The following is a 43,366-nucleotide window of genomic DNA, read 5'->3' as shown; positions in this document are numbered from 1 at the left end:
CACGGCCTGTCCTCGAAAGGACGACCAGGATCCTCTCGGTCTCCTTCCCACCTCAACCATAGCATGGCAACAACACACAGGATCCTCGGGTCTGCGCCGCGTCGCTGCGCTCCTTGCTCCGCCCGTGGATGACGAAGCGACGAGGGTTTGCGCTGATCGCCTACCTTGCTCGAACGGCATTGCGAACCAGGGCGTACAGGGCTGCGGGAGGGCGACGGCAACAAAAAACCGCCTTGCGGCGGGTCACTGGCGCGACTCAGCACCATGCCTGGATATGTAGCACAGTTGCCCTCACCGGGCAAATGTCGAGGTCGGCGCCGCTCCTCATCGCCCTGCCGGGCACTTCTCCCCGTTAGTAATCGTTAATGGGGAGAAGGAGCTGGCCGCAACGACGGTGGCCCGCTTGCGACGTTGATGATTGGCGAAACCGGCGACGAGAGCGCCCCTCTCGCCGTCCCTATACGGGGGAGAGGATGCGGGCAGGCAGGTGAGGGGCGGCATCAACGCCCGAAAGGGAGATGGTTCGAAACCTGAAGCGATTGCCCTGGCAGCCGGGGCACCCAGACGCAAAATTGCGCTGCCGATCACTGCTGCTCGGCGAACATCAGCCTGGTCTTGGTGTCGGCCATCGCGGGCGACAGACTGCGCTGGATCAGCGCTTCTACATGGTCGTTGCGCTGGCGGGCGCTGTCGGCGCCCATCACCACCACGATCAGATTGCGGCCGTCGGCATTGTAGGAGGTGACGATGTTGAAGCCCGAGGCCCTGATGTAGCCGGTCTTGATGCCGTCGACGCCGTGCACGCGACCGAGCATGTCGTTATGGCCGCGCACCAACCTGCCGCGGAACATGAAGTCGCTTTCGGAGAAATAGTGGAACTGCTGGGGAAACCGCCGATGCAGCGCCATGCCGAGCACCGCCATGTCGCGCGCGGTCGTCATCTGGCCATTGTCGGGCAGGCCGGACGCGTTGCGGAACGAGGTGCTGGTCATGCCGAGCTGGCGCGCCTTGGCCGTCATCATGGCGGCGAATTGATCCTCCGAGCCGCCGAGATATTCGCCGACCGCCACCGCCACGTCATTGGCCGATTTGACGACGATGGCGCGGATCGCGGAATCGACATCGATGGTCTCGCCGCGCCGGAAGCGCATCTTGGTGGGCGGCTGCGCGGCGGCATGGTCCGAAACCGGGATCTGCGTTTGCTTGGTGAGGCGGCCGGCATCCAGTGCCTCGAATAGCAGGTACAGCGTCATCATCTTGGTCAGCGAGGCCGGATAGCGCTGCGCCGTCGAGTTGACCTCGAACAGCTGCTTGCCGGTCCCGGCGTCGACGACGATGGCGGCATATTTCTGCGGCGGCGCCGGTACCGCCAATACGGCGTCCGGCGGCGTCACGGTCGTGCAGCCGGCAAGCAGCAGCAACAGGCCAAGGACCGCAAAAACGCGCTGGATGAGCGGAAGGGGACGCAGGTGGGGCAAAGGGCAAGTCTGTTCGGTCAAGCTGTTGCTGAGATAAGGCGAAGCTAACGTAACGCGTCAGCTGCGTCCATTTGGTTAATGGAGGTTAGCCCCAGGATTGTCGAGGCCGCGCAGGACCTGGTTCCTCCGAAAAGCGCCCCGAAACGGCCTGTTTCCCGTGTCTTTCCTTGCCAAAACCACGTTTCCTGTGGGAAGTCGTGGTATCTGGCGGCTTGGGGGCTTGGCATGATTGACATCGGGGCCGGGGGCGCGGCGCCCTCGCTTATCAGGGCATCGCTCAGCCGCACCGGCAAATGGGCCGGCAGCGTCGCCTTTATCGGAGGTGCGGCTTCCGATATCCTCAATCCGCTGGCGCCGTTCGCCGCCTATATCGCGCTGGCCGCCTCGGTGGCTGCCGTCATCATCGCCATTGCCATCGTGCTCAGGCTGGTGCTGGCGGCCAAGGCGCTGCCGGCCTTGATCTTCGCCACAAGTGCTGCCGCCGTCGCCGGCGGCGTCTACGGCCTGCAACAGCAGACCAACGCCCAGAACGGGGTGATCGCCAGCTTGGTGCCAGCCATCGCCGGGCTGCAGCAGTCGCTGGGCATCGTTTCGGCCAAGGTGGCCAAGATCGAGCAGACGGTCACGCAGACGCAGAAGACGGTCGAAGCGGTCAAGCAGTCGACCGACACGGTGGTGAAGAAGACCGACGAAATCGCCAACGCCCAGCAGCAGCAGACGCAGCAGACCGCGCAGGTGCAGAAGACCACCGAAGAGGTGAAGAAGCAGACCGAGACGCTGGCCGCCGGCCAGGCGCAGCAGCAGGCTCAGACCGAGAAGCTGCAGGCGACGACGCAGCAGATCGCCGCCTCGATCGACACCATCGCCAAGGGCTTTGCCGCCCTTGCCGCGCAAGGCGGGGCGATCGCCGAGCCGAAGCGGCCGGACGAGTTCTACCACAATGCCCGCGTCTACGAGCTTTCCGGCGACATGCTCAACGCGCGGCGCTCCTACCTCGCCTTTGCCGGCTTCGATGTCGATGCCATCGACCCCTATACGCGCTTCGCCACGCTGCTTCGGGTGCAGGACGGCAAGGCTGGCGCCCGCGAGGTGTTCGGCGCGCTTGCCGACAAGGGCAAGGCGCTGTCGATCAAGCTGGTGCATATCTTGCAATTCGACGACGCCCAGCGCCTCGAGAAGCTCAACGCTTTCCTCACGGCCAATGCGGATTTCGCGCCGGCCTATTTCCTGTTGGCGCAGGAGTTTTCGGAAGACCGCCTCGGCGCCCAGACGCTGGCCGACAAGCGCAACGAGGCCAAGGCGCTGACCAAATTCGTTTCCTACGAAAAGGATGGCGGGCTGCTCAAATATTTCGTCGACCAGACGCAGTTGGCCGACTGGCTGGACCGCAGCCGCAGCCGGCTGGCAGCCCTCGGCGACGTGCTCGACCCTGCCCGCTTCGTGCCTTCGCTGACGCCGATGCGCTCCAACCAGGGCTGGTCGATGACCATCTCGCTGCCGGAGCCGGCGACCGCCATCTCCTGGCGCATGGGCGACAGCGGTCCGTTCACCGACACCGGTTTTCTGGCGATGAACGACCAGACCACCGGCAAGCCGATGGCCAATCCGAGCTTCGAGATGCCCGACAGCACCGCGGCCGGGACCATCGCCATCAAGTATCTCGACATCAGGGGCCGCGAAACCGGCCCGTTCGACATCCGTTTCGACCCGGACACAGCGCTGCAGCAAGGCGACAAGCATATCCTCGACCAGTTCTGGACGTCGTGGATCGCCTTCGACTCCGGCGGCAACCACGGCCTGGTCTATTTCACGCAGATGCTGTCCTACCGCTGCGCCATCAAGGAGGTGCACTACAGCCTGAACGGTGCCGCGCTCGACAAGTCGCTCGAGATACCGCCTTGCGACAAGAAAGACCCTTACGCCATCCCTTACGACGCCAAGGGCTATTTCAAGGTCGCCGACAGCGTGAAATCGATGTCGGTGCAGGTCACCTACACCGACGACACCAAGTCGCCGGTGCGGGAATACAAGCGGCAGTAGAGGGGGCGGTGCCATTCCCCTCTCCGTCTCGGCTTCGCCGAGCCACCTCTCCCCACTTTCGTGGGGCGAGGAACCGCCAACTTCGAAAGGCCAGTCTTGCAGAACTTGGGTTCCTCGCCCCCGCAAAGCGGGGGAGAGGTGCCTCGCGCAGCGAGGCGGAGCGGGGGCAGCGCCGACGTTCGGCGATCAGTCGCCACCCTCCTTTTGATACGAAATGCCCGACATCAAGCTTGCGCAACCGGCGCCGAAGGGGTTCTGTTTGCGCCTCAGAATCGTTGAGAGCGCAATGACTGTCAGCACCATCAAGGCCAGGGATATTTCGGTTTCGCTCGACCTCACCGTCGGCCACATCGCCGACATGGTCGTCGAGGGCGGCGGGCGGCAACTGAAGCCGCTGCACCGCGCACCGTGGGTCGACGCGGGCGAGACGCTGCCGGATGATCTGCCGGAAGGCACCGTCCGGCTGTCCGGCGATTTTCTCTGCGCGCCGTTTTCACGCAGCGATGTCGAGGAGGCGCCGCTGCATGGCTGGCCGGCCAACAGCGCCTGGGATGTCGTCGAGAGTGCCGCAACGGAAGATGGCTGGCGTGCGGTCTACCGACTGCGGCACCAGGTGATGGGCGCTTCAGTCGACAAGATCCTGACGCTGCGCGACGGCCATCCCTTCCTCTACCAGGAGCATGTGTTTTCCGGCGGCCATGGCGCGATCTCGGTCGCCCATCACCCGATGACGGCGATGACGGGCGGCGGCAGGCTGGCCTTTTCGCCGAAGCGGTTCGCCGCGACGCCGGACGATCCGCTGGAGCCGGATCCAGCACGCGGCCGCTTCATGCTGGGTTACCCGGGTCGATCCGCCGATCTCACCCATTTTCCCGCCGCCGGCGGCGGCACGCTCGACCTGACGGAATATCGTATGGGCGACCGCCGCGAGGATTTCCTGACGCTGGTCGAGGCCGATCATGGCGGGCCGGGCTGGACCGCCCTGGCGCGTGAGGCCGAACAGGACCTGGTGCTGGTGCTGAAGAACCCCTCCGAGCTGCCGATCACCATGCTATGGTTCAGCAATGGCGGACGCGACTACGCGCCCTGGAGCGGCCGCCACCGCGGCGTGCTCGGCATCGAGGACGGCCGCACGGCGATAGGCCATGCCGCCTCGATCGGTGACAACTGGCTGACGCGCGAAGGCGTGGCGACCGCCTTTGCGCTTGGCGCAGGCCGTAGCGTTTCCTTTCGCCATATAATCGGCGCCATGCCGCTGTCCGGCGGCGAGCCGCCGCAGGCGATCACGACGGCGGATGGCCGTATGCGGCTGGCAACCGGCAGCTCGGCCTGGGAGGTTCCCTTCGACAGCGACTTCCTGCGCATAGGGCGAACGGCGGCAGCTTGAGTGGATGGCTTCCTGTTTGTTCTCAAGGAACGTTGGCGCGCAAATTCCGGTTTGAAATTTCCGCTTGCTGCCGACAAGATGCCGCGATTGTGGTTATCCTGGCGATCATGCAGGCCAGAGAGAGGCTCCAATGTCCGAAATCGCCCATCTCGCCGCCACCATCTTCAAGCGTGCCGGCAAGGCAAGCCGCTTCATCGTCGCCATTGCCGGGCCGCCTGGCGCCGGCAAGTCGACGCTGTCGGCGAGGCTGCGTGAGCTGCTGCCCGAAGGCACTTCGGAGGTCGTGCCGATGGATGGCTTCCACTATGACGACGCCGTGCTCGAGCGGCGCGGCCTGCGCGCGCGAAAGGGTGCGCCGGAAACCTTTGACTTTGCCGGTTTCGAGGCCCTGCTGAAGCGCATCCGGGCCGGCGAACCCGATATCGCCATACCGGTCTTCGACCGGAGCCTTGAACTGTCGCGCGCCGCCGCCTCGATCGTCGCCGCCGAGACCAAGTTCATCCTGGTCGAGGGCAATTACCTGCTGCTCGACGAGGAACCGTGGTCGCGGCTGGCGCCGCTGTTCGATTTCTCGATCTTCGTCGACGTGCCGCGTGACGAGCTCGAGCGCCGCCTGCTGGAGCGCTGGCATGGGCACGGCCGCTCCGATGAGGATGCGCGCTCCTGGATCGCTTCAAACGACATGCCCAACATCGACCGGGTTATCGCTCGCCGCCGCGCTGCCGACCTGGTGATCGGCCTTTCCGCTTGATTCTACGGATTGCGCAAGGGGAACCTTAAGACTTTCAGGCCGTTATCGCGGACAAGGCAATTCTGCCAAGAAGGGAGTCCGTCCGATGGCACAGAAGGCAAGAAAGCCCGCGCCCTCCAAGGGCAAGGCAACCCAATCCAAGGCAGGCGCCGGCCCGGCAACCACGGCGCGTTCCAAGGATACCAAGCCGGCCTTCGGCAAGGCAGCGCCGAAGAAAGTGGTGCCGGCCGCCGCGAAAGCCGCGCCGAAAACCGCAAAGCCCAAGAAACCGGCAGGCGCTGACGGTTCTATTTCGAGCAGCGCATTGCGCACGGTCAAGGCTGCGGCCAATGTGGCTGCAGGCGCCGTCGTCGCCGCCGCCAGGGGTACTGCATCGCTTGCAGCATCCGTGGTGGGCAAGGGCGATTCGAAAGCCAAGGCGAAGTAGAGCCTTCTCAAAGCTCGCAGGTTTGGGGGTCAGGCTCTGGCCGGGATGGTCAGGCCCTTCTGCACGGCAGGCCGCGCCAGGCCGCGTTCCAGCCACGCCGCCACATTGGTGAAATCGTCGAAACCGACGAGGTCGCGCGCTTCGTAGAAGCCGATCAGGTTTCGTACCCAGCCGAGCAGCGAGATATCGGCAATAGTGTAGTCATTGCTCATGATCCATTTGCGGCCCTTCAGCCTACCATCGAGGACGCCGAGCAGCCGCCGCGATTCATCGCGATAGCGCTCCAGCGGGCGCTTGTCGGCGATCTCGCGGCCGGCGAATTTGTGGAAGAAGCCGACCTGGCCGAACATCGGCCCGACCGACGCCATCTGGAAGAACACCCACTGGATGGTCTCGTAGCGACGCGCCGCGTCCACGGGCATGAGCAGGCCGGTCTTTTCGGCGAGGTAGAGCAGGATGGCGCCGGATTCGAACAGGCCGATCGGCTTGCCGTCCGGACCGTTCGGGTCGATGATCGCCGGTATCTTGCCATTGGGATTGAGCGACAGGAATTCCGGCGTCCAGCTTTCGTTCTTGCTGATGTTGACCAGATGCGGCTCGTAGGGCAGGCCGATTTCTTCCAGGGCGATCGATATCTTCACGCCGTTCGGCGTTGTCGCCGAGTAGAGCTGGATCCGGTCCGGGTGTTTGGCTGGCCAGCGCGTTGCGATCGGGAAGGCGGACAGGTCGGCCATGGGAAACTCCTGAATGGGGATTTGCGCCGAGCGGCACGATTTGGCGGGGGCGGCCAAGAATTAGATGCGCCAAACGTCACGATCAATATGGCGGTGAACGTTTCATCGTGCACGGACGGTCAACTCTGGGACGACCGGGATCGCCCCGGGTAGCTGTAACGGCCGATGCAGGATCAGACGGCCTTGAAGGCCAGCACCGCATTGGTGCCGCCAAACGCGAAGCCGTTGCTGATCGCGGTGCGCACCTTGCGCTCGCGCGCCACATTCGGCGTGACGTCGAGATCGCAATCGGGATCGGCCTCGCGAAAATTGGCCGTCGGCGGCACGATGCCTTCGCGGATCGCCATCACGCAGGCAATCAACTCGAGCGCGCCCGATGCGCCGAGGCAATGGGCATGCATCGACTTGGTCGACGACATCGAAAGCTTGTAGGCATGGTCGCCGAAGACGCGCTTGATCGCCGCCGTCTCGATCTGGTCGTTGGCCTTGGTGCCGGTGCCGTGGGCATTGAGATAATCGACATCCTCGGGATTGAACCCGGCGTCGGCCAGGCAGGCGCGCATGGCGGCCGTCGGTCCTTCGATGGTCGGCGCGACAATGTCGGACGCGTCGGCGGAAAGCCCGGCGCCGGCAATCTCGGCAAGAATGGTGGCGCCGCGCGCCATGGCATGTTCGTAGCTCTCCAGCACCGCCATGCCGGCACCTTCGCCAAGCGACAGGCCCTGGCGATCGGCCGAAAATGGCCGGCAGGTGTCCGGTGCCAGTACCCGCAGCGCCTCCCAGCCCTTCAGGACGCCCCAGACCAGCGGCGCATCGGTGCCGCCGGCAACCATCACGTCGGCGCGGCCGAGCCTGATCTGGTCGACGGCCGAGGTAATGGCGTGATTGGACGACGAGCAGGCCGAGGTGACGCCGAAGACCGGCCCGCGCAGGCCGAGATTCATGCTGACATGACCGGAGGCGGCACTTGGCATCACCTTTGGCACGGTGAAGATGCCGGCGCGATTCCTGCCCTCGATCAGGATGGCGCGATAGTTCTCCTCGATCGCTTCCCAGCCGCAGACGCCGACACCGACGACGGTGCCCATCCGATAGGTGGTGGCCTCATTCGAAACCAGTCCGGACTGCTGCATGGCTTCCCTGGCCGCGATCGTCGCCAGCAGGCTGAAGCGGTCCATCGATACGGTCTGCTTGCGGTCGATGCCGTGATCGGGAAGCGTCTTGATTTCGCAGCCGACCTTGACCTTCAAATCATGCAGTTGCGGACTTGTGATCTGGCCTATGGCCGAGCGGCCGGCGCGCATCTCGTTCCAGATCGCAGGCGCGCTGGTGCCGAGCCCGCAAATGCCGCCCATGCCGGTAATGACGACGCGCTGCCGCATTCAGTTCAGGCTTTTTTCGCGATCAGCGCGCGGACAGCTTCGACCATATCGCCGACATTCTTCAGATTGCTCCAGGCGTCGACCGTGTTCATCTCGATCTCGATGCCATACTCTTCCTCAAGATCGAAGATGATCTCGGTCAGCTCGAGCGAATGGATACCAAGCGAGGTCAATTCGGTGTTGGTGGTGATTTCCTCGCCACCCGGCTCGGCATGAGCCTTGATCTTCGCGATGATATCCGTTGCCAGCTGGTCGGCCATTCGGTTTCTTCCCCACTGTGTCGCGTTTCCCGACGCCAACTGAGCAGCGCCCCTATTCTCCTGGTATCAAGCCGCCGTCGTCGTTTTATACCCCCGCCAAGCGCTCTGTGACCGTACCAAGGTGGTTCCCTCTATAGAAACCGAAACGTTGTCAAGCAACAAGCTATATCGAACTCCATATCGACAAAGCCGCCGGAGTGCTTAACGTGCAGGCATGGATACGGCTGAACATGGCGGGATTTCGACGCAGCGCGTTGCGGGCGTGGCGCGGCTTGCCTGCGCACTCAGTGACGGTCGTACGCGCCTGCGGCGCCTCTATCAGGATGGTGCCGCCAAAATAAGGATGCCGGCCGTCTCGGTCGATCCGCTCGAAGCGGTGCTGATCAACACCGCCGGCGGGATGACCGGCGGCGACCGGATCGCCTGGGACGTGGATGTCGGCGCGGCCGGATCGGCATCGATCACGACCCAGGCTTGCGAGAAGATCTATCGGGCGGCATCCGATCGTGCCGAGGTGCGGGTCAATTTGTCGGTCGGTGAAAACGGCCGCATTGCCTGGCTGCCGCAGGAAACCATCGTCTTCGACCGGGCGGCCTTTGCCCGTAAGCTCGACGTCGAGCTTGCCGCCGGCGCCGAGGCGCTGGTGCTGGAAGCCACCGTCTTCGGCCGCCTGGCGATGGGCGAACGTGCCGCGCACGGCAATTTCCACGACCGCTGGCGTGTGCGCCAGGAGGGATCCCTGATTCATGCCGAGGATTTCCGCATCGGACCCGATATCGCCGCCACGCTCGACCGCCCGGCGGTTGCCGGCGGCGCGATCGCGATGGCGACGCTGCTGCTGGTGTCGCCGCGGGCCGAAGCGCTGCTCGAACCGGTTCTGGAGATCGTCGGCGACCACGGCAGCGCCAGCGTCTGGAGCGTCAAGAAATCTGGCAAGCTTCTTGCGAGGCTCTACGCCGGGGATAGCTACCGGCTGCGCCAGCGGCTGGTTCCACTCGTCGAATTGCTCAACGGAAGGGCGGGGTTGCCCAAATTATGGTCACTGTAGGCCTGTCGCTACCAGCCTGGGAAAACGCATGAACCTGACGCCGAGGGAAAAGGACAAGCTGCTGATCGCCATGGCGGCGATCGTGGCGCGCAAGCGGCTCGAACGCGGCGTCAAGCTCAATCATCCGGAAGCGATCGCGCTGATCACCGACTTCGTCGTCGAGGGTGCCCGCGACGGCCGCCCGGTCGCCGACCTGATGGAGGCCGGCGCCCATGTCGTCACCCGCGCGCAAGTCATGGAAGGCATCGCCGAGATGATCCACGACGTGCAGGTCGAAGCGACATTTCCCGACGGCACCAAGCTGGTGACCGTGCACGAACCGATACGGTGAGGAGGAAAGATGCTTGAGCTGCGCCCCAATTGCGAATGCTGCAACAAGGACTTGCCGCCAGAGGCAACCGATGTGTTGATCTGCACCTTCGAGTGCACCTTTTGCGCCGACTGCGTGGAGCATGTGCTGGGCGGCATCTGCCCCAATTGCGGGGGCAATTTTTCGGCCCGGCCGATCCGCCCGGCGGCGATGCTGAAGAAATACCCTGCCTCGACCAAACGCGTTCTCAAGGCCGAAGGCTGCGGCCCTCGCAAGGCTGCTTGAACACCGCGCCCCTTAACCAGAAGGCATTTCGATGATCCCCGCTCCGATGAAACGTGCTTCGCTTTCCACAATTCCACTTCTGGCGGCGTCCATGCCGGCCTATGCCCATGTCGGCATCGGCACGACCTCCTCCTTCACGGCCGGCTTCATGCACCCGCTCACCGGTCTCGATCACATGACCGTGATGATCGCGGTCGGACTGTGGGCAGCGCTCAAGGGCGGCAAGGCGGTTCTTGCCTGGCCGGCGGCCTTTGTCGGCGTCATGCTGGCCGGCGGTGCGCTCGGCATGCTGCATATGCCCCTGCCCTTCGTCGAACCGGGCATTCTGGCATCGGTCGTGGTGCTGGGGCTGCTGGTGACCCTGGCGGTCGATCTGCCGGTCTCGGCCGGCGTTGCCGTCATCGGCCTGTTCGCGCTGTTGCATGGCCACGCGCATGGCACCGAAATACCGGAGAATGCCGGCGGGCTCGAATACATGGCTGGCTTTGCCATCGCCACCGCGCTCCTGCATGCCACCGGCATCGCCGCCGGGCTCGGTCTCGGCAGCCGGTCCCGTGGCCTGTCCCGCGCTGCCGGTGCCGCTTGCACGGCGATCGGTATCGGCCTCGTTTTCGGTGTGCTGTGAAGATGATCCCGGGCGAAATCATCACGGCGGGCGGCGAGATCGAGCTGAACAAGGGCCTGCCGACGATCACCTTGAAAGTGGCCAATAGCGGCGACCGGCCGATTCAAATCGGCAGCCACTATCATTTCTTCGAGACCAATGAGGGTCTGAAGTTCGACCGCGAGCGTGCCAGAGGCATGCGCCTCGACATCGCCGCCGGCACGGCCATGCGCTTCGAGCCGGGACAGGAGCGCGACGTGACGCTGGTGCCGCTTGGCGGCAAGCGCGAGGTCTACGGATTTCAGCAGAAGGTGATGGGCAAGCTGTGAGATCTGCCAGCGCGGCCAGCTCAGTTCGACGGCTTGGCCGCGGCGTAGATGACGACCTTTCCGGGATCGTCGAATTCGACGGCGAGGACATCCTGCACAAGCACGCGCCGCGACTCGATTGCATTGAACAAGAGCGCGTTGGCCTCGATCTCCTTGCGCAATTCCGTAATATCGTCCTGATGCTGCTTGATCTTGCTTTCGATTACCGCCGGCGGGCCGCCTTCGGTGCGCGCGGCGTCGGTCAGGAATACGATATCGACCTTGTCGAGCTTGGAGGTCTTGCGCACCAGGCCGATGTTTTCACGCGTCCGGTCGATGGCCGTGTTGACGTTTCCGGCTTCGGCCGTGGTCTTGGCCTCTTCCTGCTTGATCTCCGAGCCGACAATGCGGTTGACGGTCTCCGTGCTTTCAAGACCCTGCGCCTTCAGGCCGGCAACAGGATCGGCCGCCGCCAGCAACGCCATTGCGGCGACGGCCTGCAACCGTCTTTGGGCGGGAAAAGGAGTGATCGCCATCGCTCGCTCCTGAGGGAATTCGTTTCGGGACGCGGTCTAGCGCGAGAACAAAACGAATCCCGCCCGGCGAAGGTTCCCGTCCCGATGCGGCCGGCGGACCGAATGCCGGCCCACCCAGCCCGTCTGTCAGCTGGCCTTCTTGGTAATCAGGGTCAGCGCGCCATTGGGTTCCATGCTGGCGGCGACGACCTGCGCCGAGCTGAGCCCTTTGGCCTCCAGCGCGGACTTCACCTTGGGCGTGGCGTCGATCGAGCTGCGCAGTTTCTTCAAGCCGGCGTCACCACGCTGGGCGATGACCTGATTGACCTGCGTCTGGGTGTCCTTTGGCAGTTCCGTGATGTCGACGATGTTGACGCTCTGGATCGTCGGTACGGCCGGCTGGGGGGTGGCCGGAGCAGGCGTGGTCGGCGCCGGAGCTGGCTGCTGCGCGGGTTGCTGCTGGGCACTGGCGGCGCCCGCCAGCATCAGGGTAGCGGCAGCGGCAAGAACTATGGTTTTGCGCATGGATTTTCCTTTCCATCGATTGGCAAACGGTCGTTTTGGGGTGACCCCCTAACCTCAAACGCCAAATGGGATCAGAAGGTGTCGCCCAGTGGGTCATTGCGTGACCATTGGATGGCAGCAATGTGCCGGACTTCAATCAAATTGCATTTCGGCAAACCGCATTTCGGCAAACCGCATTTTGGGAGCAATCGCTGATGGCCAGAATTACCCGCGCCGCCTATGCGCAGATGTACGGCCCGACGGTGGGCGACAAAGTGCGGCTTGCCGACACGGAACTGTTCATCGAGGTTGAGAAGGATCTCACCATCCACGGCGAAGAAGTGAAATTCGGCGGCGGCAAGGTGATCCGCGACGGCATGGGCCAGAGCCAGGTTTCGCGGGCGCAAGGCGCCGTCGACACCGTCATCACCAACGCACTGGTGGTCGATGCCGGCGCCGGCATCTTCAAGGCCGATATCGGTCTCCGCGACGGCCGCATCGCCTCGATCGGTAAGGCCGGCAATCCGGACACGCAGGACGGCGTCACCATCGTCATCGGGCCCGGCACCGAGATCATTGCCGGCGAAGGCAAGATCCTGACCGCCGGCGGCTTCGACGCACATATCCACTTCATCTGCCCGCAGCAGATCGAGGAAGCGCTGATGAGCGGCATCACCACCATGCTCGGCGGCGGCACGGGCCCCGCGCATGGCACGCTCGCCACCACCTGCACGCCGGGCCCATGGCACATGGCCCGCATGATCCAGTCCTTCGACGCTTTCCCGATGAACATCGGCCTGTCAGGCAAGGGCAACGCGTCCTTGCCTGCCGCGCTCGAGGAGATGGTGCTGGGCGGCGCCTGCTCGCTGAAGCTGCACGAGGACTGGGGCACGACGCCGGCGGCCATCGACTGCTGCCTGTCGGTTGCCGACGATTACGATGTGCAGGTGATGATCCACACCGACACGCTGAACGAATCCGGCTTTGTCGAAAACACCGTCGCCGCCATCAAGGGCCGCACCATCCACGCCTTCCACACCGAGGGTGCCGGCGGCGGCCATGCGCCCGACATCATCAAGGTCTGCGGCTTGCCGAACGTCATCCCGTCCTCGACCAATCCGACGCGGCCGTACACGGTCAACACGCTGGCCGAGCATCTCGACATGCTGATGGTTTGCCATCATCTGTCGCCGTCGATCCCCGAAGACATCGCCTTTGCCGAAAGCCGCATCCGCAAGGAGACCATCGCGGCGGAGGACATCTTGCACGACATCGGCGCCTTCTCGATCATCTCTTCCGACAGCCAGGCCATGGGCCGTGTCGGCGAAGTGGCGATCCGTTGTTGGCAGACCGCCGACAAGATGAAGCGGCAACGCGGATCGCTGCCGCAGGAAACCGGCAACAACGACAATTTACGCGTCCGTCGCTACATAGCCAAATACACGATCAATCCGGCCATCGCGCATGGGCTGTCGAAGGATATCGGCTCTATCACTATCGGAAAACGCGCCGACCTGGTGCTGTGGAACCCGGCCTTCTTCGGCGTCAAGCCCGACATGGTGCTGATCGGCGGCATGATCGCCGCCGCCCCGATGGGCGACCCCAATGCCTCGATCCCGACGCCGCAGCCGATGCACTACCGGCCAATGTTCGGCGCCTATGGCAAGGCCAGGACCAACTCGTCGGTGACCTTCGTTTCGAAGGCAGCACTCGAATCCGGCCTGCACGGCAGGCTTGACGTCGAAAAGCAGTTCGTCGCCGTCGAAAACACCCGCGGCGGCATCGGCAAGCACTCGATGGTGCTCAACGACGCCACGCCGCATATCGAGGTCGACCCGGAAACCTACGAGGTCCGCGCCGACGGCGAATTGCTGACTTGCGAGCCGGCAACGGTGCTGCCGATGGCGCAGAGGTATTTTCTGTTTTAGGATTGGTGCGCCTGCGAAGTATCGGACCCCATCATGGATGAGCAAAAGAAACTTGCCTTGATTTCGAGAATGGGCGCGCTGCAAAAATACAATGGCGGCGTTGCTCCCCTCACTATGCCACTTGTTACATTGGAAGAATATTTCGATGGAGCTGAAGGTGAAGCCGGATTGCTGTGCAACAGTCCGGAAGCGCTGAACAATGATACGGTTCTGGCCACATTTCAGTCGATACGGAAAAGGCCTGAAGTTCATGACGTCCGGATAGCCATCGTGCAGTGTGATGATGGAGAATGGCCGTTCTCTGACAAGGTCGTCATCACAACGCGCGTCAGCGAAGAACATGTGACTGGCTGGCTGCCATCAGGCTTTGAGCCGGACGAGACCTGGGAGGGAGATGTCGATCACCTACCCGCCGAGCAGGTTGAAATTCCGGTCGGTTACCGAAAGCTATGGCTCTGGTATGACTAGCCGCGACTTTCCAAGCAGTTCGTAGAACAGACAAATGACCACCGAAATCGCGTCAGCCCACGACATCTTCCCGCACATCCGCATCGTCATGGGCATGGTGATCGGGCTTGGTGTCGCCCGCCTGCTGTCGGGCGTGGCGCGCATCGTCCAGCATCCCGGCCAGTACCGGCTCTATCCCGTGCATCTGGCCTGGGTCGCCTCGGTGCTTTTGATGCTGGTGCATTTCTGGTGGTGGGAGTTCGGTCTCTACGCCATTGAGACATGGACCTTCGGCAAGTACCTGTTCATCATCTTCTATGCGATCACGCTGTTCCTGCTCTGCGCCCTGCTGTTTCCGGATTCGATGCTGGACTACACCAGCTACGAGGATTTCTTCTATTCGCGCCGCGCCTGGTTCTTCGGCCTGCTGGGGGCGACGTACCTGCTCGATGTGATCGACACGCTGCTGAAAGGGCCGGAGCATTTCGCCCGCTTCGGCAACGAGTACCTGTTCCGCACCCCGGTCTTCGTCGCGCTCTGCATTGTCGCGATCCTGGTGCGCGACAGCCGCTTCCACATCGCCTTTGTCGCGGCGGCGCTTATCTATCAGATATCGTTCATCCTGCGGCTCTTCGACACCATCGTCTGAGCGGACGCGATGGTCTAGGTTGCTCGGGAAAGGCAGGTTTCAACCATGTACAAGGTCGTCGGATCGCGTGGATCCCGGGTCAGCCGCGTTCTCTGGATGCTGGAGGAACTCGGGCAGGCCTATGAATTCGTCGAGGTCAAGCTGCGCTCGCCGGAAGCCTATGCGCTCAACCCGTCGGGCAAGGTGCCGATCCTGATCGATGGCGAGCTGACAGTGACCGATTCGGCGGCGATCTGCGTCTATCTCTCAGACAAACATGCGGACATGGGCATGGGGACCAACCCGGGCCTGGCCGGTCGCGCCGAGATGGATTCCTGGATGCATTTTGCCCAAAGCGAGCTGGAGGCGCCGCTGTGGAACAAGCTGCGCCACCGCTTCCTGCTGCCGAAGGACATACGCGTCGATGTCGGCCCAGCGGCGGCCTACGATTTTGCCTCGGAGCTCAAGGCGCTTGAGCGGCGGCTGGGTGACAGGCCCTTCGCGCTGGGCGACCGGTTCTCGGCTGTCGACGTGCTGCTCGGCGATATTGGCGGCTGGGCCCGCGCCGGCCGGTTGCCGATCGAATCCGACCGCATCAACGCCTATTTCGACCGCGTGCTGGCGCGGCCTGCCCGCGCAAGGGCGCAAGCAAATGGGGGATCCATGAAATGAAGCTCAACCTCAACACCGACTTCACCAAATTCCCGCGTGCCGTCTCGGTGCTGACCGCCGGCAATGCCGGAACCACAGCACCATCCGGTCGTGCCGTGCTCGCCCATGACGAGCGGCATCTGCGCCGTCGAGCCATCGAACTTGCCGACGGCAGCAAGGTGCTGGTCGACCTGCCTGAGCCCGTCGCCCTGAACGATGGCGACCGGCTGGTGCTGGAGGATGGCGGCCACATCGAGATCATCGCGGCGCCGGAAGACGTCTACGACATCCGGGCTCGTGACACCGTGCATCTGGCCGAACTGGCCTGGCATATCGGCAACCGTCATCTCGCGGCCAGCATCGAGGCCGGGCGAATCCTCATCCTGCGCGACCATGTCATCAAGGCGATGCTGGAAGGGCTCGGCGCCACGGTGACCGACGTTTCCGAGCCGTTCAAGCCGGTGCGCGGCGCCTATTCCGGCCATGGTGGGCAAAGCCACGATCACGGCCATGCGCATAGCCACGCCGAGACGCATTCTCACGCGCACAGCGAATCGCATTCTCATTCGCACGGTCACGACGACCACCACCACGACCATGACTGACCAGCCTTCGAACATCGCCCTGCTGCGGCTGATGGCGTGGTTGTCGCCGGCCTTTCCGGTCGGCGGCTTTTCCTACAGCCATGGCCTCGAGCGTGCGGTGCATGACGGGCTGATCGTCGACAGCGAAAGCCTTGCCGCCTGGCTGGAAACGCTGGTCGAGATGGGCTCGGGCTGGAACGACGCGGTGCTGTTCGCAGAAAGCTGGCGCCGAGCACGCGGCGCTGGTGATCTCGATGAAATAGCGGCACTCGCCGAGGCGCTCGCCAGCTCGCGCGAACGCTACATCGAGACGATGCTGCAGGGTGCGGCCTTCCTCAAGGCGGCAGCGGCCTGGCCAAATCCCGTTCTCCAGCGTTTGCCGGCCGAATGCGCCTATTGCGTCACTGTCGGCGCCATTGCCGGCGGCAATTCAATTGCACTTCGGGATGCGCTGTCCGCGTTCCTGCAGACCTTCTTCTCCAACCTCGTCCAGGCCGCGATACGGCTCGGCGTCGTTGGCCAAAACAGGGCAACCGCCCTGCTTGCCGGTTTCGAGCCGCTGGCCGTTGCGACCGCCGCCCGCGCCGGGCGCTCGACATTGGACGATCTCGGCGGCTGCGCCTTCGCCTCCGACGTCATGGCGATGAAGCACGAAACCCAGTATTCGCGATTGTTCCGCTCATGATCATCCTCGCCTTCGCGCTTTCGACCGTTCTGCTGCTGATCACCGCCCTGCATGTTTATTGGGGCATTGGCGGGATATGGCCAGGCAAGGATGCGGCCTCCTGCGCCCACGCCGTGGTCGGCTTTCGCGGCGTCGACGAGATGCCGACGCCGTTCGCCAGTTTCGCCGTCGCCGCTTGCCTGTGCCTGGCGACGCTGTGGCCGCTGGCGCTTGAAGGCGTCTTTGCCTCGCCGTTTCCCAGGGAAGGCCTCGCCGCCACGTCGCTGCTCATCGGGCTGGTCTTCCTTGGACGCGGCATTGCCGGTTTCACGCCGTGGTGGCGGCGCCTGACACCGGAACAGCCTTTCGCGCGGCTCGATGTCCGTTATTATTCGCCGCTGTGCCTGCTGATCGGGCTCGGCTTTGCCATCCTCGCCATCACGGAGTTTCCCGCATGACACAGACAAATGGCCCGCTGCGCGTCGGCATTGGTGGTCCGGTCGGTTCGGGCAAGACGACGCTGACCGAAAAGCTGTGCAAGGCGCTGCGCGACGAATTCTCGATCGCCGTCGTCACCAACGACATCTACACCAAGGAAGATGCCATGATGCTGGCGCGGCTGCAGGCCCTGCCTGAGGATCGCATCATGGGCGTCGAGACCGGCGGTTGCCCGCATACCGCTATCCGCGAGGATGCCTCGATCAATCTGCAGGCGATCGCCGAGATGAGCCGGAAATTTCCGGATCTCGATATCGTGTTCATCGAATCCGGCGGTGACAATCTCGCCGCCACCTTCTCACCCGACCTCGCCGACCTGACGCTCTATGTCATCTCGGTCTGCCAAGGCGGGGAGATCCCGCGCAAGGGCGGGCCGGCGATCACTCGCTCCGATTTCCTGGTGATCAACAAGAGCGATCTCGCTCCTTACGTGAACGTCAACCTCGATGTCATGGAGAGCGACGCCGGCCGCATGCGCGGCAAGCGGCCGTTCGGCTTCACCGACCTTTCGCGCGGCAAGGGGCTGCAGGCGGTGATCGATTTCATCGTCGAGCATGGCGGCTTGCGGGCCGGCGCTGCTGCCAGCACCGCAGCGTGAGATAGCCATCGCTGCACCAACCAAAACCGGTTGCGGGCGTGGGCTGGCCACGGCATTCTTGGCAAAACCGGAGGATTTTTCGATGAGCATCGCCCGCCTGCAGAAGGAAACGCTGACCAACCTGCCCTTCTATGAGGAGCGCGTCGACCTCGCCTGTGCCTTTCGTTGGACGGCGCGGCTCAACATGCACGAGGCGGTGGCCAATCATTTCTCGCTGGCCGTCAACGATGCCGGCACGCAGTTCCTGATGAACCCCAACCAGGTGCATTTCTCGCGCATCAAGGCGAGCGACCTTTTGATGATCGATGCCAACGATCCCGAAACGCTCTCCGGCCCCAACGCGCCCGACCCGACGGCGTGGGGCCTGCACGGCGCCATCCATCGCAATGTGCGCCACGCGCGCTGCGTCATGCATGTGCACTCGATCCACGCCACGGTGCTGGCGTCGCTGGCCGACTCCCGCCTGCCGCCGATCGACCAGAATTCGGCGATGTTCTTCAACCGCCATGTCGTCGACGCGCACTATGGCGGGCTGGCCTTCGAGGAAGAGGGCGAGCGCTGCTCGCAGCTTCTCGTCGATCCCAAGGTCAAGGTGATGGTGATGGGCAATCACGGCGTGCTGGTCATCGGCGATACGGTCGCCGATGCCTTCAACCGCATGTTCTATTTCGAGCGCGCCGCCGAGACCTACATCAAGGCGCTGTGGACCGGCCGCCCGCTGCGCGTGCTGTCCGCCGCGATCGCCGAGAAGACCGCAAGCGAGATGGACGACTATCCCGGCCAGGCCGAACGCCATCTCAGCGAGCTGAAGGCGATCCTCGACGAGCAGGAACCGGCCTACCGGAATTGATCGCCTACAGGTCCAGTTCAGCCCGAAGCTCATCGGCGCTGTTGATGACGACGGCGCCGGGCGGTCCGTGCATCGGCTTTTCCGGCCAGAAAATCGTCTTCATGCCCGCCGCCAGCCCCGCCATGGCGCCCGGCCAGCTGTCGTCGATCGCCATTGCCTGCGCGGGATCGACATCGGCCAGATAGGCGGCGCGCAGGAACGGCTCCGCATGCGGCTTGCCTTCGCGCACATCGTTGCGGCTGATCGTCTTCATGCCGGGATAAATGAGGCCGACGATGCTCAGATTGGCGTCGACGATCATCCGGTCCGAATTGGACACTACGGCCTGCGCCACGCCTTTTTCGCGCAATTCGGTGAAAATCTCGATCGCGCCGGGGCGTGGCTTCAAGCTCTCCACCAGCGGCAGATAGTGCTCGTATTTGCGCATGATCCAGTCGTCGAAAGGCAGAGCCAGGCCGAACTCGTCGCGCATCATCTCGTAGACCGGCCAGGCGGCGACGCCGAGCACGCGCTCATGCAGATTTTCAGGCGGCACAAGGCCGGCACTGCGCATCGCTGCCACAAGGGCTGCCTCGTGCAGCGGCTCGCTGTCTACCAGCGTGCCGTCCATATCCCAGAAAACCGCTTTCGGTGTCATGCAGCGCTCCTTTTTGCGATCCATTAAAGCCTTTGCGCCGGGAGATAAACCTTCGGGACCGAAGAACGTGCCGCCGGTCGGGACGGCAACCGCCCTTCTTTGCCTGATGCGGGCATTGCCGGAAGCGGAAAAATCCGGCTGTGTGCGCCGGAAGTTGGCAAGCAATTGCCCTTGCGATTGACAATTGCGCAGCAGGCCGTTCCCTGCGAAACTAGGCGTGGACCGCTCTGAAACCGGCGGTCCTGGGAGGCAGGACGTGAATACCCGGCAGGATGGTAGCAGCAACAGGCTGGACGACGCGGCGCGTGCCGGCTGGCTTTATTATGTTGCCGGCAACACGCAGGACCAGATCGCCGCCACGCTCGGCATTTCGCGGCAGACGGCGCAGCGGCTTGTATCGCTGGCCGTGTCGGGGGGATTGATCAAGGTTCGCGTCGACCATCCGATCGCCAACTGCCTCGATCTGGCAGCACGGTTGAGGTCCCGCTTCGCGCTCGATCTGGTCGAAGTGGTGCCGAGCGATCCCAATTCATCCTCCACCACGATCGGCATCGCCGAGGCGGCTGCCGCCGAGATCGAGCGGCGGCTGCGGTCACCGACCCCGATCGTCATGGCGATCGGCACCGGCCGCACGCTGAAGGCGGCGATCGAGCAATTGCCGCCGATGGAATGCCCGCAGCACAAGGTGGTGTCGTTGACCGGCAACATCTCGCCGGACGGCTCGGCCGCTTTCTACAACGTCATCTTCACCATGGCCGACAGGGTGAAGGCGCGATCCTTCCCGATGCCGCTGCCGGTCATCGCCTCTTCGCCGGAGGAGCGCGAGATGCTGCTCAACCAGCCGATGATCCAGCCGACCCTGGCACTGGCGGCCGAAGCCGACGTCACCTTCATCGGCATTGGCGACCTCGGTCCCAAGGCGCCGCTCTACGAGGACGGCTTCATCTCTGAAAGCGAGTTGAAAGCCCTGCAGAAGGCCGGCGGCATCGCCGAGATCGTCGGCTGGGTGTTCGATCGCGAAGGCCGCATGATCGAGGGCATCACCAACGACCGAGTGTCGTCGGCCTCACTGCCGTCGCGCGAAAAGTCGCTGGTCATCGCATTGGCCATGGGCGAACGAAAGCTGCCGGGCATCCTGGCGGCCGCCAACCGGCGGCTGATCAACGGCCTCATCACCGATGAACGGACGGCTGCCGCGCTGCTGGCCAGCATCTGACGGCAGGTAGCGACGCCTGATTTGCAATAAAGCGAGCCACGCTACCCATGCCGCCCGAAAGGGTCGTTGCCATCGAGGAAACCGAGGTCGCGCTGCAGATGCGGCGACAGGTCCCTGATGTCGAGATATGCCTTCTTTTTTATCGCGAACCAGCCAAATCCGTCCGTGAGCCACGAAATCCAGCGGTGATCCGGAGCGGGAGTGCATCTTTGCTGCGCCATGGTCATGATCGTCAACCTTCGCTATCCTGAACCCGAATGGCGGGTTGATCAGGAATGTCGGTCTTACCGGCCGCCTTTGCCAATCGAACGTCTGTTATGACCCATAAGGAGGCCTTATGCCGGACCTCAGCTCGCGACAGGTTTCGCAACTCCCGCCGCTGCAGGCGATCAGGGTGTTCGACGCGGTGGCGCGCCATCTTTCCTTCACCAGGGCCGCCGGCGAACTCGCCATGACGCAGGCGGCGGTCAGCTATCAGATCAAGGTGCTGGAGGAACGCATCGGCGCGCCGCTGTTCCTGCGCCGGCCGCGCCAGATCGTATTGACCGAGGCCGGGCAGCGTCTGGCGCCCGCCGTCGGCGAGGCCTTCGCCATTCTTGGCCAGGCCTATGCCGCGGTGCGTGGCGGGGCCGACGGGTTGCTGTGCGTCACCACCGTGCTGACCTTTGCCTCGAACTGGCTGGCGCACCGGCTGGGGTCGTTCCAGATCGCCCATCCGGCGCTTGCCGTTCGGCTTGAGACGTCGAGCCGCCTGACGGACTTCGCCCGTGAGGAAGCCGATATCGCCATCCGCTCGGGCGCCGGCAAATGGCCGGGCCTGGAAGCGCACAAGCTGTTCGATGCCGATTTCACGCCGATGCTGAGCCCCAAGCTCGCGGCAAGCATCGGTGGCGTCAAGGAACCGGCCGATCTCTTGCGGTTGCCGATCCTCGATCCTGGCGACATCTGGTGGAACGAGTGGTTTTCGGCTGCCGGCGTGCACTCGCACGATCTTGCCAGACGGCCCGGCAGCAGCATGGGTGCGCAGGCCTATGAGGCCAATGCGGCAATCGCCGGCCATGGCGTGGCGATCCTGACCAGGGCGCTGTTCAAGGCGGAATTGGCGGACGGCCGCCTGATCCAGCCCTTCGACTTGGTCGGCGACGACGGTCATGCCTATTGGCTGGTCTATCCGGAGGCGCGCCGCAACGTGCCGAAGATCCGTGCCTTCCGCGACTGGCTGCTGGCCGAGATCGCCTGCTGACAGGCAAGCCTCAGCAACTGCATTCAATTCCGCAAGCCGTTCTGTCCGGTCGTCTGACGTCCGGCGGGGCGCGGTTTGCCTTCGCAATTTCCACCCACCCAGTATCCGTCAGCCACGCCGAGTGCTGCGCTGCAGCATCGAATCCGGCTTGACATAATTGACGCCAAGTGAGTAATTGCTCAAAGCCAAGGCAAATGCTCATCTTGGTTCAAGGGAGGAATTTCATGAAACTTCGCACGCTCACCCTGGGCTTGTTGTCGGCCAGCGCGCTCGCGTTCGCCGCACACGCCGAATCCATCACCATCGCCACCGTCAACAATGGCGATATGGTCCGCATGCAAAAGCTGACCGATGACTTCACCAAGGCGAATCCCGACATCCAGCTCAACTGGGTTACGCTTGAAGAGAACGTGCTGCGCGAGCGCGTCACCACCGACATCGCCACCAAGGGTGGACAATATGACGTGATGACCATCGGCACCTATGAAGTTCCGATCTGGGCCAAGCAGAACTGGCTGCTGCCGCTCGACAAGCTTGGCGACGACTATGACGTAAAGGACATCATCCCGGCCATCGCCGGTGGTCTTTCAGTCGACGGCAAGCTCTATGCCGCGCCCTTCTACGGCGAAAGCTCCTTCGTCATGTACCGCAAGGACCTGATGGACAAGGCCGGGTTGAAGATGCCCGATGCGCCGACCTGGGACTTCATCAAGCAGGCCGCCGACAAGATGACCGACCGCGCCAATGGCGTGAACGGTGTGTGCCTGCGCGGCAAGGCCGGCTGGGGCGAGAACATGGCGTTCCTGACGGCGATGTCGAACTCCTTCGGCGCACGCTGGTTCGACGAGAACTGGAAGCCCCAGTTCGACCAGCCCGAATGGAAGAACACGCTGCAGTTCTATGTCGACCTGATGAAGGCCGACGGCCCCGAGGGCGCGTCCTCCAACGGCTTCAACGAAAACCTGGCGCTGTTCCAGCAGGGCAAGTGCGGCATGTGGATCGACGCCACCGTCGCCGCGTCTTTCGTCTCCGACCCTAAGGCATCCCAGGTCGCCGACAAGGTCGGCTATGCGCTGGCGCCCGACAATGGCCTCGGCAAGCGCGGCAACTGGCTGTGGGCCTGGTCGCTGGCCATCCCGGCCGGCACGCAGAAAGCTGATGCCGCCGAGAAGTTCGTCTCCTGGGCGACCAGCAAGCACTATGCCGAACTGGTTGCTTCGAAGGAGGGCTGGGCCAACGTTCCTCCGGGCACGCGCTCCTCGCTCTATGCCAATGCCGAGTACCAGAAGGCGGCTCCGTTCGCCAAGATGACGCTCGACTCCATCAACGCAGCCGATCCGACGCATCCGACCGTCAAGCCGGTGCCCTATGTCGGCGTCCAGTTCGTCGCCATCCCGGAGTTCCAGGGCCTTGGCACCACCGTCGGCCAGCTCTTCTCGGCGGCTCTTGCCGGCCAGTCGAGCGTCGACGATGCCCTGAAGCAGGCCCAGGACGCTGCCACCGCGACGATGACCGAAGGCGGATACATGAAGTAAGGCTCCTCCCGGTGCCGAATGCCGGTCGCCTTCTTGACCGGCAACGGCCGCCCGAGTTCCCAGTTCGGGCGGCCGCCTTTAACGCCTTTTGAAAATTCAGCCTGACCAGTGAAGGGTGACCGTCATGGCTACTCAGCAGACCCGTTCGCTTGCCCGTTTCATGATGGCGCCATCCGTGGTGCTGCTGTTCGTCTGGATGATCGTGCCGCTGGTCATCACCATCTGGTTCTCCTTCCAGCAGTACAATCCGCTCAATCCGATCCGCGACGGCTTCGTCGGCTTTTCCAACTACGCGCTGTTCTACTCCAACCCGGCTTTCCTGCAGTCGATCCTCAACACGCTCACCCTGGTGATCAGCGTGCTTTTGATCACGGTGATCGGTGGCATCCTGCTGGCGCTTCTGATCGACCAGCCGATGTGGGGCCAGGGGATTGTGCGCATCCTCGTCATCTCACCCTTCTTCGTCATGCCGCCAGTGGCCGCATTGGTTTGGAAGAACATGATCATGCACCCGCAATACGGAGTGTTCGCCGACATGGCGCGCTTCTTCGGAGCGCAGCCGATCGACTGGTTCGGGCAGCATCCGATGCTGGCGATCATCATCATCGTCGCCTGGCAATGGCTGCCCTTCGCGACGCTCATTCTCTTGACCGCGCTGCAGTCGCTCGATGGTGAGCAGAAGGAAGCCGCCGAAATGGACGGCGCCGGCTTCATCAGCCGCTTCATCTATCTGACGCTGCCGCACATGTCGCGCGCCATCACCGTCGTCATCCTGATCCAGACGATCTTCCTCCTCTCCGTCTATGCCGAGATCCTCGTCACCACCAATGGCGGCCCGGGATACGCCTCCACCAACCTGCCCTTCCTCGTCTACCAGAAGGCGTTGCTGGAGTTCAAAATCGGCCAGGCGTCCGCCGGAGGCGTGATCGCCGTCATTCTCGCCAACATCGTCGCCTTCTTCGCCATGCGCGCGGTCGGCAAGAACCTGGACAAGTAAGGGAGGATACGATGGCACGCTCAGTCACCACCCGGCACAAGACGATCGCGACAATTGCCGCCTGGATCGTCGCGCTGCTGATCTTCTTCCCGATCCTCTATACGATCATCACCTCGTTCAAGTCGGAGCAGGAAGCCATCCAGGGTTTCAGCATCATCCCGTCAGGGACGTTCGAGAGTTATTCCGAGGTCCAGGCGCAGAACGGATACTTCAAGTTCTTCTTCAACTCGGTGCTGCTCTCGGTCGGCTCGACCATCCTGGCCCTGCTGGTCGCCATACCGGCCGCCTGGTCGATGGCCTTCTCGCCGACCAAGCGAACCAAGGACATCCTGATGTGGATGCTGTCCACGAAGATGATGCCCGCGGTTGCCGTGCTGTTTCCGATCTACCTGATCTTCCGCGATACAGGACTGCTCGACAGCCGTATCGGCCTGATGGTCATGCTGATGCTGATCAACCTGCCGATCGTGGTGTGGATGCTCTACACCTACTTCCGCGAAATACCGGGCGAGATCCTGGAAGCGGCACGCATGGACGGCGCATCGCTATGGAACGAGATCATTTATGTACTCACACCGATGGCTGTGCCTGGCATCGCCTCGACCATGCTGCTCAATATCATCCTGGCCTGGAACGAGGCGTTCTGGACAATCCGGCTGACGACCACGGAAGCCGCACCCTTGACCGCTTTCATCAGCTCGTTCTCAAGCCCGCAAGGCCTGTTCTGGGCCAAGCTTTCGGCGGCCTCGACACTGGCCATCGCGCCGATCCTGATCATGGGCTGGTTCAGTCAGAAGCAGCTGGTGCGCGGCCTGACCTTTGGCGCCGTGAAGTAAGGCCGCCGCAAGCAACAGACGCCGGACAATAACCCCTCGGGGAGGAAACCATGGGAAACATCACGCTCAAGAACGTCTCCAAATCCTTCGGAGCGACCTCCATCATCCCCGGCCTCGACCTGGTGATCGAAAATGGCGAGTTCGTCGTCTTCGTCGGCCCGTCCGGTTGCGGCAAGTCAACGCTGCTGCGGCTGATCGCCGGCCTGGAAGACACCAGCGGCGGCTCCATCAACATCGACGGCCGCGACGTCACCGGCGAGGCACCGGCCAAGCGCAAGCTGGCCATGGTGTTCCAGTCCTACGCGCTCTATCCGCACATGACGGTGGCCAAGAACATCGGCTTCCCGCTGAAGATGGCCGGCGAAGACAAGGCGACCATCGAAAAGAAGGTGGGGGACGCGGCGCGCGTGCTCAACCTGACCAACTACCTCGAGCGCCGGCCCGGCCAGCTTTCCGGCGGCCAGCGCCAGCGCGTCGCCATCGGCCGTGCCATCGTGCGCCAGCCGACCGCCTTCCTGTTCGATGAACCGCTGTCCAACCTCGATGCGGCACTCCGCGGCACGATGCGGCTGGAGATCAGCGAACTGCATCATCAGCTCAAGACGACCATGATCTATGTCACCCACGACCAGGTCGAAGCCATGACCATGGCCGACAAGATCGTCGTGCTGAACGCCGGCAACATCGAGCAGGTCGGCTCGCCGATGGAACTTTACAAGACGCCGAAGAACCTGTTCGTCGCCGGCTTCATCGGCTCGCCGAAGATGAACCTGATCGAAGGCGCGCCGGCTGCCAAATACAGCGCCAAGACCATCGGCATCCGCCCCGAGCATCTGGAAATCTCGACCACGGCGGGCGAATGGAAGGCCACCGTGGGCGTCGCCGAACATCTCGGCTCCGACACGTTCTTGCACGTTCAAGCTGATGGCGTCGGGCCGCTGACGGTGCGTGCCGACGGCGAACTGGCCGTCCATCACGGCGACACCATCTATCTGACGCCCGACAAGACCAAGCTGCATCGCTTCGGCGCCGACGGGAAGGCAATCTGAGCATGCGACTGGCCGGCAAATCCGCGTTGATCACGGGCTCGGCGCGCGGCATCGGCAGGGCCTTCGCCGAAGCCTATGTCGGCGAAGGCGCCACCGTCGCCATTGCCGACATCAATCTCGAGGCTGCGCGCAAGACGGCCGCCGAGATCGGCAGCAAGGCTTATGCGGTCAAGCTCGACGTCACCGACCTCGCCTCCATCGAAGCGGCGGTGAAAGCCGTCGAGGCGAAGACCGGCGGCCTCGATATATTGATCAACAACGCCGCCCTGTTCGACCTGGCGCCGATCGTCGAGATCACCAAGGCCAGCTACGACAAATTGTTTTCGGTCAACGTCGCCGGCACGCTGTTCATGCTGCAGGCAGCCGCCCGCTCGATGATCGCACGCGGCAAGGGCGGCAGGATCATCAACATGGCGAGCCAGGCCGGGCGGCGCGGCGAGGCGCTGGTCGGTGTCTATTGCGCCACCAAGGCCGCCGTCATCTCACTGACCCAGTCGGCGGGGCTCGACCTGATCAAGCATCGCATCAACGTCAACGCGATTGCCCCTGGCGTCGTCGACGGCGAGCACTGGGATCACGTCGATGCGCTGTTCGCCAAGTATGAAAACCGGCCGAAGGGCGAGAAGAAGAAACTGGTCGGCGAGGCAGTACCGTATGGCCGCATGGGCACGGCGCAGGACCTCACCGGCATGGCGGTCTTTCTCGCCAGCGCCGACGCCGAATACATCGTCGCCCAGACCTACAATGTCGATGGCGGCCAGTGGATGAGTTGAGGCGGGGACGGCCTCTGCTCCTCGTACCTCCGCGGGGGGCAGAGGCCGACATCGCAGGGCGCATCGACCTTGGAATACGTGCCGCCCCTTATCCTCTCCACGTGAGAAACGGGGAGAGGGAGTAACGAAGGCCGCAGCCCGGCCAAAGGGTAAAACAGATGACCGTAAAACTCTCGTCCGCAAACCTCTCCAATCTACCCGTCAAGGTCGCCGGTCCGAAATACGACCGCTCGGGGCTCAAGGCCGGCATCGTGCATTTCGGCGTCGGCAATTTCCATCGCTCGCACCAGGCCGTCTATCTCGACGATTTGTTCAACTCGGGCATCGGCCATGACTGGGCGCTGGTCGGCGCCGGGGTGTTCGAGGGCGAGAAGATCGGCCGCGCCAAGCTGGAAGAGCAGGATTGGCTGACCACGGTGGTCGAGCAGGACTCTGGGCATATGAGCGCCCGCGTGACCGGCGCCATGGTCGACTTCCTGATGCCGGGCGACGCGGCCGGCATCGTCGAACGGCTTGCCGACCCGGCGATCAAGATCGTTTCGCTGACCATCACCGAAGGAGGTTATTTCATTGACCCGGCCTCCGGTGTTTTCAACCCGACCCATCCCGACATCGTGGCGGACGCGCAGGCAGGCGCGACGCCGAAGACGGTGTTCGGTATCATCCTCGCCGGGCTGGTCCGCCGCCGCGACGAGGGCACGGTGCCGTTCACGGTGATGTCTTGCGACAACATTCCCCACAATGGCCATGTCACCTCCGACGGGGTCATTGGCCTGGCCCGTCTGATCGACGAGGATCTGGCGAACTGGGTCAGCGAGCATGTCGCCTTTCCGAACGGCATGGTCGATCGCATCACGCCGGCCACATCAGACCGCGAGCGCGGCATCCTGGCCAAGGATTTTGGCCTCGAGGACAACTGGCCGGTGTTTTGCGAGCCGTTCCGGCAATGGGTGCTGGAGGATCATTTCACCGATGGCCGTCCGCCGCTGGAAAAGGTCGGCGTACAGTTCGTGAGGGATGTTGCCCCTTACGAGCTGATGAAGATCCGCATCCTCAATGGCGGCCATGCGACCATCGCCTATCCGGCTGGCCTGATGGACATTCATTTCGTCCATGAGGCGATGCAGGAGCCGCTGGTGAGCGGTTTCCTGGCCAAGCTCGAACGGGACGAAATCATCCCGACCGTGCCTCCGGTGCCGGACACGGTTCTGGAAGACTATTACCAGCTCATCGAGAGCCGCTTCTCCAATCCCAAGATCGGCGACACGGTGCGCCGGCTCTGCCTCGACGGTTCCAACCGTCAGCCGAAGTTCATCATCCCGACCATTGCCGACCGGCTGAAGGCCGGCAAAAGCGTCGACGGCCTGGCGCTGGAATCGGCGCTGTGGTGCCGCTACTGCTTCGGCACGACGGACAGCGGCGCCGTCATCGAACCCAACGACCCGAGCTGGGACCGGTTGCAGGCGACGGCAAAGGCGGCAAAGGATGCGCCTGCTGCCTGGCTTGCCATGGAGGACATCTATGGCGATGTCGGCCGCGCGACGGCGTTTGTCGAGGCCTTCGCCCATGCGCTCAACGTGCTGTGGGCGAATGGCGCGCGCGCGACGCTGACGCGCTATCTCGCCGGCGAGCTCTGAGACCATTCGACGTCATGACGCCTGAACTGGTTATCTTCGACTGCGATGGCGTGCTGGTCGACAGCGAGGCACTCTCCGTCTCGGCGCTGCTCGGCGTGATCAAGCTGGCCGGCGGCAATTTCAGCGAGGATGCCGCCTACGAGCATTTCCTCGGCAAGAGCATGAAGAGCGTGCGCGAGATCCTTGGGCGCGACTTCGGGCTGGATATCACCGACAGCCACCTGACCGAGATGCGCGTCGAACTGATGCGCAGGTTTCGCGAAGAGCTGAAGCCGATTGCCGGCGTCAAGGAGATGCTGCCGAGGCTAGGGCTGCCGTTCTGCGTCGCGTCCTCGGGCACGCTCGACCGGATCCGCTACGCGCTCGACGTCACCGGATTGCTGGGGCTGATGGAACCGCATCTGTTCAGCGCCGCCATGGTGGCCGCGGGAAAACCGGCGCCCGACCTGTTCCTCCATGCCGCCGCCAGCATGCGGGCCCAACCCCGCAAATGCCTTGTCGTCGAGGACAGCCCGGCAGGCATCACAGCGGCACGGGCGGCGGGTATGCGCGTGTTTGCCTTCACCGGCGGATCGCATGCCGGCAGCCCGACATTGAAAGCGCGGCTTGCGTCGAGTGAACCGGACTTTATATTCGCTGACATGCTGCAATTGCCCGATCTGATTGCAGGCCTGGGAGCGAGAGTTAGAGCATCTTGACGAAACAGTTCGTTTGCGCGGTCGATGTCGGCACCGGGAGCGCTCGCGCGGGCATTCTCGACGCCAGCGGCACCTTGCTCGGCCGCGCCGAGCGGCCGATCATCATGAACCAGCCGAAGCCCGATCACGCCGAGCATGATTCGCGCGATATCTGGTCGGCGGTCTGCACCGCCGTGCGCACTGCCCGCGAAAAGGCCGGCGTCGCCGCCGAGGACGTCGTCGGCATCTCCTTCGACGCCACCTGTTCGCTGGTGGTGCGGGACCGGCAAGGCGGCCAGCTCAGCGTCTCGACCACCGGCGACAGGCGCTGGGACACGATTGTCTGGCTCGACCACCGCGCCATTGCCGAGGCCGACGAATGCACGGCAAGCGGCCATGCCGTGCTCGACTATGTCGGCGGCGTCATGTCACCGGAAATGGAGACGCCGAAGCTGATGTGGCTGAAGCGGAACCTGCCCAGGACCTGGAATGAAGCCGGCTATCTATTCGACCTCACCGACTTCCTGACCTGGCAAGCGACAGGCTCGACAGCCCGTTCGCAATGCACGCTGACCGCCAAATGGACCTATCTGGCGCATGAGGAGATGGGTTGGCGCCGCGATTTCTTCGAGCTCGTCGGCCTCGACGATCTTTTCGAGCACGGCAATCTGCCCGAAAGGGCCAGTCCGATTGGTACCGATATAGGTCAGCTGACGGCGCAAGCGGCGGCAGAGCTTGGCCTGAGCGAAAGATGCCGGGTCGGCGCCGGCGTCATCGATGCCTATGCCGGCGCGCTTGGCGTGCTCGGCGGCTTTGCCGGCGACGAACAGAATATCGGCCGGCACCTGGCTCTGATTGCCGGTACGTCAAGCTGCGTCATGGCGATGTCGCCCGATCCGCAACCCTTCGCCGGCGTCTGGGGCCCATATTACGGTGCAGCCTTGCCTAAACTGTGGCTGTCGGAAGGCGGCCAGTCGGCAACCGGCGCCCTGCTCGACCACATCATTCGCTGGCATGGAGCCGGCGGCGAGCCGGATGCCGCCATGCATGCAAAGATCGCCAGGCGCGTCGCCGAGCTGCGCGCCACCGAGGGTGAAAACCTTGCCGCAAGGCTGCATGTGCTGCCCGATTTCCACGGCAACCGTTCGCCGCTCGCCGATCCGCATGCCGTCGGCGTCGTCAGCGGGCTGACGCTGGACTCCTCCTTCGACAGCCTGTGCAAGCTCTACTGGCGCACCGCCGTCGGCATCGCACTCGGCGTGCGCCACGTACTGGAGGCGCTGAACGAGAACGGCTACCTGATCGACACGCTGCATGTCACCGGTGGCCATACCAAGAACCCGCTATTGATGGAGCTCTATGCCGACGCCACCGGCTGCGCGGTCATCGAGCCGTTGGCCGACGAGGCGGTGCTGCTCGGCACCGGCATGGTCGCGGCAACCGCGGCCGGGCTGTTTCCCGACCTCAACGCGGCCTGTCTGGCCATGCAGCAAGGCGGCAGGACGCGTGCCTCGAACCCTAAATCAGCCGGGCGTTTCGACCGCGATTACAAGGTTTTCCTCGAGATGCACCGCCAGCGGCAGATGCTGGACGCGATCCGGTAGGTAAAGCGGGCTACTGTCTCAGCAGGGACACGCCAGACTTCGCATCGAACAGGTGAAGGCTCGTTTCGTCGACCGCATAGCGGACATGGCTGTTGACGGCAGGGCATTCGCGGGTCGGCACCAGCGCGCTGATTTCCTTGCCGCCGGAACCGAAGATCACCAGCGCATCGTTGCCGTGAAACTCGATGAGATCGGCTGTGCCTTCGAGAAGGTTGCCAGCATCAGCGCCAGCGGTCTTCAGATCCGGAGGCCTGATGCCAAGCACCGCACGATCTACGCCTTGCAGATTGAAGCGCGAGCCTTCGATCGAAAAGACCGCACCGGCACTCGTCAGGATCCAGCGGTTGTCTTTGCGCCCCACGGCTACGTCGATGAAATTCATGTTCGGCGTGCCGATGAACCCGGCGACGAACAGATTGCCCGGCCGCTCGTAGATTTCGGCCGGCGAGCCGATCTGCTCGATCCGGCCGTCGCGCAAAAGCACGATGCGGTCGGCGAGCGTCATTGCCTCCAGCTGGTCGTGGGTGACGTAGACGGTGGTCGTCTTCAGCGACTGGTGCAGCCGGGCGATCTCGATGCGCATGTGATTGCGTAGCTTGGCATCCAGATTGGACAGCGGCTCGTCGAACAGGAACACTTTTGGAGTCTTGATCATGGCGCGGGCAATCGCCACGCGCTGCTGCTGGCCGCCGGACAGCTCCGCCGGCTTGCGGCCGAGATAGGGATCCAGCCCCAACGTCTTCGAGACAGCCTCGACGCGCTGCTGGATTTCCGCCTTCGCCACCTTCTGCCGCTTCAGGCCGAAGGCGATGTTGTCGAAGATCGTCATGTGCGGATAAAGCGCGTAGTTCTGGAACACCATGGCAATGCCGCGGTCGCCAGGGTCGAGGTCGTTGACCACCTTGCCGCCGATCGAGACCTCGCCGCCGCTGATCTCCTCCAACCCCGCCAGCATGCGCAGCAAGGTCGACTTGCCGCAGCCGGAAGGGCCGAGGAAGACGACGAACTCGTGTTCCTCGATGGCGAGGTTCAGGTCGCGGATGACGGTCGTCGCGCCATAGGATTTCTCGATATTGGAGCAGGTGATCGCGGACATGATTCGGTCAGCCCTTCTCGCTCGAAATCAGGATCTGCAGCTTGACGTCTTCCGGATGCGCCGCGGCCGCGCGCTCGAAGGCCTCGATGCTGTCGTCGAAGGAATAGGTGCCGGTGATCAGCGGATTGAGGTCGACCTTCCCCGAGGCGATCAGCTGCAAGGCACGGTCGAAGATGTTGGCGTAGCGGAACACCGTCTCGATGCGAACTTCCTTCGATATGGCCGCCGGCACATTGAGCGCCACCGGCTCGACCGGCAATCCGACGAGGACCACCGCGCCGCCAGGGCGTACGACCTCGAACAGATTGGCGAACGCCTTAGGGCTGCCGCTGGCCTCGAAGACGATATCGGCGCCCCAACGGTCGGTCGCCACAGCCACCGCTTCGACCAGCGACTGCTCGCCGATATTGACCGGGACGATGCCCGGATAGCGCGCCGCGATCTCGAGCTTGGGGGCGGAGAAGTCCGAAATCAGCACTTTCGAACAGCCGCCGGCAAGGGCTGCCAGCGCGATCATGATGCCAATCGGGCCACAGCCGACGACGACCGCCACGTCGCCCGGAACGATGCGTGCACGGGCAGCCGCCTGCATGCCGATGGCAAAGGGCTCGACCATCGCCCCTTCGGCGAAGGAGACGTTGTCCGGCAGCCTGTAGGTGAACGCCGCTGGATGCACGGCTTGCGGCGCAAGGATGCCATGCACCGGCGGCGTCGCCCAGAAGCGCACGTCGGGGTCGACATTGTAGATGCCGAGTTTTGTTGCACGCGATGACAGGTTCGGCACGCCCGGCTCCATGCAGACGCGATCCCCGACCTTCAGCGTCCTGACATTGGCGCCAATTTCGACGATCGTTCCGGACGCTTCGTGGCCAAGCACCATCGGCGCGCGCACGACGTAGCTGCCGATGGCGCCGTGGGTGTAATAGTGCACGTCGCTGCCGCAGACACCGACCGTGTGGATGGCGATCCTGACGTCGTCCGGCCCGACGTCGAGCGGCAACGCAATCTCGCGCAGGGCCAGCTCGCCCTTTTTCTCAAGCACCAAAGCCCGCATGTCTCGTCCTCGCTTCAAGTCTTTTTTTGCCGGAAAACGGAATTCAGGAAGCCGCTGAGCACGCCGAGAAACAGAAGCGGCGGCAGCGACAGAAGCACGACCGAGGCATTGAGGATGCCCCACGGCACGTTCATGCCTTGTTGGGACAGTTCCGAGGCGACGATCGGCAAGGTCTTGGCATTGGAGCTGGACAGCATCAGCGCGATCAGGAACTCATTCCAGACCAGCACGAAGCTGAACGCCACCGCACCGATCAACGAGCGCGCGGCGACCGGCAGCGCGATCCGCCAGAACACGGAATAGGCGCCGTAGCCATCGACGAAGGCGGCTTCCTCGACCTCCTTTGGCACGCTCTGGAAGGCGGGAATTGCGAGCCACATGATCACCGAGATGGTGAGCAGCGAATAGGTGACGATCAGCGCGGCGAGCGTGTCGTAGAGGCCGAGCTGCAGCCAGATCACCATCAGCGGGATGGCCACCGCCACCGGCGGCAGGAAGCGCAGCGACAGCACGAAGAACTGGATGTCGCCGGCCCAGCGGTTGGGATAGCGCGCCACAGCATAGGCGGCAGGCAGGCCAAGCACCACGCCGATCAGCACCGCGACGCCGCAGGCGATGACCGAGTTGTAGAGGCCGGTCATGACGCTGTCGCGGCCGATGATGTAGCTGATGTTGGCCAGCGTCGGCGTGAACACCAGGCGCGGAACGCGGGTGATGATATCGACATTGTTCTTCAGCGAATTGAGCGAAGTCCACAGCAGCGGAAACACGGCCATGAAGCCGGCGAAGGCCAGCACGGCCTTGCCGATAAGGCGGCCCGGCCTCATGCGATATGGTGGTCTCATGCCTGCACCCGCTTCCACAGCATGGTGAAGGTGATGACGGTGGCGATCATCATCAGAACCGCCATCGCCGAGGCATAGGACACCTTGCCGGACTCGATGAAGCCCTGCGAGAACGCGTACATGTCGAGCGTTTCGGTCGCTACGCCCGGTCCGCCGCGGGTCATCACATAGATCAGGTCGAAGGAGCGCAGCGACTCGATCATCTTGACGAACATCAGGCTGATCAGCGGCGCCTTCAGCATCGGCAAGGTGACATAAGCGTGGATCTGCCAGCGCCTGGCGTGGTCGAGACGCGCCGCCTCGATCGGCTGCGGCGGCAAGGTCTCCAGCAGCTTCAGCACGATGACGGCGAAGAACAGGCCCCATTGCCAGACATCTACCGAGGCTACGGCAAACAATGCCGTCGCCGGCTTGGACAGCGGGTCGAAGATCAACCCGCCGGTCAGCAGCCGGTACGGGTAGGTGGCGATGCCGTAGAGCGGATGGTAGGCGAACTTCCAGACGAAAGCGGCCGAAACACGCGGCAACAGGACCGGGACAATGAACAGCAGGCAGTAGATGTTGCGCAGGCGCGGCGAGGCGACCTCGAACATCAGCACGCCCAGTCCGATCGCCACGGCCATCGTCGCGACAACCGTGACGACCTCCCACTTCACCGAAACCCAGACGGCGTTGAGAAAGCGACGGTCGAAGAACAGATCATAGAAGTTCGACAACCAGACATAGGAATAGGCCGTCGAGGAGAGCTCGCGGTTCTGCAGAGCAATGACGATCGCGTAGAGCGTCGGCACCATCGACAGGATCAGGAGAATGACGAGCGTCGGCACGACGAAAGTGACCGGCAAGGATGAGCGTCGCGGCATCTGTCTATCCTTGGCTGCGTCTCGGGCGATTGAACACGGCTGGACCTTTCGCGCGATCGCCGGTTCAAACGGCAGCGGGAGAGAAAAGGGGACCTGCGGCGCACAGGTCCCGACATTCGGTCGAATGCCGCGGATCGCGCGCCGCAGGGGGAGGATGGCTTATTTCTTCACCAGCTCGTTGGCATAGGCTTCAAGCTCGTTGAGGCCGCCCTTGACATCGGTGCGGGTGCCGGTGACCAGTTCCTCGAGGATGATGCCCCAGCGATCGCCGAGATCCGGCCAGCGCGGATCCTGCCAGAAGTTGACCGCCGTGACCTTGCCGGTCTCGGCCAGCGCCTGACCGAGATCGGCGCCGTAGATGTCGGCGAATTCCTTGCTGGACAGGATGCTGGTGCGGTTCAGCTCACCGAACTGGTGGGCGTCGAGCCGGCGCTTCTCGTTTTCCTTCGACGTTGCCCAGGCGATGAACAGGCCGGCGCATTTCTTCGAGGCATCGTCGGCATTGGCCTTTGCCGCGATGGCGAGGCCATGGCCATAGCCACCACCCGTAAGCGGCGCCGGCGGCGGCAGGAAGCCGATCTTGCCGACCACTTGCGAGGTCTTCGGATCGACCGCCATGCCCGACAGCGGCGTCGATTCGACGAGGATGGCGACTTGGCCAGACAGGAAGGCGCCGGTCGATTCATCCCAGCTGCCGGTCTGCGTGCCGGGTGCCGAATCTTTGAAGAGCTTCAGATAGGTTTCGGTCGCCTTGACGGCGGCATCCGAGTTGAATGCTGGCTTGTCGCCGTTGAACCATTGGCCGCCATAGGCCTTGAACAACGGCATCCAGCGCCAAACATTGGCGCCCGAACCGCGTGCGCCGCGCAGCGCGATGCCATATATGCCCTTGTCCGGATTGGTCAGCTTCGGCACGTCGGCGATCAGTTCGTCCAGCGTCTTCGGCGGCTGGATGCCGGCGGCCTCCAGAATATCCTTGCGGTAGACCATCAGGTCGCCGCCGCCGGTCAGCGGCGCGAACCAGACCTTGCCGTCATAGGTGGCGACCTTCTGGCGGCCCGGATCGAAATCGGCATAGTCGTAGTCCGCCGGATAATAGTCGGTGAGCGGCACGATCCATTTCGACGAGGCAAATAGCGCCACGTTGGCTTCGTCGACATAGTAGACGTTGTAGTTGCCGACGGTGGACGCATCGGCGCGCGATTTTGCCCTGCGGTCGTTCTCGTTCAGATAATCGATCTGGAAGCTGGCACCGGCTAGCTTCTGGAACTCGTCCTTGGAGTCCTCCAGAAGCGTCAGGCCGTCGCGTGGCTGCGCCAGCACCTTGACTGGCGCCGAGCAGACCGGCGCCTGCGCCAAAGCAATGGTGGAAACGGTAGCGGAAAGCATAAAAGCTGCGCCAAGGCTGGCAGCAAGCCGAACTGGTTTCATGATCTTTTCTCCTCCAGGAACATTTCGCAGGAAGCGGAAGTCCTCGGCTTGCGCGATCCTCACCATCGCCCGAGCGACATGCCACCCATCGCTAAAATGCGGAGTTGCGACGAGGCTTGCTAGAAGCCTCGTTGCAGCAGACCTGTACTTTTATGCATTGTGCGGTGCAAAAACCGGCGCCGGGATACGACGCGTGTCACATGAGTATCGATTTGGTCTGAAACGGTATTTCAGGATGGGCTTATGCACGCATTGTCAGCCGCTGCCGCGACAGCCGGCGATAAGATGACGGGGTCATCTTGTGCTTGCGCATGAAGGCGCGGTTGAAGTTCGAGATGTTCATATAGCCGACCTGAAAACAGATATCGGTGATCGCGATATCGGTGTCCGCCAAAAGCTTGCAAGCCTGCCAGAGCCTGAGTTTGGCAAGGTGGTCGCTGAAGCTGTTGCCGGTGTTCTTCTGAAAGAACCGCGAAAACGTGCTCTCCGTCATTCCGGCCAGTTCCGCCACCTCCGGCAGCTTCAGATCCTCGGCGAAATGCTGGAACAGATGGGTCAGTGTGCGCTGGATGATGTCGAGCGAGGCGGCATCGAGAACCGGCGAAAAATCAGGCGACGACAGCAATTCGTATTCGTCGGTGCGTGCGAGAAGGTCGACGAGATCCAGGAAAAGACAGAACCTGCTTAGCCCGCTAACCTCGCCCATCCGCTCCATGATGTCGGCACCATCCAGCGCGGTGCGGCCGTGAAAGACCATGCCGCGCAGCGACCGTTCGAGGAACGGTTCCAGTTCGCGCAATTCCGGCAACAGGCCTGCCGATCCGCGCAACCTCTGCGCATCGAACTGCAGGACGATGTCGCGGCCTTCGATCAGTTCTCCCGGTTGCACCGAAGTCACCCAGTCATGCGGCAGCCCGCCACCGACGATGGTCAGGTAGCCCGGCCCGAATTCGCCGATATGATCGCCGACCAGGACCACGCCGGAGGATTTTCGCAACAAGTGAATCTCGTATTCCGGATGGAAGTTCCAGACGTTGCGCTCCCAGGGATAGTCGTCGAGCCGCCACAGGAAGCTTTCGCTCGCCTCGGTGACGATGTGCTCGAAGGACGGCGCTGTCCGCGGGATCGAGACCGGGTTCTTCCTGCGCCTGAACTGCATCCTGCCTCCTCCGGAATCTGTCGCCCCTCATGCAATCAGTAGCAGCCGATTGCCCACTGTGAAATGCACCTCGGCGGCAACCAGTGGTGGTCCTGGTGTTCCGGCTGGCTCAATCTGTTCCCGCTCCTCCTCTCTTGCCTTCATGTCGCGTTTCGTCCAAAAGCTGGCGCAAACGCCGCGAAACCGAAGGTTTTGCCGTTTGAAATGCGGCTTCCGGCTCGTGCCGATGTGCCGCAACTGGAAAGAGCAGGACAATGTCTGCGATCGAAGCCGGCGCTCGCGCGCCGGAAAATCTTTGGCGCCAGGAAATCATGGCGACGCTGGCGCTCGCCTGGCCGATGGTGCTGACCAATCTCGGTCAGACCGCGATGACGGCCACCGACGTCATGATGATGGGCCGTTTGGGGCCGGATACGCTGGCCAGCGGCGCGCTTGGCGCCAATCTTTATTTCATGCCGCTGATCTTCGGGCTCGGCCTGATGCTGGCGACCTCGCCGATGATCGCGACCGAGCTCGGCCGCCGCCGCCATTCGGTGCGCGACTTGCGCCGCACCGTGCGCCAGGGCCTGTGGCTTGCGATCCTGATCTCGATCCCGATCTGGCTCGTGCTGTGGCACGGCGAGGCTATCCTGCTGGCCATGGGCCAGGATCCGGCACTCGCCCATCAGGCCGGCATCTATCTGCGATGGCTCGAATGGGCGGTGCTGCCCTTCTACGGCTATATCGTGCTGCGCTCGTTCATCTCGGCGCTGGAGCGGCCGGGCTGGGCGCTGGTCATCGTCTTCGTCGCCGTCGCCTGCAATGCCTTCTTCAATTGGCTGTTCATGTTCGGCAATCTTGGCATCCCGTCGATGGGCATCGCCGGCTCGGGCCTTGCCACCTCGTTGTCCAGCACGCTGATGTTCGTCGGCATGGCCGTCGTGGTGATGCTGGAGAAGAAGTTCCGGCGCTATCGTCTGTTCGGGCGCTTCTGGCGCGCTGACTGGCCGCGCTTCAGGGGCCTTCTGCGGCTCGGCCTGCCGATTGCGGGCCTCCTCGCCTTCGAGGTGACGATCTTCAACGCGGCGGCGCTGCTGATGGGCCTGATCGACGCGGATTCGCTCGCCGCGCACGCCATCGCCATCCAGATTGCCTCGATCAGCTTCATGGTGCCGCTCGGCCTCAACCAGGCGGTAACGGTGCGCGTCGGGCTTGCCCACGGCGCCGGCAATCCGGAAGGCGTTTCGCGCGCCGGCTGGACCGCCTTCGTCATCGGCGTCTCGTTCATGGCACTGATGGGGCTGGTGATGATCCTGTGGCCGCATCCGCTGATCAGCGCCTTCATCGACCTGAGCAATCCGGCCAATGCCAGGGTGATCGCGCTTGCCGTGTCGTTCCTCGCCTTCGCAGCACTGTTCCAGGTCTTCGATGGCGCGCAGGCGGTGGCCGCCGGCATGCTGCGCGGCCTGCACGACACCAAGGTGCCGATGATCTATGCCGCGATCGGATATTGGGGCATCGGCCTGCCGCTCGGTGTGCTACTCGCCTTCCATTTCGGCTTCCGTGGCGTCGGCATCTGGATCGGCCTGTCGTCGGGGCTGGCCGTGGTGGCGGCGCTGCTTCTGGCGCGCTGGCTGCGGCGGGATCGCCTGGCGCCGCCGCTGGTGTTCGGGCACTGAGAGTAACCGGGCGCCCGTTGCAGGTGGCCGTTAGGTCCCAACTTTGAGGCCCATCCAACGGCGCCTTCAGAACTGACGCGAAACGTCCGCTAAGCGCGCCATGAGCCGGCGCTTAGCCGAGGCAATGAACGTCTCGGTACGGGCCGACGGCGGACTGGCGCCTTCGAAGCTCGGAAGGCCAGTAGCGCCCTGCGTGCATCGACGTGAACTGACCTCCCGCCAACATTGAAGGGCTCAGGCCCTGATGACGCTTTGCGCCTGCTGCCGGCACTGCCAGCAAAATACGACATGAACCCGGCCATGCTGCACTTGACTTGCACATGTTAACCGTAATAAATCATACATAATGTCGTAAAAAAAGACGACACGGGGAGGATCAATGAAAATTACGGCCATCAAGGCGCTGGTCTGCAATGCGGAAATGCGCAACTGGGTTTTCGTTCGGGTCGAAACCGACGAGCCCGGTCTGTTTGGCTGGGGTGAGGCGACGCTGGAATGGAAGACGCGTGCCGTTGTCGGCGCGTTGCAGGATCTTGAGGCACTGCTCATCGGGCAGGACCCGCGCAATGTCGAACAGTGCTACCAGATCCTGACGCGGCATGGCTTCTGGCGTCTCGGCGTCGAGGGAATGTCAGCCGTCAGCGGCATCGAGATCGCACTTTGGGATATTCTGGGTAAGTCGCTGGGCGTCCCGGTCTGGCGGCTTCTCGGCGGTCAGGTTCGCAACTATCTGCGCACCTACACGCATCTCGGCCTGGGCGACATGAAGGCGGTCTATGAGAGCGGGTCGGCGGACATGATCGTCGAACGCGGACGCATCGTGACGCAGGCTGGCTATGATGCGGTCAAGGTCGTCTGCATTCCCTACACCCACTATGTCTCGCCGGCGAAGGCGGTGGACGCCGTCGCCAACATGGTTGGCGCGCTGCGCGAAGCCGTCGGTCCCGATATCGACATCATGGTCGACTTTCACGGACGCCCGGCCTCCGTCAACGCGGCGATGGACTACCTCAAGGCGATCGAGCCGGCCCGCATAATGTTCGCCGAGGAACCGGTGCCGCCTGAAGATGTCGCCGGCCTGGCGCATATCACCGCGCGATCGGCGGTACCGATCGCGTCCGGCGAACGGCTGATCGGGCGCCGCGAGTTCACCCACTCGATCGCGGCGCGCGCCTTCAACATTGCCCAGCCGGATATCTGCCACACCGGCGGCCTGCTCGAGACCAAGAAGATCGCGGCCTTGGCGGAAACGGCCGGCGTCGGCCTTGCGCCGCACAACCCGCTCGGCCCGATCGCCGGCGTTGCAGCACTTCACTTCGGCATATCGACGCCGAACGTCATCATCCAGGAGGAGATGTCTGGTGCGGTCGCCTGGTACGACGACGTCGTTTCCTGGCCGATCCAACGCAAACCAGGCCGCTGGGACGTGCCTGAACTGCCGGGACTAGGCGTCACCGTCAATGAGGACGTCATAGCGCGCCACCCCTTCAAGCAGGAAGTGTTGCATGCCCGCAACGCGATCATGCCCGACGGCACCGTGGTCGATTGGTGAGCGCCATGACAGGCAGGCTTCAGGGAAAGATCGCGATCGTCACCGGCGCCGGACAAGGCATTGGTGCCGCCACCGCCCGGGCCTTCGCTATGCAGGGGGCAAAGACCGTTATCGCCGAGTTGAATGCGGCAAGCGGCAAGGCAATCGCCGACGCGCTGCGTGCCCAGGGTGCCGACGCGCTTTTCGTCGAAATCGACGTCACGGACCAATCGGCGGTAGCCGACATGGTAGCCCACACGATAGCGGCTTATGGCGGCATCGACGTTCTCGTCAACAATGCCGGCGCTAACGTCTTCCACGAACCCCTGCTGATGCCGGACGAGGAATGGGACCGTTGCCTGAAGCTCGACCTCCAGGCCGCATGGTTCTGCGCCAAGGCGGTTCTGCCGACGATGTTGGCGAACGGTTCGGGATCGATCGTCAACATAGCCAGTTGCCACGCTTTCAAGATCATTCCTCACACTTTTCCCTATCCGGTTGCCAAGCATGCGCTTGTCGGCCTGACCCGCTCGCTCGCCATCGAATATGCGGCGCGCGGCATCCGCGTGAACGCGATCGCCCCCGGTTATATCGAGACGCCGATCGCGGAAGCCTACTGGAACACATTTCCAAACCCCGCCGAGGAGAAGCGGCGGGCCTATGACCTCCATCCGCCCAAGCGCATTGGCCGACCGGACGAGGTTGCAATGACGGCCGTTTTCCTCGCTTCCGACGAAGCGCCGTTCATCAATGCCGAAACGATCACCATCGATGGTGGCCGCTCGGTTCTCTACCACGACTGACAACCATCAAGCAGGGAGGATCCACATGAAATCGACGACCAAGACAGTGGCAGCACTGGCGATACTGGCTGGCGGATTGATGGCCGGCGCGGCAAGCGCCGACGACATCAAGATCGGCTACATCAACAAGATGGGTGACCATCCATGGTTCGTCGCCGAAGTCGGCGGCGCCAAGAAGGCGGCAGAGGCGGGCGGAGCCACCTTCGTATCGCAGGACGTCCAGTTCGACGCCAATTTGACGATCACCACTTTCGATACAATGGTCGGTGACGGCGTCAAGGGCATCGCCATCGTCGTTCCCGACAAGGCGCTGGGACCGGTCATCGCCGAGAAAGCCAAGGCAGCGAAAATTCCTTTGGTGGCGGTCGACGACGACATCTACTACCAGGACGGCTCCCAGGTCCCCTATGTCGGGATGAATGCGTACAATATCGGCGCGCGGGTGGGCGAAGAGCTGGCCAAGCTCTACAAGACCGGCGGCTGGGCCGGAAAAGAGGTGCGCATCGCCTCGATCGAGGACCGCAAGGCGGATACCTGCATGCAGCGCAACAAGGGCGCCGAAGATGCGTTCCTGAAGGCGGTGCCCGACTTCAAGCCTGCCAACATCGTTCGCGTCCCCTACGACAACACGATGGTCAATGCCATCGACGTGATGACCACCACCTTGACCGCCAACCCCAGTGTCACCAACTGGATATTCTATTCCTGCAATGACGACGGCGTGCTGGGTGGGGCGCGTGCCCTGGAAAACGCCGGCTATACCCCGGACCAAGGCATGGGCATCGGCATTGACGGCAGTCGCGCCTGTGAGGCCTTCGGATCCGGAAAGCCTTCGGCATTCCGTGGTACGATGTGGCTGAACTCTGCAAACCATGGCGCGCTGGCGGTAAAGATCCTGTTGGCCTCGATCAAGGATGGAACGCAGCTGCCGGTTCAATCCTTCACCGACCCGGAATACATCACCGCCGACAATTTTGCCTCGGACTACAAGGCCAAGCTCTGCAAGTGAACCGGCTACGCGTCATGCGCCGTAAGGGGCATGACGCTGTACGGTTGCACGTATTCCCAAGGAGTGAGCTTTGACCCAACCGGAATTCTTCTCGCTCGACAAGGTATCGAAGCGCTTTGGCGTCGTGCAGGCGCTCGACAGCGTCTCGATCGCCTTCCGGCCGGGCGAGGTGCTCGCTTTGGTCGGCGAGAACGGCGCCGGCAAATCAACGATGATGCGCATTCTCGAAGGTGTGTTCGGCCCCGACGGCGGCACCGTGCGGCACGGTTCCACGCCGATTGTTTTCGGCGAGCCGCGCGACAGCCATCGGGCCGGAATTCGCGTCATCCATCAAGAGCCGGAGATCGTGCCGAACCTGACGGTTGCCGAAAATATCTTCGTCGGTGAATTGCCGCGACTGGCGGGCGTGCTGCTGGACTGGCGCAAGCTGGAGGAACAGACGGACCGGGTGCTTGCGACCTTCGGCATGCAGCAGGACATGCGGCCGCGGCAACTGTGCAGCACACTCGGCCCGGCGCAACGGCAGATGATCGAGATCATGCGCGCCATCCGCGCCGGCGGCCGCCTGATCGCCTTCGACGAGCCGACTTCGTCGCTGACCGATGACGAGGCGCGCCGCCTGTTTTCAGTCATCCGCCGACTGCGCGAAGAGGGAACATCGATCGTCTACATCTCGCACCGGCTGAACGAGATCATCGACCTTGCCGACCGCATCGTCGTTTTGCGCGACGGTCGGCTGGTCGACGATTCGCCGGCAGCCGGTGCCAGCGAACAGACCATTGCCAAGCTCATGGTCGGCCGCGACATAGCCGACCTGTTCACGCGCGAGACG

General features: G+C 63.3%; 47 protein-coding genes and 1 pseudogene (1 of these 48 cut by a window edge). 34 read left to right on the top strand and 14 right to left on the bottom strand.

From position 1 onward, the window contains the following. Positions 1-584 precede the first annotated feature (584 nt). Entirely contained in the window at positions 585-1,478 is an 894-nt protein-coding gene (locus tag NKJ01_RS13085) for a D-alanyl-D-alanine carboxypeptidase family protein (RefSeq protein ID WP_352728424.1), read from the bottom strand. Between the two features lie 225 nt (positions 1,479-1,703). On the opposite strand from NKJ01_RS13085, the gene NKJ01_RS13080 reads away from it, so the two are divergent. The 4 genes from NKJ01_RS13080 to NKJ01_RS13065 all read left to right on the top strand — a co-directional run bounded on the left by NKJ01_RS13080 (position 1,704) and on the right by NKJ01_RS13065 (position 6,083). Beyond that, positions 1,704-3,518, top strand: a complete 1,815-nt coding sequence (locus NKJ01_RS13080) for a methyl-accepting chemotaxis protein (RefSeq protein ID WP_352728422.1) — start codon at positions 1,704-1,706, stop codon at positions 3,516-3,518. Positions 3,519-3,804: 286 nt separating this feature from the next. Continuing rightward, positions 3,805-4,905 carry a hypothetical protein gene (locus NKJ01_RS13075; RefSeq protein WP_352728420.1) on the top strand — a complete coding sequence of 367 codons (1,101 nt, stop codon included), beginning with the start codon at positions 3,805-3,807 and terminating at the stop codon, positions 4,903-4,905. Between the two features lie 130 nt (positions 4,906-5,035). Beyond that, positions 5,036-5,656, top strand: a complete 621-nt coding sequence (locus NKJ01_RS13070) for a nucleoside triphosphate hydrolase (protein ID WP_352728418.1) — start codon at positions 5,036-5,038, stop codon at positions 5,654-5,656. 85 nt (positions 5,657-5,741) lie between these two features. Next, the gene (locus tag NKJ01_RS13065) at positions 5,742-6,083 is read left to right on the top strand and encodes a hypothetical protein (protein WP_352728416.1); all 342 of its coding nucleotides are present in this window, start codon (positions 5,742-5,744) and stop codon (positions 6,081-6,083) included. A 29-nt stretch (positions 6,084-6,112) separates the two neighbouring features. Here the strand turns inward: NKJ01_RS13065 and NKJ01_RS13060 are convergent, their stop codons facing one another. From NKJ01_RS13060 to NKJ01_RS13050, 3 genes are all read right to left on the bottom strand, one after another. Continuing rightward, a complete protein-coding gene (locus tag NKJ01_RS13060; protein WP_352728414.1) occupies positions 6,113-6,817 on the bottom strand; it encodes a glutathione S-transferase family protein in 705 nt (234 codons plus the stop codon). Between the two features lie 173 nt (positions 6,818-6,990). Next, positions 6,991-8,199, bottom strand: coding sequence for a beta-ketoacyl-[acyl-carrier-protein] synthase family protein (locus NKJ01_RS13055; protein WP_352728412.1), 1,209 nt, complete (start codon positions 8,197-8,199; stop codon positions 6,991-6,993). A 5-nt stretch (positions 8,200-8,204) separates the two neighbouring features. Continuing rightward, entirely contained in the window at positions 8,205-8,459 is a 255-nt protein-coding gene (locus NKJ01_RS13050) for an acyl carrier protein (protein ID WP_023760236.1), read from the bottom strand. A gap of 214 nt (positions 8,460-8,673) precedes the next feature. On the opposite strand from NKJ01_RS13050, the gene NKJ01_RS13045 reads away from it, so the two are divergent. From NKJ01_RS13045 to NKJ01_RS13025, 5 genes are read left to right on the top strand one after another with little or no spacing between them, the layout of a single operon-like run. Continuing rightward, positions 8,674-9,507: an urease accessory protein UreD gene (locus NKJ01_RS13045; RefSeq protein WP_352728410.1), complete on the top strand. Its 834-nt coding sequence runs from the start codon at positions 8,674-8,676 to the stop codon at positions 9,505-9,507. A gap of 28 nt (positions 9,508-9,535) precedes the next feature. After that, positions 9,536-9,838 (top strand): urease subunit gamma, encoded by a 303-nt coding sequence (locus NKJ01_RS13040; RefSeq protein ID WP_023760238.1) that lies wholly within the window; start codon positions 9,536-9,538, stop codon positions 9,836-9,838. Between the two features lie 9 nt (positions 9,839-9,847). Continuing rightward, a complete protein-coding gene (locus NKJ01_RS13035) occupies positions 9,848-10,102 on the top strand; it encodes a DUF1272 domain-containing protein (protein WP_352728408.1) in 255 nt (84 codons plus the stop codon). 31 nt (positions 10,103-10,133) lie between these two features. Continuing rightward, positions 10,134-10,727: a HupE/UreJ family protein gene (locus NKJ01_RS13030; RefSeq protein ID WP_352728407.1), complete on the top strand. Its 594-nt coding sequence runs from the start codon at positions 10,134-10,136 to the stop codon at positions 10,725-10,727. 2 nt (positions 10,728-10,729) lie between these two features. Then, a complete protein-coding gene (locus NKJ01_RS13025; protein ID WP_352728405.1) occupies positions 10,730-11,035 on the top strand; it encodes an urease subunit beta in 306 nt (101 codons plus the stop codon). 20 nt (positions 11,036-11,055) lie between these two features. On the opposite strand, the gene NKJ01_RS13020 is transcribed toward NKJ01_RS13025, so the two are convergent. Next, positions 11,056-11,550 (bottom strand): hypothetical protein, encoded by a 495-nt coding sequence (locus tag NKJ01_RS13020; RefSeq protein ID WP_352728403.1) that lies wholly within the window; start codon positions 11,548-11,550, stop codon positions 11,056-11,058. 126 nt (positions 11,551-11,676) lie between these two features. Continuing rightward, positions 11,677-12,054: a hypothetical protein gene (locus NKJ01_RS13015; protein ID WP_023760243.1), complete on the bottom strand. Its 378-nt coding sequence runs from the start codon at positions 12,052-12,054 to the stop codon at positions 11,677-11,679. Positions 12,055-12,248: 194 nt separating this feature from the next. On the opposite strand from NKJ01_RS13015, the gene ureC reads away from it, so the two are divergent. From ureC to NKJ01_RS12970, 9 genes are all read left to right on the top strand, one after another. Continuing rightward, positions 12,249-13,961: an urease subunit alpha gene (ureC, locus tag NKJ01_RS13010; protein ID WP_502905877.1), complete on the top strand. Its 1,713-nt coding sequence runs from the start codon at positions 12,249-12,251 to the stop codon at positions 13,959-13,961. Between the two features lie 33 nt (positions 13,962-13,994). After that, positions 13,995-14,429 (top strand): YfbO family protein, encoded by a 435-nt coding sequence (locus NKJ01_RS13005; protein ID WP_352728401.1) that lies wholly within the window; start codon positions 13,995-13,997, stop codon positions 14,427-14,429. Between the two features lie 34 nt (positions 14,430-14,463). After that, positions 14,464-15,057 carry a hypothetical protein gene (locus NKJ01_RS13000; protein ID WP_352728399.1) on the top strand — a complete coding sequence of 198 codons (594 nt, stop codon included), beginning with the start codon at positions 14,464-14,466 and terminating at the stop codon, positions 15,055-15,057. A gap of 45 nt (positions 15,058-15,102) precedes the next feature. Further along, positions 15,103-15,708 (top strand): glutathione S-transferase family protein, encoded by a 606-nt coding sequence (locus tag NKJ01_RS12995; RefSeq protein WP_352728397.1) that lies wholly within the window; start codon positions 15,103-15,105, stop codon positions 15,706-15,708. After that, positions 15,705-16,292 carry an urease accessory protein UreE gene (ureE, locus tag NKJ01_RS12990; protein WP_352728395.1) on the top strand — a complete coding sequence of 196 codons (588 nt, stop codon included), beginning with the start codon at positions 15,705-15,707 and terminating at the stop codon, positions 16,290-16,292. The genes NKJ01_RS12995 and ureE overlap by 4 nt, the downstream gene beginning before the upstream one ends. After that, a complete protein-coding gene (locus tag NKJ01_RS12985; RefSeq protein ID WP_352728393.1) occupies positions 16,285-16,956 on the top strand; it encodes an urease accessory protein UreF in 672 nt (223 codons plus the stop codon). The genes ureE and NKJ01_RS12985 overlap by 8 nt, the downstream gene beginning before the upstream one ends. After that, on the top strand, positions 16,953-17,393 hold the full coding sequence (locus NKJ01_RS12980) for a DUF3995 domain-containing protein (RefSeq protein ID WP_352728391.1): 441 nt from the start codon (positions 16,953-16,955) through the stop codon (positions 17,391-17,393). The genes NKJ01_RS12985 and NKJ01_RS12980 overlap by 4 nt, the downstream gene beginning before the upstream one ends. After that, positions 17,390-18,031, top strand: coding sequence for an urease accessory protein UreG (gene ureG / locus NKJ01_RS12975; protein WP_352728389.1), 642 nt, complete (start codon positions 17,390-17,392; stop codon positions 18,029-18,031). The genes NKJ01_RS12980 and ureG overlap by 4 nt, the downstream gene beginning before the upstream one ends. Positions 18,032-18,113: 82 nt before the next feature. Next, on the top strand, positions 18,114-18,881 hold the full coding sequence (locus NKJ01_RS12970) for a class II aldolase and adducin N-terminal domain-containing protein (protein ID WP_352728387.1): 768 nt from the start codon (positions 18,114-18,116) through the stop codon (positions 18,879-18,881). A 4-nt stretch (positions 18,882-18,885) separates the two neighbouring features. Here NKJ01_RS12970 and NKJ01_RS12965 read toward each other — a convergent pair whose 3' ends face one another. Further along, a complete protein-coding gene (locus tag NKJ01_RS12965) occupies positions 18,886-19,518 on the bottom strand; it encodes an HAD family hydrolase (protein WP_352728385.1) in 633 nt (210 codons plus the stop codon). A 256-nt stretch (positions 19,519-19,774) separates the two neighbouring features. On the opposite strand from NKJ01_RS12965, the gene NKJ01_RS12960 reads away from it, so the two are divergent. Then, a complete protein-coding gene (locus NKJ01_RS12960) occupies positions 19,775-20,734 on the top strand; it encodes a sugar-binding transcriptional regulator (protein ID WP_023760254.1) in 960 nt (319 codons plus the stop codon). A 41-nt stretch (positions 20,735-20,775) separates the two neighbouring features. Here the strand turns inward: NKJ01_RS12960 and NKJ01_RS12955 are convergent, their stop codons facing one another. Then, on the bottom strand, positions 20,776-20,961 hold the full coding sequence (locus NKJ01_RS12955; RefSeq protein WP_352601653.1) for a hypothetical protein: 186 nt from the start codon (positions 20,959-20,961) through the stop codon (positions 20,776-20,778). Between the two features lie 110 nt (positions 20,962-21,071). Here NKJ01_RS12955 and gcvA point away from each other — a divergent pair, with 110 nt between their 5' ends. From gcvA to NKJ01_RS12910, 9 genes are all read left to right on the top strand, one after another. Next, positions 21,072-21,977: a transcriptional regulator GcvA gene (gcvA, locus tag NKJ01_RS12950; RefSeq protein WP_023760256.1), complete on the top strand. Its 906-nt coding sequence runs from the start codon at positions 21,072-21,074 to the stop codon at positions 21,975-21,977. Between the two features lie 224 nt (positions 21,978-22,201). Next, positions 22,202-23,512, top strand: a complete 1,311-nt coding sequence (locus NKJ01_RS12945; protein ID WP_023760257.1) for an ABC transporter substrate-binding protein — start codon at positions 22,202-22,204, stop codon at positions 23,510-23,512. A gap of 124 nt (positions 23,513-23,636) precedes the next feature. Then, on the top strand, positions 23,637-24,509 hold the full coding sequence (locus NKJ01_RS12940) for a carbohydrate ABC transporter permease (RefSeq protein WP_023760258.1): 873 nt from the start codon (positions 23,637-23,639) through the stop codon (positions 24,507-24,509). 11 nt (positions 24,510-24,520) lie between these two features. Continuing rightward, complete coding sequence (locus NKJ01_RS12935; RefSeq protein WP_023760259.1) at positions 24,521-25,345, top strand: carbohydrate ABC transporter permease; 825 nt, start codon at positions 24,521-24,523, stop codon at positions 25,343-25,345. A gap of 50 nt (positions 25,346-25,395) precedes the next feature. Further along, positions 25,396-26,394, top strand: coding sequence for an ABC transporter ATP-binding protein (locus NKJ01_RS12930; protein WP_023760260.1), 999 nt, complete (start codon positions 25,396-25,398; stop codon positions 26,392-26,394). Between the two features lie 2 nt (positions 26,395-26,396). Further along, a complete protein-coding gene (locus NKJ01_RS12925) occupies positions 26,397-27,167 on the top strand; it encodes an L-iditol 2-dehydrogenase (RefSeq protein WP_023760261.1) in 771 nt (256 codons plus the stop codon). Positions 27,168-27,325: 158 nt separating this feature from the next. Continuing rightward, positions 27,326-28,804, top strand: coding sequence for a mannitol dehydrogenase family protein (locus NKJ01_RS12920; RefSeq protein WP_352728381.1), 1,479 nt, complete (start codon positions 27,326-27,328; stop codon positions 28,802-28,804). Positions 28,805-28,818: 14 nt separating this feature from the next. After that, positions 28,819-29,502, top strand: a complete 684-nt coding sequence (locus NKJ01_RS12915) for an HAD family hydrolase (protein WP_352728379.1) — start codon at positions 28,819-28,821, stop codon at positions 29,500-29,502. Further along, a complete protein-coding gene (locus tag NKJ01_RS12910; protein ID WP_352728377.1) occupies positions 29,499-31,085 on the top strand; it encodes an FGGY-family carbohydrate kinase in 1,587 nt (528 codons plus the stop codon). Before NKJ01_RS12915 ends, NKJ01_RS12910 begins: the two co-directional genes overlap by 4 nt. Positions 31,086-31,095: 10 nt before the next feature. Here the strand turns inward: NKJ01_RS12910 and NKJ01_RS12905 are convergent, their stop codons facing one another. The 6 genes from NKJ01_RS12905 to NKJ01_RS12880 all read right to left on the bottom strand — a co-directional run bounded on the left by NKJ01_RS12905 (position 31,096) and on the right by NKJ01_RS12880 (position 37,533). Beyond that, on the bottom strand, positions 31,096-32,181 hold the full coding sequence (locus tag NKJ01_RS12905; RefSeq protein ID WP_352728375.1) for an ABC transporter ATP-binding protein: 1,086 nt from the start codon (positions 32,179-32,181) through the stop codon (positions 31,096-31,098). 7 nt (positions 32,182-32,188) lie between these two features. Continuing rightward, positions 32,189-33,235: an NAD(P)-dependent alcohol dehydrogenase gene (locus NKJ01_RS12900; RefSeq protein WP_352728373.1), complete on the bottom strand. Its 1,047-nt coding sequence runs from the start codon at positions 33,233-33,235 to the stop codon at positions 32,189-32,191. A gap of 14 nt (positions 33,236-33,249) precedes the next feature. Beyond that, on the bottom strand, positions 33,250-34,062 hold the full coding sequence (locus tag NKJ01_RS12895) for a carbohydrate ABC transporter permease (RefSeq protein ID WP_352728436.1): 813 nt from the start codon (positions 34,060-34,062) through the stop codon (positions 33,250-33,252). Positions 34,063-34,076: 14 nt separating this feature from the next. Further along, positions 34,077-34,943, bottom strand: coding sequence for a carbohydrate ABC transporter permease (locus NKJ01_RS12890; RefSeq protein ID WP_352601666.1), 867 nt, complete (start codon positions 34,941-34,943; stop codon positions 34,077-34,079). A gap of 159 nt (positions 34,944-35,102) precedes the next feature. Beyond that, the gene (locus NKJ01_RS12885; RefSeq protein ID WP_352728371.1) at positions 35,103-36,374 is read right to left on the bottom strand and encodes an ABC transporter substrate-binding protein; all 1,272 of its coding nucleotides are present in this window, start codon (positions 36,372-36,374) and stop codon (positions 35,103-35,105) included. Positions 36,375-36,615: 241 nt separating this feature from the next. Beyond that, on the bottom strand, positions 36,616-37,533 hold the full coding sequence (locus NKJ01_RS12880; RefSeq protein ID WP_352728369.1) for an AraC family transcriptional regulator: 918 nt from the start codon (positions 37,531-37,533) through the stop codon (positions 36,616-36,618). A gap of 254 nt (positions 37,534-37,787) precedes the next feature. Here NKJ01_RS12880 and NKJ01_RS12875 point away from each other — a divergent pair, with 254 nt between their 5' ends. The 6 genes and pseudogenes from NKJ01_RS12875 to NKJ01_RS36450 form a co-directional block, all read left to right on the top strand. Continuing rightward, positions 37,788-39,191: an MATE family efflux transporter gene (locus NKJ01_RS12875; protein WP_352601672.1), complete on the top strand. Its 1,404-nt coding sequence runs from the start codon at positions 37,788-37,790 to the stop codon at positions 39,189-39,191. A 379-nt stretch (positions 39,192-39,570) separates the two neighbouring features. Then, positions 39,571-40,743, top strand: a complete 1,173-nt coding sequence (gene dgoD / locus NKJ01_RS12870) for a galactonate dehydratase (protein ID WP_352601674.1) — start codon at positions 39,571-39,573, stop codon at positions 40,741-40,743. 5 nt (positions 40,744-40,748) lie between these two features. Then, entirely contained in the window at positions 40,749-41,525 is a 777-nt protein-coding gene (locus NKJ01_RS12865) for an SDR family oxidoreductase (RefSeq protein ID WP_023760273.1), read from the top strand. Positions 41,526-41,550: 25 nt separating this feature from the next. Further along, positions 41,551-42,534: a substrate-binding domain-containing protein gene (locus NKJ01_RS12860; RefSeq protein ID WP_352728366.1), complete on the top strand. Its 984-nt coding sequence runs from the start codon at positions 41,551-41,553 to the stop codon at positions 42,532-42,534. Positions 42,535-42,664: 130 nt separating this feature from the next. Then, positions 42,665-43,114 (top strand): annotated as a pseudogene (locus NKJ01_RS36455) (ATP-binding cassette domain-containing protein); the annotation flags it as partial. A 210-nt stretch (positions 43,115-43,324) separates the two neighbouring features. Continuing rightward, positions 43,325-43,366: the 5' end (the start) of an ATP-binding cassette domain-containing protein gene (locus NKJ01_RS36450; protein WP_502905878.1), read on the top strand. 762 nt of this gene lie beyond the right edge of the window; 42 of the gene's 804 nt are visible here — the first part of the coding sequence; the start codon lies at positions 43,325-43,327; its stop codon lies off the right edge, out of view.

Source organism: Mesorhizobium sp. M0276 (genome assembly GCF_040321755.1).
Taxonomy (GTDB): domain Bacteria; phylum Pseudomonadota; class Alphaproteobacteria; order Rhizobiales; family Rhizobiaceae; genus Mesorhizobium.
The sequence above is the reverse complement of the archived record's forward strand: the minus strand, read 5'-3'. Positions and strand labels throughout refer to the sequence as shown.

Excerpts from the sequence above, each read along its gene's own strand:
- NKJ01_RS13080 (WP_352728422.1), top strand. The coding sequence starts at position 1,704 with ATGATTGACATCGGGGCCGGGGGCGCGGCGCCCTCGCTTATCAGGGCA.
- NKJ01_RS13075 (WP_352728420.1), top strand. The coding sequence starts at position 3,805 with ATGACTGTCAGCACCATCAAGGCCAGGGATATTTCGGTTTCGCTCGAC.
- NKJ01_RS13070 (WP_352728418.1), top strand. The coding sequence starts at position 5,036 with ATGTCCGAAATCGCCCATCTCGCCGCCACCATCTTCAAGCGTGCCGGC.
- NKJ01_RS13065 (WP_352728416.1), top strand. The coding sequence starts at position 5,742 with ATGGCACAGAAGGCAAGAAAGCCCGCGCCCTCCAAGGGCAAGGCAACC.
- NKJ01_RS13060 (WP_352728414.1), bottom strand. The coding sequence starts at position 6,817 with ATGGCCGACCTGTCCGCCTTCCCGATCGCAACGCGCTGGCCAGCCAAA.
- NKJ01_RS13055 (WP_352728412.1), bottom strand. The coding sequence starts at position 8,199 with ATGCGGCAGCGCGTCGTCATTACCGGCATGGGCGGCATTTGCGGGCTC.
- NKJ01_RS13050 (WP_023760236.1), bottom strand. The coding sequence starts at position 8,459 with ATGGCCGACCAGCTGGCAACGGATATCATCGCGAAGATCAAGGCTCAT.
- NKJ01_RS13045 (WP_352728410.1), top strand. The coding sequence starts at position 8,674 with ATGGATACGGCTGAACATGGCGGGATTTCGACGCAGCGCGTTGCGGGC.
- NKJ01_RS13040 (WP_023760238.1), top strand. The coding sequence starts at position 9,536 with ATGAACCTGACGCCGAGGGAAAAGGACAAGCTGCTGATCGCCATGGCG.
- NKJ01_RS13035 (WP_352728408.1), top strand. The coding sequence starts at position 9,848 with ATGCTTGAGCTGCGCCCCAATTGCGAATGCTGCAACAAGGACTTGCCG.
- NKJ01_RS13030 (WP_352728407.1), top strand. The coding sequence starts at position 10,134 with ATGATCCCCGCTCCGATGAAACGTGCTTCGCTTTCCACAATTCCACTT.
- NKJ01_RS13025 (WP_352728405.1), top strand. The coding sequence starts at position 10,730 with ATGATCCCGGGCGAAATCATCACGGCGGGCGGCGAGATCGAGCTGAAC.
- NKJ01_RS13020 (WP_352728403.1), bottom strand. The coding sequence starts at position 11,550 with ATGGCGATCACTCCTTTTCCCGCCCAAAGACGGTTGCAGGCCGTCGCC.
- NKJ01_RS13015 (WP_023760243.1), bottom strand. The coding sequence starts at position 12,054 with ATGCGCAAAACCATAGTTCTTGCCGCTGCCGCTACCCTGATGCTGGCG.
- ureC (WP_502905877.1), top strand. The coding sequence starts at position 12,249 with ATGGCCAGAATTACCCGCGCCGCCTATGCGCAGATGTACGGCCCGACG.
- NKJ01_RS13005 (WP_352728401.1), top strand. The coding sequence starts at position 13,995 with ATGGATGAGCAAAAGAAACTTGCCTTGATTTCGAGAATGGGCGCGCTG.
- NKJ01_RS13000 (WP_352728399.1), top strand. The coding sequence starts at position 14,464 with ATGACCACCGAAATCGCGTCAGCCCACGACATCTTCCCGCACATCCGC.
- NKJ01_RS12995 (WP_352728397.1), top strand. The coding sequence starts at position 15,103 with ATGTACAAGGTCGTCGGATCGCGTGGATCCCGGGTCAGCCGCGTTCTC.
- ureE (WP_352728395.1), top strand. The coding sequence starts at position 15,705 with ATGAAGCTCAACCTCAACACCGACTTCACCAAATTCCCGCGTGCCGTC.
- NKJ01_RS12985 (WP_352728393.1), top strand. The coding sequence starts at position 16,285 with ATGACTGACCAGCCTTCGAACATCGCCCTGCTGCGGCTGATGGCGTGG.
- NKJ01_RS12980 (WP_352728391.1), top strand. The coding sequence starts at position 16,953 with ATGATCATCCTCGCCTTCGCGCTTTCGACCGTTCTGCTGCTGATCACC.
- ureG (WP_352728389.1), top strand. The coding sequence starts at position 17,390 with ATGACACAGACAAATGGCCCGCTGCGCGTCGGCATTGGTGGTCCGGTC.
- NKJ01_RS12970 (WP_352728387.1), top strand. The coding sequence starts at position 18,114 with ATGAGCATCGCCCGCCTGCAGAAGGAAACGCTGACCAACCTGCCCTTC.
- NKJ01_RS12965 (WP_352728385.1), bottom strand. The coding sequence starts at position 19,518 with ATGACACCGAAAGCGGTTTTCTGGGATATGGACGGCACGCTGGTAGAC.
- NKJ01_RS12955 (WP_352601653.1), bottom strand. The coding sequence starts at position 20,961 with ATGACCATGGCGCAGCAAAGATGCACTCCCGCTCCGGATCACCGCTGG.
- gcvA (WP_023760256.1), top strand. The coding sequence starts at position 21,072 with ATGCCGGACCTCAGCTCGCGACAGGTTTCGCAACTCCCGCCGCTGCAG.
- NKJ01_RS12945 (WP_023760257.1), top strand. The coding sequence starts at position 22,202 with ATGAAACTTCGCACGCTCACCCTGGGCTTGTTGTCGGCCAGCGCGCTC.
- NKJ01_RS12940 (WP_023760258.1), top strand. The coding sequence starts at position 23,637 with ATGGCTACTCAGCAGACCCGTTCGCTTGCCCGTTTCATGATGGCGCCA.
- NKJ01_RS12935 (WP_023760259.1), top strand. The coding sequence starts at position 24,521 with ATGGCACGCTCAGTCACCACCCGGCACAAGACGATCGCGACAATTGCC.
- NKJ01_RS12930 (WP_023760260.1), top strand. The coding sequence starts at position 25,396 with ATGGGAAACATCACGCTCAAGAACGTCTCCAAATCCTTCGGAGCGACC.
- NKJ01_RS12925 (WP_023760261.1), top strand. The coding sequence starts at position 26,397 with ATGCGACTGGCCGGCAAATCCGCGTTGATCACGGGCTCGGCGCGCGGC.
- NKJ01_RS12920 (WP_352728381.1), top strand. The coding sequence starts at position 27,326 with ATGACCGTAAAACTCTCGTCCGCAAACCTCTCCAATCTACCCGTCAAG.
- NKJ01_RS12915 (WP_352728379.1), top strand. The coding sequence starts at position 28,819 with ATGACGCCTGAACTGGTTATCTTCGACTGCGATGGCGTGCTGGTCGAC.
- NKJ01_RS12905 (WP_352728375.1), bottom strand. The coding sequence starts at position 32,181 with ATGTCCGCGATCACCTGCTCCAATATCGAGAAATCCTATGGCGCGACG.
- NKJ01_RS12900 (WP_352728373.1), bottom strand. The coding sequence starts at position 33,235 with ATGCGGGCTTTGGTGCTTGAGAAAAAGGGCGAGCTGGCCCTGCGCGAG.
- NKJ01_RS12895 (WP_352728436.1), bottom strand. The coding sequence starts at position 34,062 with ATGAGGCCGGGCCGCCTTATCGGCAAGGCCGTGCTGGCCTTCGCCGGC.
- NKJ01_RS12890 (WP_352601666.1), bottom strand. The coding sequence starts at position 34,943 with ATGCCGCGACGCTCATCCTTGCCGGTCACTTTCGTCGTGCCGACGCTC.
- NKJ01_RS12885 (WP_352728371.1), bottom strand. The coding sequence starts at position 36,374 with ATGAAACCAGTTCGGCTTGCTGCCAGCCTTGGCGCAGCTTTTATGCTT.
- NKJ01_RS12880 (WP_352728369.1), bottom strand. The coding sequence starts at position 37,533 with ATGCAGTTCAGGCGCAGGAAGAACCCGGTCTCGATCCCGCGGACAGCG.
- NKJ01_RS12875 (WP_352601672.1), top strand. The coding sequence starts at position 37,788 with ATGTCTGCGATCGAAGCCGGCGCTCGCGCGCCGGAAAATCTTTGGCGC.
- dgoD (WP_352601674.1), top strand. The coding sequence starts at position 39,571 with ATGAAAATTACGGCCATCAAGGCGCTGGTCTGCAATGCGGAAATGCGC.
- NKJ01_RS12865 (WP_023760273.1), top strand. The coding sequence starts at position 40,749 with ATGACAGGCAGGCTTCAGGGAAAGATCGCGATCGTCACCGGCGCCGGA.
- NKJ01_RS12860 (WP_352728366.1), top strand. The coding sequence starts at position 41,551 with ATGAAATCGACGACCAAGACAGTGGCAGCACTGGCGATACTGGCTGGC.